A 55514-nucleotide genomic window follows, 5' to 3' on the forward strand; every position below is an offset into this window, starting at 1 on the left:
AGGGCCGGTCTCCCACATGGAGACCGGCCCTCAGCCGTACCTGGTGTCAACCGGCCACCCGGCGGTCAGAACAGCCGCAGCTTGTCGTCCTCGATGCCGCGTAGGGCGTTGTAGTCCAGGATCGTGCAGCCGATGCCGCGGTCGGTGGCGAGGACCTTGGCCTGGGGCTTGATCTCCTGGGCCGCGAAGATGCCCCGGACGGGGGCGAGGTGGGGGTCGCGGTTGAGGAGTTCCAGGTAGCGGGTGAGCTGTTCGACGCCGTCGATCTCGCCACGGCGTTTGATCTCGATGGCCACGGTCTGTCCCTCCGCGTCGCGGCACAGGATGTCGACGGGGCCGATCGCCGTCATGTACTCGCGGCGGATGAGGGTGTAGCCGTCGCCGAGGGTCTCGATGCGGTCGGCCAGCAGCTCCTGGAGGTGCGCCTCCACGCCGTCCTTGATCAGGCCCGGGTCGACGCCCAGCTCGTGCGAGGAGTCGTGCAGGACCTCCTCCATCGTGATGATGAGCTTCTCGCCCGCCTTGTTGATGACGGTCCAGACGCCGTCCTCGTCACCCGATCCCTCTTTGAGGGTGCACGGCGGCGACATCCAGTTGAGGGGCTTGTAGGCCCGGTCGTCCGCGTGGATCGAGACACTGCCGTCCGCCTTGACCAGGATCAGACGGGGAGCGGAGGGAAGGTGGGCGGTGAGCCGGCCGGCATAGTCGACGGAGCACCGGGCGATGACGAGACGCATGGTCGGCAACGCTACTCGACGCGCCGCCCTCCACGCGATTCGCCCGCTCGTCTCCCGCCTCCGACCGGTCTTCGACCGGCCCCGCGACCGGTCCTGAAGAGTCGCCTGCGCACGCCTGTTCAAACCTGGCCGATTGTGTGCCTAAAGGGACCGTCGCATATACGCAATCTCCTGGTGGGGTCACCGCCCGTTGCCTACCGTAGTAAACGGGAGGTCGCGAGTTGTGTACTCAGCGTGTTCGGTATCGCGAACTCCCTTACCTGTCCGCCAACCCCTGTTGTTCGGGGGTGCGAGAGGAGTACCCATGTCGCTCGACGTCTCACCGGCCCTACTCGAACAGGCCGAGCGAGGCGAGGTCGACGAAGCGGATTTCGTCGACTGCGTCCGGACCTCCCTGCCCTACGCGTGGGAGATGATCAGCTCCCTGGTGGCCCAGCTGAAGGTGGACGGCGGAGACTTCGCCGACAACCAGACGCCCCCGCCGGACGAGCAGGCACGCGGTCAGCTGCTGCGTGCGCTCGCGAGTGACGCCATACGCGGCGCCCTGCAGCGGCACTTCGGTGTGCGGCTGGCCTTCCAGAACTGCCACCGTGTGGCGGTGTTCCCGCTGGACGCCTCGGTCGACGAGACGCTGGCCCGCTTCACCTCGGTGCGCAATCAGCTGTTGAACCAGTCCCCGGAACTCCGGGACTGCTGACGCCGTGCTCCGGTACTGCTGACGCAGTGAGCCGCTTGCTTGCCGCTCCACACGCGGGAGGTGCATCAGTCACTGGGGCGGCAAGCTCCCCGCGGCGGTGAGGTCACCGGAGGTGCGGCAGTACCTCGGCACCCAGTCGTCGTACGTTCTCCTCCGTGGCCGCCAGATCCCCCGAGCCCTCCGTCAGCAGGGCGAAACGGGAGATTCCGGTCCGCTCGGAGGTCGCCGCGAGCCGGTCGACGCACAGCCGCGGGGTACCCACCGGGTGGAGTCCGCAGAGCAGTTCGGTGTACGCGAGCGGGTCCCGCATCGAACGGAACCGGCCGTCCACCGTCATATGGGCCTCCAGGCCCTGCTTCAGCCAGCCCGGCATCGCCTTCGTCAGGGTCTCCGCGGCGTCGGTGCGGCTGTCCGCGATCTGGCAGACGCCGGCCGAGACGTGGGCCGCCCCGGCGATCTCGTCGCCCGGCCGGCCGGCCGCCCGCGCGTGCTGCCGCCACAACGCGACCATCTCGGCCTTCTCCTCGTCGCCGACGTGCATCCCGAGGAGCATCGGCAGCCCCTGCTCGGCGGCCAGCCGGATGCTCGCCGCGGAGGTGCAGGCGACCACCACCTCCGGCCCCGGCGCCTCCGTCAGCGCCTCCGACGGGCGCGGTACGACGGGGACCTCACGGAACGAGAAGCGGGGGCCGGAGGCCGACACCGCCGGTTCGCGCAGCCAGCGCATCAGCAGATCGAGTGATTCGGGGAAGCCCTGTTCGTACGCCTCCAGGCCGGAGCCGAAGACCTCCAGATCCACCCAGGGCCCGCCCCGCCCCACGCCGAGCGTGAAGCGGCCGCCGCTCGTCACATGCAGCAGCGCGGCCTGCTCGCCGAGGGCGACCGGGTGGACGGTGGGCAGTACGCTCACCGCCGTACCGACCCTCAGCCGCCGGGTGCGGCCCAGCAGCAAAGCGGCCAGGGTGACCGCCGACGGACACGTGCCGTACGGCACGAAGTGGTGCTCGGCCAGCCAGACCGCGTCCAGACCGGCCTCCTCGGCCACCTCCGCAGTGCGCACCGCCCGGTGCAGGGCTTCCCCCTGACCCTGGCCCGGGAACTGGGCGGCCAGCACAAAACTACCTACGCGCATCGTTTCTTCCTGCTTTCCTGGCTCCGACCCGGAGCTCCCCCACCGGGCATAACCGTCTGACACGTGCCGAGGACACGGCCTGGCGGAGAGATTTGCGGATTGTCTGGAGAATGGGTCGCCCTGGAGGGGGACTTGTGCGGGTTGGTGCCCTACGCGTACCCCCGTGCGCGCGTCGTAGGCTGGACACAGCCCATGCTTCCTGTATAGCCCCGAGAGGTGTCCCGTGTCCCCGCGTCGCAACCGACCCCAGGGCCCGAACGGATCGGCCTCGTCCGGCCGGAGCGCCGAGGACGACCGCGCGGACCGCTACGGCGGCTGGCAGTCCACCGAGAACTGGCAGGGCGAGGAGTGGAGCGTCCGGCACGTGGCAGGCGCCAGCGCGGTCGGCAAGACGTACCGATGCCCGGGCTGCGACCAGGTGATCGCCTCCGGCGTCCCGCACGTGGTGGCCTGGCCGGAGCACTCGGGCGTGGACGAGCGCCGGCACTGGCACAAGGCCTGCTGGAACGCGAAGGACCGCCGCACCACGCGGGTGCAGCGGCCCAGGAACGCGCCGAAGTTCTGAGAGCCGTACGAGCCGTACGGCCTACACGTCCCGCTTCTCCAGCAGCGCGTAGGCACCCGCGAACGCGACGGCCGTCACGCCCAGGATGATCCACAGCGGGTCCCAGCCCGAAGGGCCGGAATCGCTGAGGGAGTTGGAGTAGAAGACGCTCAGCTGGTTCGGGATCGAGTACTCGAACAGGGCGTTGCGCACCTTCTCCAGCGACGACGAGAACATGAACAGCGCGATCACCAGCGGGGCGAGCACCGCGCCGATCATGACGGTGATGGCGCCCGCCGAGTGCCGGATGATCGAACCGATGATCAGCGAGAGCAGTCCGAGCAGCGCGATGTAGAGGCTGACGCCGACGGTTCCCTTCAGCCATTCCCCGCCGGTCGGCGTCCGGGCGACGTCGCTCAGCATCGACACCTGTGTCATGGCCACGAACGCGCTGGCCGCGAGGGTGATCACGAACGCGACCGCGAAGAAGACGATCGCCTTCGCCGCGAGCACGCGCGCGCGGGAGGGGCAGGCGACCATCGTCGTACGGATCATGCCCGTGCCGTACTCCGAGGCGGTCGTCAGCACGCCGAGCGTGATGATGCACATGCTGCCGAGCAGCAGCCCGAAGAAGCCGAGCGAGAGCGCGTTGCTGCCGGACAGGTCGTCGGACGAGGAGGTGGAGTTGCTGACCACGGCGCCGGCAAGGAGGCCGATGCCGATCACAAGGAGAACGAAGACGCCGAGCGTCCAGATCGTCGAACGCACCGACCTGATCTTCGTCCACTCGGAGGTGATCGCGTGCCCGAGGTTGGTGCGCACCACCGGGATCGGCGAGATGTAACCGGGGTACGAACCGCCGGGCGCCGCCTGCCGGTCGGGCGCGGCCGGGGCCGCCTGCGGCAGCGGAGGCTGGTGGGTGCTCATCGGGCGTCCTCGGGCTTGGTCAGGTCGGCGGGGGCAGGAGCGGCGGGGGCGGTGGGCGCGGCGGCGGGGGCCGGCTGGGCCGGTGCGGCTGCCGGAGCGGGCGCGGACGTCGGCTGGGCGTAGGGGTTCGGAGCCGCCTGGGGAGCCCCGTACGGGCCCTGCGGGGCGCCGTATCCGGCTGCGGGCGCGCCGGGCGCGCCGTACGCCCCCGCGAACGGCTGGCCGCCCTGCTGGGGCGGCGGTGGGGCGTACCAGCCCGGCTGGCCCTGCCCGGGCACCGGCATCGGCGGCTGGGCGCCGGGCGGCAGGGGCTGCTGGAGGCCGGCCCTCTGGTCGATGCTGGAGCGGTAGTCGACGGCGCCCTGCGTCATCCGCATGTACGCCTCCTCGAGGGAGGCCTGGTGCGGGGACAGCTCCCACAGCCGTACGTCCGCCTCGTGCGCGAGGTCGCTGATCCGGGGCAGCGGCAGCCCGGTCACTCTGAGCGCCCCGTCCTGCTCCGGCAGGACATGGCCGCCGGCCTCGGTCAGCGCCGAGCTGAGCTTCTCGCGCAGCTGCGGCTCGGTGTCCGGGGTGCGGACCCGCGCGAAGTCTGCGGAGTTGGCCGAAATGAAGTCGGTCACGCTCATGTCGGCGAGCAGCTGGCCCCGCCCGATGACGATGAGATGGTCGGCGGTCAGCGCCATCTCGCTCATCAGATGGGAGGAGACGAAGACCGTCCGGCCCTCGGCGGCCAGGGACTTCATCAGGTTGCGCACCCAGAGGATGCCCTCGGGGTCGAGGCCGTTGACCGGCTCGTCGAAGAGCAGCACCTGAGGGTCGCCGAGGAGCGCCGCGGCGATCCCGAGGCGCTGGCCCATGCCCAGCGAGAAGCCCTTGGAGCGCTTTCCGGCCACGTCCTGGAGGCCCACCACCCCGAGCACCTCGTCGACCCGGCGGGCCGGGATGGCGGACAGCTGGGCCAGCGAGAGCAGGTGGTTGCGGGCTGACCGGCCGCCGTGCACCGCCTTGGCGTCGAGCAGCGCGCCGACCTGGCGGGCGGCGTTCGGGAGCTTGCGGTACGGGAAGCCGCCGATCGTCACCGAACCGGCGGTCGGGTTGTCCAGACCCAGGATCATCCGCATGGTCGTCGACTTGCCCGAGCCGTTCGGCCCGAGGAAGCCGGTGACGGCTCCGGGACGTACCTGGAAGGAAAGGTTGTAAACGGCGGTCTTGTCGCCGTAGCGCTTGGTCAGGCCTACAGCCTCGATCATGCTCTGCACCCATCGAAAGGATCAGGACATGGGGCAGACGCCCCCCGTAAGGGTTAGGAGGATATCGGGGAGCTGACGGTTCCGCCCAAGAGCATGCAAAGACTTCCGGCGACAGGTCCGCTCACTGGGCGTCGCGCCGCTTCAGCAGGACGTACCCGCCGGCCAGTGCGGCGATCACCCACAGCCCCATGATCCCGAGCCCGCCCCAGGGACCGTACGGGACGTCGTCGCCGACCCTCGGGACCACCTGCATGATGTGGCTGCCCGCCTGGTCCGGCAGGAACCGGCCGATCTTCTTGGTCGCGTCCACGTTGCCGAGGATGTTGGAGATCAGGAAGAAGAACGGCATCAGGATGCCCAGCGACAGCATCGGCGAGCGCAGCATCGCGGCCACGCCCATGGAGAACACCGCGATGAGCGTCATGTAGAGCCCGCCGCCGACGACCGCGCGCAGCACCCCGGGGTCACCGAGCCGGGCCCGGTGGGAGCCGAGCATGGCCTGCCCGAGGAAGAAGGCGGCGAAGCTGGTCACCATGCCGACGACCAGTACCAGGCCGGCCGCCACCGCGATCTTGCTGAACAGGAAGGTGGCCCGCTGCGGCACGGCGGCCAGCGAGACCCTGATCATCCCGGTGCTGTACTCGTTGGAGACGACGAGCACCCCGAACACGATCATCGCCAGCTGACCGAGGGTCATCCCGGCGAAGCTGATGTTCGTCGGGTCGAAGGAGAGCCGTTCGCGCGCGGGCATGTTGGAGAACTGGCTGTTCGCCAGCGCCGAGAGCAGCATCCCGAGGGCCACGGTCACCACCACGGCCAGCGACAGCGTCCACACCGTCGAGGCGACGGACCGGATCTTGGTCCACTCGGACCGTACGACCTGCGTGACGACGGCCATGTCATGCCCCCTTGTCCCAGCCGGAGCCCCAGGCCTGTGGCACCGGGGGCGAGTCGGCGTGCGCGTGGTACTCCACGGACTCCGCCGTCAGTTGCATGAACGCCTCCTCCAGCGAGGCCTGCTGGATGCTCAGCTCGTGCAGCACGACCCCGTTCTGCGCGGCCAGCTCCCCGATCGGCTCGGCCTTCCCGCCCTCCACCTCCAGGGCTCCGGTCCCCGTCTCGACGACGGTGATCCCGGCCCCGTGCAGCACGTCGAGCAGCCGCTCGCGCTGCGGGGAGCGGACCCGGACGTACGACCGTGAGTTCGTCCGGATGAAGTCCGCCATCGAGGTGTCGGCGAGCAGCCGCCCCTGCCCGATGACGACCAGGTGGTCGGCGGTCAGTGCCATCTCGCTCATGAGGTGCGAGGAGACGAACACGGTCCGACCTTGGGCGGCCAGCGACTTCATCAGGTTCCGGATCCAGTGGATGCCCTCGGGGTCGAGCCCGTTCACCGGCTCGTCGAACATCAGGATCCGCGGGTCGCCGAGCAGCGCCCCCGCGATCCCGAGCCGCTGCCCCATCCCGAGCGAGAACCCCTTGGCCTTCTTCCGCGCCACCGCCGTCAGCCCGACGGTGTCAAGGACCTCGGCCACCCGTGCCTGCGGGATCCCGTTGCTCTGCGCGAGGCACAGCAGATGGTTGAAGGCACTGCGCCCGCCGTGCACGGCCTTGGCGTCGAGCAGCGCCCCGATGTACGTCAGCGGGTCCTTGAGCTGCTCGTACCGCTTGCCGTCGATCCGCACCCGGCCGACCGTGGGGTGGTCGAGCCCGAGGATCATCCGCATGGTGGTGGACTTCCCGGCACCGTTGGGCCCGAGGAACCCGGTCACGATGCCGGGTCTGACGGTGAACGTGAGGTCGTCGACCGCCGTCTTGTCTCCGTAGCGTTTGGTCAGGCCCGCCAGCTCGATCATGCGGCCACGCTAAGACCGGCTCACGGGGGCTGCCACCTGAGGGCGGCCGGCGCCTCCTACTCTTCCGGCTCCCAGGCCAGCAGCTGGTCGAACAACCGTCGGTCCCCGTCGAGTTTCAGGGAGTCCACCGGGACCCGGTCGTACAGGGCGAGGACCAGCTCGCCGGCCGTGCCCCGGAGGGAGGCGTCGGCCGCGGGCGTCGGGTCCGGGGTCGTGAGCCGTGCGGTCCGTGCGCCGTCGGCGGAGAGGGAGACGCGCCAGGAGCGGCCCTCGGTGGCGTGGTAGTCGACGGTGGCGGGCGGGTGCGGCCAAGGGGACGTGGTCGCGCAGCAGGTGTGCAGGAACTCGTCGACACCGTCGAGTGCCACCTCGTCCGGCAGCGGCTGCGGGGCGCCCGCGGCGAGCTGGGCGTCGTAGGTGTGCAGCGCGATCTCCTGGAGCTGGTGCCGGGCGCCGGCACCGACGGTCTGCGGCGACTGCGACGCAGGCCACCACGTCCAGCAGCCGCGATCCGGGCCGGACTCCCGCAGCGCGTCCAGCAGCTGCCGCGCCGACGCGGTCCACCAGTCCAGCAGGGCCTCGCGCTCCCGAGGCGCCGCCGGGGTGTCCCATGCGGACTTGGCCGGGGGAGCGTCGGCAGGCCCCGCGGCGACGATGACGGCCCACTTGCGACGCCCCTCGCCCAGGTGCCGCACCAGATCGAACAGCGTCCACTCGGGGCAGGTGGGCACCCGCACGTCGAGGCCGGGCGCGGCGGCGACCGCGGCGCCGAAGGCGGCCGACCGTTCGTCTATCAGGCGCAGCAGGTCGGAGAAGTCCAGAGTCGTTTCCACCCCGGATCTCTATCACCCGGCTCCGGTGGCCGGACAGCGATTTTCCCGGCCGACGCGCCGCCGAACCCGACGGTGCACAAGCAACCGCACCCCACCCACCCGCACGACGAAGGCCCGCACCTCCAAAGGGACATGCGGGCCTTCGTTCGTACGACGACGGGAGTCGCCCTGGCGCGGTGAGTTACCGGGACTGCTGAGCCGGGACCCCACGGGAGATCGGCTCGTCCTCCGCCGGGGAGCTGGCGGCGGCCACCGCGGCACCGGTCAGCGTGGCCAGCATCTCGCGGACGTTGGTCAGCTGGGCGTTGATGCTGTCGCGGCGGTTCGTCAGCGCGGCGAGCTCGCGCTCGGATTCCGAACGGATCCGGTCGGCCTTGGCGTTCGCGTCCGCGACGATGTCCTCGGCCTGGCGCTGAGCCGTCTCGACGGTCTGGCGGGCACGGCGCTCGGCGTCGGTGCGCAGCTTCTCGGCCTCCAGGCGCAGCTGCTCCGCGCGGTGCTCGATCTCCGCGAGGCGCTTCTCGGCCTTCTGCTGGCGGGACGCCAGGTCACGCTCGGACTGCTCGCGGCGCTTCGCGAGGTTCGTCTCGAAGTCGGCGGCGGCCTGCGCGGCCTTCGCACGGGTCTCCTCGAAGAGGGCGTCCGCCTCCTCGCGCTTGGACTGCGCGTCCTTCTGGGCCTCGGAGCGCAGCTGCGAGGCGTCGCTCTTGGCCTTCTCGACGATCCGGACGCCCTCGTCCTCGGCCTTGGCCTTGCGCTCCGCAGCGAACGATTCTGCGTCGTTGCGTACCTGCTGGGCCGCCGACTCGGCGAGCTCGCGGTGCTGCTCGGCGGCGCGACGGGCCTCCTCGCGCAGGTCCTTCGCCTCCTCCTCGGCGAGGCGGAGGATCTTCTCGACACGCGCGCCGAGGCCGGCGTACGACGGCTCTGCGTCGGTGACCTGAGCCTGGGCGTTCTGCGTCTCGAGGTGGAGCTCCTCGATGCGCTTTTCCAGAGCGGTGATGCGGGCGAGAGCGCTGTCACGGTCGGAGACGAGCTTGGAGATCCGTTCGTCCACCTGCGCGCGGTCGTACCCACGCCGCACAAGCTCGAAGCCGTAGGGGGAAGTGTCGCTCATGGGTTTCCTGTCGAGTGAGACCGGTGAGGTGATAGGTGGAATCCTAGGGGCCGATGCGGTGTGTCATCGAGCGGATGCGTGTTTGATCTGGAGAATGACACCACTTTTGGGTGGCCGGCTGTGAGATCGCTTGCCAAAGCCTCTGCCAAAGGTTCGCACAAAAGCCCCAGAACACTACAGACCGGACTTTCTTCTCTAGCCTTCTGACGACTTGCCACCCGATCGGGGTGCCCCCACCGTGCTGCCCGCCTTGACGCCGCCGTCCTTGGCGGACGACGGGGTCTCGAAGGATTCCAACGCCTCCAGGACGTCCTGGACACGGGAGATCTCGCCGTTGATGTTCTCCCGCCGGCGCTCCAGGATCTCCAGTTCGCGCTTTCCTTCCTCGACCGTGCGGCGGGCCTCGCGGATCGCCTCGGCCTTGAGCTCCTCGGCCTCCCGGACCAGCGTGGCCTTCTTCTGCTCGGCCTCCTTGAGCAGCCCCTCCGCCTTCTTGACGGCGGCGATGCGGACCTTGCCCGCCTCGGAGTTGGCCTCCGAGACCAGGTCCTTGGCCTTGGCCTGGGCCTTGGCGAGCTGCTCCTCGGCGGCCTTGATGAGCGCGTCGCAGCGGTCGCCGGTGGACCTCATGGTCTCGGCGGCCTCGCGGCGGGCCCGGTCGTGCAGCCCCTCGATCTCGGTGGTGATGCGCTCGCGCAGCTCCTCAGCGCGCTCCCTTATGGCGGTGGCGTCCCGGCGGGCGCCGACGAGCAGCTCGTCCGCGTCCGTACGGGCCTTCTCCACCATCGAGTTGCCCTCGACCGTGGCCTCGGAGACCAGCCGGTCGGCCTCGTTGCGGGCCGCGCCCACCATGGTGTCGGCCTGCGACTCGGCGTCCGCGGTGGTCTTCATCGCCTGCTGCTGTGCCTCGGTGAGCAGCTTGTCGGCCTCCGCGGTCGTCTCGTTGATGAGCGTGTCGACCTGCTCGGCCACGTCCTGGCGCCGCTTGTTGGCGTCCTTGCGGGCCTCGTCGAGGGTGCGGTCGGACTCCTCGCGCGCGGCGTTGACCATGCGCTCGGCCTCCGCCTCCGCGTCGGCCTTGAGCCGAGCGGCGTCGGCGCGGGTCCGGTCGGCGTGCAGCTGGGCGGAGCCGACCGTCTCGGCGGCCTCGGCGCGCAGCCGCTCCGCGTCGCCGGTGGCGTCCGCGATCAGCTTCTCCGCCTTGGCGATGGCGTCGGCGCGGACCCGGTCGGCCTCGGCGATGGTCTCGTTCTGGAGTAGTTCGGCCTCGCTGCGCGCCTCGGTGATGAGGGTGTCGGCCTGGGTCGCCGCGTCCGAACGCATCCGGTTGGCGTCCTCGCGCGCCTCGGCACGCGTGCGCGTGGCGTCCTGGTCGGCCTGGGCGACGGCGTCGGAGACCTCGGTGCGCACCCGCTGGGCATGGGCCGCCGCCTCGGACCGCAGCCGCTCCGACTCGGTCATCGCGTCGGCGACGGTCCGCTCGGCGAGCGCCTTCGCCGCCTCGGACGCCTCGGCCGCCTCGCGCCGGATCCGGGTCGCGTCCTCGCTGGCCCGCTCCCGCTCGGCGTAGGCGTCGGCGCGGACCCGGTCGGACTCCTCCTCGGCCTCCCGCCGGGTACGGTCCGCCACGTGCTCGGCGGCCGAGCGCAGCCCGGTGATCTCCTCCTGCGCCTGCTCGTGCAGCCCGGAGACCGAGTCCCGCACCTGCTGGGCGTGGAGTTCGGCTGCCGACACCATCTCGGTGGCCCGCCGGTCCGCCTCCTCGACCAGCCGTACGGCCTCGGCCTGCGCCTCCTCGACGCGGTTGCGCGCCTGGGCCAGCAGGTCCTCGCTCTGCTCGCGGGCCCGCTCCCGCTCCTGGCCGGCCTCCTCGCGCGCCGAACCGAGGAGTTCCTCGGCCTCCCGGCGGCGGCGGGCGGCCTCCTCCTGGGCGGCGGCCAGCGTCTCGGACGCCTCGGTGGACAGCCGCTCGGCGGCAGCCTGCGCCTCGGCACGCACCCGGTCGGCGGTGTCCTGGGCCTCCTGCTTGAGCCGCTCCGCCTCGGCGGCGGCCTCGGACCGCAGTCGTACGGCGATGTTCTCGCCCTCCGCGCGCGATGCCGACGCGTCGGCGGCGGCCTCGTCGCGCAGCCGCTCGGCCTCGGTCTCGGCCTGCTGCTGGAGCGTACGGATCCGCTCGGCGGCCTCGCCGCGCAGCCGGTCCGTCTCCTCGGCGGCCTCCCGGCGGATCCGGCCGGCCTCCTCGCGCGCCTCGGTCAGCGACTGCTCGGCGTTTGCCAGCCGGTCCTCGGCCTCGGTGTGCAGCCTGGTCAGCTCGTCGGCGGCCTCCGCGCGCCGGGACTCGACGCCCCGCTCGGTCTCCGCACGCAGCTCGGCCGCGGCCCGCTCGGCATCCGCCTTGAGCCCCTCGGACTGCTCCAGGACCTCCTCGCGGTGCCGGTCGGCCTCCTGCCGGGTGCGCTCCAGGGTCTCCTCGGCCTGCCGGCGCAGCGCGGTCGCGCGCTCGATGGCCTCGGTGCGGACCTTCTCGCTGTCCGTGGTGGCCGTCTGCCGCAGTTCGTCGGCGTCGGCCTTGGCCTTGGCGAGCAGTTCCTCGGCGGACCTGGCCGCCTCCTCGATCTGCTGCACGGTCTCGCGCCGGGCCTCGGCGCGGATCGACTCGCCCTCGGCGACCGAGTCGGCGCGCAGCTGCTCGGCCTCGCCGCGCAGCCGGCGGGCCTCCTCCTGCAGCTCGACCGTCTTGGCGCGGTACTCCTTGGTGTCGTCCTTCGCCGTGCCCTTGAGCTGCTCGGCGATGTCGTGCGCCTCGGCGCGCAGCCGGTCCGCCTCGGTCTCCGCCTCGGTGCGGATCCGCTCGGCCTCCTCGGCGGCGGCCTTGGTGGTGTTCTTGGCCTCCTCGGACGCCCTGTTCAGGACGTCCTCGGCGGTCTTGGCGGCCTTCGCCAGCTGGGAGGCGCTCTCCTCGGCGGTGAGACTGCGGGCCTTCTCGGAAGCCTCCGCGGTGATCTTCTCGGCCTCGGCCCTGGCGTCCGCGACGACCTGCTCGGCGCTCGCCTTGGTGGCCTCCGCCTCCTTGGTGGCCTCGCTGACCAGCCGGGCGACCTGCTCCTTGGCCGTCTGGGTGCGCTGCTGGTTGGTGGCCTCGGCGCTGGAGAGGGCCTTCGCCGCGTTGGCCTCGGCCTCGGTGACCAGCTTCTCCGCCTCGGACTGCGCCTTGCGCAGCGCCTCCTCGGCCTCCGCGATGCGCTGCTCGGCGGCCCGGCTCAGCTCGCCCGCCTGCCGACGGGCCGTGTCCGACTCCGTCGCGGTGGAGTTGCGCAGCTGCTCGGCGTGGTCGGTGGCCTCCTGGGCCTGCGTGGAGGCGGCGTTCAGCAGCCGCTCGGCGTCGCGGCGGGCGCGCAGCAGGATCTGCTCGGCCTCCCCGCGGGCCGCCTCGGTGTCGCCGGCCAGCCGCTGCCGGGCCTCGTCGGTCAGCCGCTGGGCCTCGGTACGGGCGGCGGTCATGGCCTGCTCGGCCTCGGCCCGCGACTCGTCGAGCAGCCGCCGGGCCTGCGACTCGCTGCGTGCCCGCAGCTGCTCGGCCCACGACACGTTCTCGTTGACGTGCGACTCGACGGTCTGCCGGCGCTCGGCCAGCTCCTGGTCCAGCTGCTGGCGGCGGGTCACCGCCTCCTGGTGCAGCTCGGCCTGGAGCCGCGAGGCCTGCTCGGCGTGCTCCTGGAGGATCCGCTGGGTCTGCGCCCGGGCCTCCGCGGCCACCCGCTCCGCCTCCTGGCGGATCTGGTCGGCCTGCATCTGGGCGTTACGCAGCAGCTGCTCGGTGTGATACCCGATGTCACCGCCGTCGTACGCGGGCCGGGACATGATGGTGCGGCGCGCCTCGTGCAACTTGGCGCGCAGCACCTCGACCTGGTAGCCGAGGTCCTCGGCATGCTGGATCGCCTTTTCCCGCTCGGTCTTCAGCCGTTTCATCTCGGCTTCGAAACGAGTGAGGTGGTCGACGTCAGCCGCCGGCTCTCGCTCCTGGCTCTCGTAGCCCCGCACTGCGCGGTCCCATCCGTCCCCTGGTCGCAACCTTTTCCGAACGAGCTCCGTTCATCCGCCGAACGGGGCCCCCGGGGAATGGTGTCAGATCAACGGCGGAGCACGGGCTGCTGCCCCGACGCTCGTCCCCCGAAACCCGGACCCCGGCATGCGGCCGCCCCGGCCCTGCGAACCTGCGAAGGGACGACCGCCCCCAACCCTACCGGCCCATATGTACGAGGGTCAGTGCTCAGGTGACTCAACAGCCGCCGAAGTGACCAGTTCTGTCAGTACGCCGTGGCAATCCTTCGGGTGCAGGAAGGTGATCCGCGACCCCATGGAGCCGATCCGTGGCTCCTCGTACAGAACGCGTACGCCCTTGGCGCGGATGTCGGCCGCGTCCCCGTCCACATCCGCCGTACCGAAGGCGATGTGGTGGACGCCCTCGCCGTTCTTCGCCAGCCACTTGCCGACCGCCGAGTCCTCCCGGGTCGGTTCGAGGAGCTGCAGGTAGGAGGCGCCGCCGTCGGACGTCTCGTTGATCTTGAGCATGGCCTCGCGCACGCCCTGTTCCTCGTTGACCTCGGTGTGGAACACCTCGAAGCCGTACGTGGCCCGGTAGAACTCGACGGTCGCGTCGAGGTCGTGGCAGGCGATCCCGATGTGGTCGATTCGCGTCAGCATGGATTCAGTGCAGCGCCACGGCGATGGTTACGCAACGTGCCAGCGATCACACTGACGGCCCGATGACGGCACGGAGTGCCACGCAATACATTCGAAGTAAACCCTCGTTCACTCCTCGGCAGTGCAGCCGGTAAGGGGATTCGCAGCTCATGACCTCTGGAACCTCTGGAACCACCTCGGTGATCGTCGCGGGCGCGCGTACGCCCATGGGACGACTGCTGGGCTCGCTGAAGTCCTTCTCCGGAGCCGACCTCGGCGGCTTCGCGATCAAGGCCGCCCTCGACCGTGCGGGGATCGGGGGCGACCAGGTGCAGTACGTGATCATGGGGCAGGTGCTCCAGGCCGGCGCCGGGCAGATCCCGGCCCGCCAGGCCGCCGTGAAGGCCGGCATCCCGATGAGCGTCCCGGCGCTCACCGTCAACAAGGTGTGCCTCTCCGGCCTCGACGCCATCGCCCTCGCCGACCAGCTGATCCGCGCCGGCGAGTTCGACATCGTGGTCGCGGGCGGCCAGGAGTCCATGACCAACGCCCCGCACCTGCTCCCGAAGTCCCGCGAGGGCTTCAAGTACGGCGCGATCGAGATGCTCGACGCGATGGCGTACGACGGCCTGACCGACGCCTGGGAGAACATCCCGATGGGCGAGTCGACCGAGAAGCACAACACCCGCCTCGGCATCCAGCGCCCCGAGCAGGACGAGATCGCCGCCCTGTCCCACCAGCGGGCCGCGGCCGCGCAGAAGAACGGGATCTTCGAGGCCGAGATCACCCCGGTCGAGATCCCGCAGCGCAAGGGCGAGCCGGTCGTCTTCAGCAAGGACGAGGGCATCCGCGGCGACACCACGGCGGAGTCGCTGGGCAAACTGCGGCCGGCGTTCACCCGCGACGGCACGATCACGGCCGGTACCTCCTCGCAGATCTCGGACGGTGCGGCGGCCGTGGTCGTGATGAGCAAGGCCAAGGCGGAGGAGCTGGGCCTCACGTGGCTCGCCGAGATCGGCGCGCACGGAAACGTGGCCGGCCCGGACAACTCCCTGCAGTCCCAGCCGTCCAACGCCATCCTGCACGCCCTGAAGAAGGACGGCCTGGAGGTCTCCGACCTCGACCTCATCGAGATCAACGAGGCCTTCGCCGCGGTCGCCGTGCAGTCAATGAAGGACCTCGGCGTGTCCACCGAAACGGTGAACGTCAACGGCGGTGCCATCGCCCTGGGCCACCCCATCGGCATGTCCGGCGCCCGGCTCGTCCTGCACCTGGCCCTGGAGCTCAAGCGCCGGGGCGGCGGGGTCGGCGCGGCCGCGCTCTGCGGTGGCGGCGGCCAGGGCGACGCGCTGATCGTGCGGGTGCCGAAGGCCTGAGTAAGTTTCTCTGCGTGAACGGAAGCGAACGGAAGCGAACGGAGCTGTGATGCAGGACGTCTCCTCACTGGTGGCCCAGGCCAGGGAGGGCCGACCGCGTGCGGTGGCCCGCCTGATCTCCCTGGTGGAGGGGGCGTCCCCGCAGCTCAGGGAGGTCATGGCGGTGCTCGCACCGCTGACCGGCAACGCCTACGTGGTGGGCCTGACCGGCTCCCCGGGCGTCGGCAAGTCCACCTCCACCTCCGCGCTCGTGACCGCCTATCGCAAACAGGGCAAACGGGTCGGCGTGCTGGCCGTCGACCCGTCCTCCCCCTTCTCCGGCGGAGCCCTCCTGGGTGACCGCGTCCGGATGTCCGACCACGCCTCCGACCCCGGCGTCTACATCCGCTCGATGGCCACCCGCGGCCACCTCGGCGGCCTCGCCTGGGCCGCCCCCCAGGCCATCCGCGTCCTGGACGCGGCGGGCTGCGACGTGATCCTGGTGGAGACGGTGGGGGTGGGCCAGTCGGAGGTGGAGATCGCCTCCCAGGCGGACACGAGCGTGGTCCTGCTGGCCCCGGGGATGGGTGACGGCATCCAGGCGGCCAAGGCGGGAATCCTGGAGATCGGCGACGTGTACGTCGTCAACAAGGCCGACCGCGACGGGGCGGACGCCACGGCCCGCGAACTCAACCACATGCTGGGCCTCGGCGAGTCCCGGGGCCCGGGCGACTGGCGTCCCCCGATCGTCAAGACGGTCGCCGCGCGCTCGGAGGGCATCGACGAGCTGGTGGAGGCCCTGGAGAAGCACCGCGCCTGGATGGAGGAGCGAGGCGTCCTGACGGAACGCCGCGTGGCCCGCGCCGCCCGCGAGGTCGAGATCATCGCGGTGACGGCCCTGCGCGCACGCATCGGCGACCTCCACGGCGACCGCCACATCGACGCCCTCGCCGACCGCATCGTGGCCGGCGAACTGGACCCGTACCGCGCGGCGGACGAACTGGTGGCGGGCCTGACGGAAGGCTGACGCCGGTCGGGCCGACGTCGCGGGAGCACGCGCTGTCGTCCGGGCGCGGGCCGGTGGGGGGCCGGTCGCGCAGTTTCCCGCGCCCCTTTGGGGCGCGCTGCCCTGCCGTGTCTCATAAGGCCACGGGCAGCCGTGCCACAGACAGCAAACGGCGGCCGAGACCCGAACTCCCGTCCGTGCTGCTAGCTTGAGCGGCATGTTCCTCTCCTTGGCGTAAGAGCGCACCCGGCGCCGCCACCGGCACGTGCACGTCGCGTGCCGGGGCGCACTCAGGTGTCCCCTTCCGCCTCCCGCAGAGGAATTCACGCATGTCCGCGCTGACCTCGTCGCGCCCTTCTCCGGCCCGGCAACCCTCCTACGCCGCCGTCCTGCGTCTCCCGCACGCGCGCCGAACCTTCCTCGCCGCCCTCGCGGCCCGGCTTTCCTACGGCACGGTCTCGCTTGCCGTGCTGCTGTCCGTGACCCGGGCGACCGGCTCCTACGTCGTGACGGGGCTGGTGATGGCTCTGTTCGGCGGCTCGGCGGTCGTGCTGATGCCGGTCCGGGCGACCCTGGTGGACCGTTACGGCCCTCGGCGCGCCCTGCCTCCCATGGCAGCCGCGTACAGCGCCGTGCTCTGCCTGCTGGCGGCCCTGACCTGGCACCCGGGCGCACCGCCGACGGCGCTCGCCCTGGCCGCCGCGCTCTCCGGGTGCGTGGCGCCGCCGCTGGGTCCCACTATGCGGGCGGTGTGGGGCCGACTGGCCGACGACCCGGCACTGCTGCGGCGGGCGTACAGCCTGGACGGGGTCGCCGAGGAACTCCTGTACGTCTCGGGCCCGGCGCTGGTGGGCCTGCTGCTGCGGTTCGGGCCGCCGCCGACGGGGCTGCTGCTGAGCGCGGTGCTGATGTCGGCCGGCACGTGTGCGTTCGTGGTGTCGCCGGCGGTGCGGGAGGTGGCGCCGCCGAAGCGGGAGGCCGGCCGCACACCCGGACGCTTCCCGGCGGCGCCGGTTGTCGCGGCCGTCGGTCTGGGGCTCGCGCTGAGCGCGGTGGACCTGCTGGTGATGGCCTTCGCCGAGCAGCGGTCGTACGGCGCGGAGGCCGTCCCCTGGGTGCTGGGCGCGCTGTCGGCGGGCAGCGCGGTGGGCGGTCTGCTGAACGGGGTGGTGGAGTGGCGCAGGCCTGCGGGGGAGCGGCTGGTGTGGCTGGCGGTGGGGCTGGGGGCGACTCTGGCGGTGGCCGGGCTGGCGTCGGGGATGTGGGTGCTGGCGGGGGCCATGGCGGCCGCGGGGGTGTTTGTGGCGCCCACGCTCACGACGGCGTATCTGCTGGCCGACGAGACGGCGGCGGAGGGGGAGCGGACGCGGGCGGGGGCGTGGGTGAACGCGGCCGTGAACGCGGGAAGCTCGGGAGGTTCTGTCGCGGCAGGGTGGTTGGTCGGGTGGCTGCCGGTGGCGGTCTGCTTTGCGCTGGCGGGAGGTGCCGCGGTGGTGTCCGCCGTAGGCGTGCGGGCTGTCCCCGGGCCGCGGGCCGGTGGGGACCGGTCGCGCCCACGCGGCGGAGCCGCATAGCGAACACAGCCCCGCGCCCCTGACGGGGCACCCTGCAAGCGCCGGTAAGCGTCGGTCCCGCCCGACATGCAGCAAGCGGCGGACGGGACCTGAACCCCCGTCCGCCGCCATCAGGTGCTGCCTGTTGTCACGGGCGCCCGCGCTGCCCCCGCAGGTGTTCCGCGATCGGCTTCAGGCCCTTGTCCAGCTCTATGAGTGTCTCCGGCGACAGCAGGTCGATGAAATGCCGTCGCACGGAGGCGACATGATGTGGCGCCATCTTCTTCATCGTCTCCATGCCGTGCTCGGTGAGGACGGCATACAGTCCGCGGCGGTCGGACTCGCAGTTCTCGCGGCGGACCAGGTTCGCGTTCTCCATACGGGTGATCTGGTGGGACAGCCGGCTCTTGGACTGGAGGGTGGCGGAGGCGAGGTCGCTCATCCGCATCCGGTGGTCCTCCGACTCGGACAGGTTCACCAGGATCTCGTAGTCGTTCATTGTCAGGCCGAACGGTTGCAGATCCTTTTCGAGCTGGTACGTCAACAGCCTGTTGACCTCCAGGTGGGTGCGCCAGGCGCACTGCTCCGCATCGGTCAGCCAGCGCGTGGCCGTCTCGGTCTCCATGAATGAAGTCTACCTAAAATGTTGAAAGGCGAACTAGTGAGGGTGGTGTGACTGTGCGCACGCGTTCGATGTCACACTCCGCAGACTACCGCTCACAGCCCGAAGCGACGCTGGAGGTCCCCCAGCTGTCCGGGAAGGCGCGGTGTGCCCGGTTGCTGTGGATGTCCTGTGGAGGGGGCGCCTCCGCCGGGCACTCCGGGCTCGTGCGGAACCGCTCCCGCGGCCTGCTCGGCCATCAGGGTCTCGGTGGACTGGAGCAGGACCGTGCCGGCCCCTACGAACTCGAACTGATGCTCCTCTCCGGAGGCCCCGCCGAGGCCTGTCAGTGCACGTAGACCGCCCATGACGCCGGTCATGTACCCATGGTCGTAATGGTGGCAGGGGGAGGGGCAGTCGGCCCACCCCACCAGTGCCTGCGGGTCCACCCGGATGGGGGGTTCCATGAACACCACCGGACCGTTAGATGCGGCCACAAACTTTCCGGTTCCGATAAGGGTCAGAAAACCGGGAACGATTGATTGCTTCAGCGCGAGACTTGGCTGAAAAGCGAGCAGGTTGCCGGAGCGAATGGTCAGGTTGCCGTCGTCGAGGTCGTACGAGTTCACATCGAACGCCCGGTCGGCGAGGAGCATCCGGCCCGAGCCCTCCGCCACCACCCAGTCGCTCGCGTGCAGTGGTGAATGGAAGGAAGTGCGGACCAGGCGGTCGAGGCGGCCGTGTCCGATGCCGTTGAAGTCGATCGAGCCGTAGTAGGCGATCATCTTCCCCTTCTGCAGGAACCACTGGCTGCTCTTGAGCTCCACGCAGAAGGTGTACTTGTTCACGTTGTCGTCGACGGGGAGGGTCATGGGGTCGTACGCGACCGGTCCGGCCGCTCCGTATGCGCTCACCGGATACCTCCGAGGATGCCCCGGCCTTCAGGCCAGGGAGGAATCGGACCCCTGCGGAGCAGGGCAGCGAAAGGTGAATCGCCGTCAGGGCGATTCGGCGTCGCCATCCGTCGGGCCGATGGCGGCCTCAAGCAGGTGGAGGATCTCGGAGTTGAGGGACCGCCGATCGGCCCGGGCCCTCTCGACGAGGCGTTCATGCAGGTCGGCGGGCAGGCGGAGAGAGATCCGCTTCTCAGATTCCATGCTCGAATGATGCCATGGCGGCACCAAAGTGGCATGCGAAGGGCGCCGGACATGCCCGGTACACCTACCGGCTGCGTGTGTCGTCGGCCGCCCGCACCGCCGTGCTTGCCGAGTGGGACCGCTGCCGGTGGATCTGGAATTAGTGCGTGGCCAAGTCCCGCGCCGTGCACGTCCACAACAAGGCCAACCCGGATGACAAGCTGGCCTGCGGCCCGGCGCAGCTCGACAAGATGCTGACCGAGGCCCGCGCGAAACTGCCGTGGCTCCGTCAGGGTGCGAGCGTCCCGCAGCAGCAGATCATCCGAGACTTCGCCAAGTCCCGGTCCAAGGCACTGAAGGACACCGAGAGGCGACTGCCGATGCGGCAGCGCGCCGGCATGCCCCGCGTGAAGAAGAAACGGGAAGCGCAGCCGACTCTGAACTACACCACCCGGGGCTTCCGGCTGAAGGACGGCCGTCTGCACCTCGCGGGCGGCATCGTGCTGAGCGTGGTGTGGTCCCGCGAGTTGCCCGCCGCTGCGTCGAGCGTGCGTGTGTACCGCGACGCGGTGGGCCACTGGTACGCGTCGTTCGTCGTCCCGGCCCAGACACAGCCGCTTCCCGCCACCGGTGCCGTCCTCGGCGTGGACTGGGGCGTGAAGGAGACCGCCACGACCACATCCGGCGCCCACGACCTTCCGCACGCCCAGCACGGGAAGAAGGCCAGCGCCAAGCTGGCCCGGTACGACCGGATGGTGGCCCGGCGCAAGCCGAAGAAGGGGCAGGCCACCTCGAAGGGGCACCGCGAGGCGAAGAAGTGGCGGGCGAAGACCTGCGCGAAGGCTGCCCGGCAGCGGCAGGACACTACCCGCAAGTGGGCCAAGCGCGTCGTGCGCGACCACGATGCAGTCGCGGTCGAGGACTTCCGGCCGAAGTTCCTCGCGAAGACCACTATGGCGCGCAAGGCGGCGGACGCCGCGATCGGCGCCACGAAAGCGGCCCTGATCGAGATGGGCCGTAAGCACGGGCGGGACATCCGTCTTGTGCACCCCGCGCACACCACCATGGACTGCGCGTCGTGCGGAGCGAGAACCAAGCACGCACTTCCTCTTTCGGAACGTACCTACACCTGCATCACGTGCGGAGTCGTGTCTCCCCGGGACAAGAACTCCGCCCGCGTGATGCTGGTCCGGGCTGGTCTCAACCCGGCTGGTGTCGAGGGCGTAAGACCTCCGGGAGCGCTGCTCCCGGAGGCAGCCTGAGCCAGGAATCTCCTTCCACCAGGGAGGGGAGGATGTCAAAGCTTCTCCTCCGACGCCTGCACGTACACCGTGCCGTTGCCGCTGAGCTCCAGCTGGAACGCCTCGCCGGAGCCGCGGCCCACCATGTCCCGCCAGCCGAGCGCGGACGACAGTTTGTTGCGCACGTCTCCGTGGTGGGCGACGTAGGCCTGCGGGTCGACATGGACCGGGCGCTGTGGAGTGACCGGGATCTCGAAGACCCCGCCGTGGGCCATCACGGCGACCGCGCCGTGGCCCTTGAGGGTGGTGGTGAACAGGCCCTGGCCGGTGACCTGGCCGCGCACCATGCCCATCACACCGCCCTGGGAGCCCATGAACATGGTGCCCTGCTGCAGCGCCCCCTCGAAGGCGAGCAGCCGGTCCGCCTCGACGCAGAGGGTGTCGCCGGTGAGGGTGATGACCTGGACGTGGTGGCCGCCGTGCCCGAAGAAGACCGTGCCGCTGCCCTCGACGGTCATGAGGGGGGTCGCCTCCCCGGCGACCCGGCGGCCGAGCATCGACATCAGCCCGCCCTGGCCGCCCTGGATGTTGGGCGTGAAGGACACCTCGCCCTTGTAGGCGAGCATCGCCCCGCGCTGACTGTAGAGCCGCTGCCCGGGGACGACGGTCGCCTCGACCATCTTCGAGTTCACCTCGCGCAGGGCCATGTCAGAGGTCCCCCGCGATCGTGTTCCGCTCGCTCGGCTGCACGTACACCAGGCCGTCCCCCTCGAACCGGATCTGGAAGGCCTCCCCGCCGCCCTCCCCGAACAGCGTGCGGAAGGTCACCCCCGACTGGAAGGACTGGCGGAGGTTGCCCTGGTGGGCGATGTAGGCGCCCGGGTCGACGGTCAGCGGGTACTGCGGGCTGACTCTCAGCACCACCGCGGGGCCGTCCGACGTGATCGCCGCCTGGCCGTGGCCCTCGACCGTGGTGGTGAACAGGCCGTTGCCCTGGGAGGCGCCGCGCAGGCCCGTGAACGTCGTGCCGGTGCGCAGGCCGGCGTCGGTCGCGAGCAGGTTGCTCGACTCGACGTACAGCTTGTCGCCCTGGAGGCCGACCAGGTTGATCTCGGACGCCCGGTCCGCGAACCAGCACGTCCCGTGCCCCTTCACCTCCATCACCGTCATCTGCTCGCCGGTGAGCCGCCGGGTCACCATCCCGCGCAGCCCCTCGCCGCCGCCGCTCAGCTTCTTGAACGCCATCTGCCCGTCGTACGCGACCATCGAGCCGTTCTTCGCCTTCACGGCGTCCCCGGTCATCTCGACGGCGAGCACCTTGCTGCCCTGGAGTCGGAACATCGCCACGCTGCGAAGGTAGCCGCAGGCAGACGGTGGCGACAGGTCCCGTGGGTGGACATCACCCCGGATCGGTCCCCTAGGGGCGGGGCCGCCGCTCACCGGGGAGGCGTATCTCGGCCGTTCCCGCCGCCAGGTCGACCGTGGACCCCGGCGGCGCGCCGTCCTCCTCGTCGGCCGGCCCGGCCTCCCACCCCCGCGCGGGGGCCGGGAGGCTCCTTTGCCACAATGGCTGAACGTTTGTGCTCGCGTTCACAAAGAGTGGACGTCTCTCCCACCGAAGGTGACTCGTGGACATCAAGACCGCCACCGCCATCCGACGCCTCCGCCTGGTCTCCGCCCCGGAGGCCGTCTCCTTCCTGATCCTCCTCCTCTGCTCGGTGCTGAAGCGGACCACGGACTTCAACGCGGTGCCCGTGATGGGCGCGATCCACGGTGTCCTGTTCATCCTGTACGTGATCTTCTGGGCCGACGCCTGGAACCGCGCCAAGTGGCCCCTGGGGACGGCCGCCCTCTACTTCGTCCTCTCCGTCCTGCCGACCGGCGGCTTCTTCGCCGAGCGCAAGCTGCGCCGGGCGTCCGAGGACGCGGTCATCGCGGCCCGTGCCCGCCAGGAAGGGGTGGTGAAGGCATGATCGTCGCTTTCTCCGTCACGCCGCTCGGCGTCGGCGACGAGGTGGGCGAGTACGTCGCCGACGCGGTCCGGGTGGTCCGCGAGTCGGGGCTGCCCAACCGCACCGACGCCATGTTCACCTCGATCGAGGGCGAGTGGGACGAGGTCATGGACGTCGTCAGGCGTGCCGTCGCCGCCGTCGAGGAGCGTGCCCCGCGCGTCTCCCTGGTCCTCAAGGCGGACATCCGGCCCGGCGTCAGCGACGGGCTCACCAGCAAGGTGGCGACGGTCGAGCGGTACCTCGCCGAATAGCCGGCAGCCGGCGGCGGGCAATCGGCAGCCGGCAATCGGCAGCCGGCTGTCGGCGGAACCCCGGTCCTCCAGGACCGGGGTTTTCTTCTGCCCTGCGATTGAGCGATCGCTCAAAAATTGGTAACTTCGTCTCGGAGTACTTGAGCGATCGCTCAAAATGAGCTCAAAAGACCAGGTGACGGGGGTACGACACCAATGGGGCTCTACATAGAGGCGCACATCCGCGCCGACCTCGACGAACTGTGGGCACACACCCAGGACCCCGGGCAGCACCAGCGCTGGGACCTGAGGTTCACCGAGATCACCTACCTCCCGAGCACGGAGGGCGAGCCGCGGCGCTTCCGTTACGCCACGCGCGTGCTGCCGTTCCTGACGATCGCCGGCACCGGTGTCTCCGCGGGGGAGAAGGAGCGCCCCGACGGCACCCGCACCTCCGCCCTGCGCTTCGCCTCCCCGGACCCGCTCTCACTGCTCGCCGAGGGCAGTGGCTACTGGCGGTACGTCCCGGCCCCCGAGGGCATCCGCTTCCTCACCGGCTACGACTACCGGCCCCGGTGGGGCGCCGTCGGCGCGCTCGCCGACCGCCTGGTCCTGCGCCCGTTGATGGGCTGGGCGACCGCCTGGTCCTTCGACCGGCTGCGCCTGTGGCTGGAGCGCGGGATCACCCCGGAACGGGCACGGTGGAACTGGCTGGCCGAGATGGCGGTCCGAGCGCTGACGATCGCCGGCTGCGGCACCGGCCTGACCCGGGGCCCGGTCCTCGGCGCCCTGGCGCCCACCGTCGCCTTCCTGGTCCCGCTCCTGCTCGTCGTCGCCCTCTTCCTGGCCCTCGTCAAGTCGCCCCTCGCCACCACCCCGGCCGCCCGCCGCTGCCTGCGTACCCCGCCCGCCCGAGTGACCGCCCCGCGCATCCTGCGCACCCTGGAGAAGCAGCCATGACCTCGATGTTCCGCACCGTCCTCGGCCCCGACTTCGACCGGCTGCACCCGCAGCTGCAGCGTCGCTTCTCGGTCGGCCTGGCGAGCGGCGAGGCCTGCACCGGCCACGGCGTGATGGACCGGATCTGGCACGGCGGGGCCTTCGTGAAGCCGTTCCTGGCGCTGGGCACCACCCGCAACATCCTGGTCCCGAAGGCCGCCAGGAACGTCCCCTTCAAGATCGAGAATGTGCCCTACGCGGACAGCTACGGCCGTGAGACGGTGACCTTCGTGCGCACCTTCGACCTGCCCGGCCGCCCCCGCCGCTTCGACGCCCAGATGGTGCTCAGCCCCAAGGGCGATCGCATCCTCGACTACCTCGGCACCCACCAGCACCTCGCCAGCGAACTGCACTTCCGCGCCGAGTCCGACGGCTCCCTGCTGATCCGCTCCGGCGAACACCGCTTCAGGGAGGGCCCGGTGGACGTCCGCGTCCCCGAACTCGTCGGCGCCACCGCCGAGGTGCGCGAGTCCTACGACGACCGGGCCGGCCGCTTCCGCATCCAGGTCCGGGTCGTGAACCGGTACTTCGGGCCGCTCTTCGGCTACCAGGGCTCCTTCGAGGCGTCGTACACCGGCATCCGCGGCCGCGGGGTGCGGCCCGGGCTGCGGCCGGTGCGTGAGGAGTCGCGCGCGTGAGCCCGGAGACCGCCAAGTCCCTGGAGACGAAGAACAAGCTGCTGGAGGGCGCGCTGCGGACGCTCACCGAGCAGGGGATCGCCAAGACCTCGGCCCGCACGGTGGCGGCGGCCGCCGGGGTCAACCAGGCACTGGTCTTCTACCACTTCGGATCCGTGGACGAACTCCTCGCCGCGGCCTGCCGGTACGGCGCCGAGCAGGCCGTCGCCCGTTTCCGTCCCCGGCTCGCCGCCGTCGGTTCGTTCGCCGAACTGCTCACCGTGGGGCGGCAGATCCACGAGGAGGCGCGCGCGGGCGGCCATGTCGCCCTGCTCGGGCAGCTGCTGGCCGGCGCCCAGACCCACGAGGCGCTCAGGCCCGCCACGGCGGCCGGGCTCGACCTGTGGATCGCCGAAATAGAGGAGGTGCTCGTCCGGGTCCTCGCGGCCACGCCCTTCGGGGAGTTCACCGACGCGGCCGGGCTCGCCCGCACGGTCGCCGCGTCCTTCGTCGGCATCGAGCTGTACGAGGGCGTCGACGCGACCGGCGCCCACGCGGCCCTGGACGCCCTGGAGCAACTCGGCGCGCTGGTGGCCGCGTTGGAGGAACTCGGCCCGGTGGCCCAGCGCGCGGTCCGGCACCGGCTGCGCCGCGTCGGCCGCGGTTAGCGCTGCCGAGCTCAGGGCTGCCGCGGCTCGGGCGGCAGGTGCGCGACCAGTAGCGCGACGGCCTCCTCGGCCGTCGCGACCTCGCCCAGTTCGGTGAGGTCGGACGAGTAGACCGTGTACGGCGGCGGGCCGTAGAGGACGTGCGGAAGGCGCTCGCCGGGACGTACCTCACCGGGCAGACCGCGCAGGAAGTGCAGGCCGCCGTGGCTCGGGAAGGGGTACAGGGCGCGCAGCCGTGGTTCGGCGTGGGCCGCGTGCGCGATCTCCACCAGTTCGTCGGTCGGACAGCCACGGGTGTCCGGGCGTCGTTCGAGCGGTCACCGCCGGGCGGTGGCCGCGTCGGGTGCTTCGGGTATGGGCCTCATCGTGGCACGGGTCAGCCGCCCGACGTCCCGGACGCCAGCGTGATGCCCAGCGGGGTCCGCTCGTACAGCATCTGGTGGCCGTAGCGGTGGGAGGTGAGCAGTCCCGCGTCGCGCAGGACCGTCAGGTGCGCGGAGACCGAGGAGGGCGCGAGGCGCAGCCGGTGGGCGAGGGCGGTGGTGGTGGCCGGTTCGGTCAGGGCGGCCAGGACGGCGGCGCGGCCGCGGCCCAGCAGCCGTACCAGGGTGTCGGGCGTGGTGTCGGCAGGGTCGGTCCACAGGCCGCCGATGCCCCGGGCCGGGTAGACCAGCGTGGGCCGGGCCGGCGGGTCGAAGGTGCTGATCACGTCCGGCCAGGTGAACACGCTCGGCATCAGCACCAGGCCCTGCCCGCCGAGGTGCCGCTCGTAGGCTCCGGGCGACTCCACGGTCAGCGTCCCGGACCGCCAGCCGCAGCGACGGTGGATCTCCGGCAGCAGCCCGCCCAGGCCGACCTCCGCGAGCCGCCGGGAGTGGAAGGCGATGTCCGCCTCCAGCAGGGCCCGCAGCCGGGGCCAGTCCGGGGCCACCAGGATCCGCCAGGCCGCCTCCAGCGCGTCCGTCAGCTCCCGGACCATGCGTGGCGGATCGGCCAGCCAGGCCCGGGCCGTCGCCGACTCCGACGCGCCCGGCGTGTCCGCGAGCGACCGCGCGGTGTCCGCCCGGGCCGTCTCCGGGTCCACCGCCCGCAGGGCCGCCAGCTCCTCCTCGACGGAGGCCGCCGGACCGGTCGGCGGCGCCACCAGCCAGTCGGGGGAGTGACCGCGCCGGGGCATCAGCAGCCACAGCGGGGTCAGGTCGAGACCGGCCGCCACCGCCCTGATCCGCCGCAGCCAGGGCGCGTGATAGCCGTGCCGGTCCGGCCGCCGCAGCGTGCGCACCGCCTCCTGTGTCTCCCACAGCGGCGACACGGCGAACCGGCACCGGAGGAAGTCGTCCTCGTCGAAGTGGAGGTGAGAGGGCATGGCGGGGTCCCGTACGTAGCGGCGGAGGGCGGCGGAGCGGAAGATTCGGCTGGTGCCGAAACTCTAAGCCGGCGGCCGCGGCGAGGGCACGCTGCCGTCCATGTCCGCGCCTGCCCTGGAGCGACCCGCCGGCTACGGCCGGGTCCTCGCCGTACCCGAGTTCCGTGCCGTCTTCGCCGCCCATGTCCTGTCCATGCTCGGCGTGATCGTCAGCGAGATCGCGCTGTCCGTGCTGGTGTACGACCTCACGGGATCGCCGCTGCTCAGCGCCCTGACCTTCGCGCTGGGTTTTCTGCCCTACCTGGTCGGCGGCACACTGCTGGCCCCGGTCGCCGACCGGTTCCCGGCCCGCCGGGTGCTGGTGGTGTGCGACCTGGTGTGCGCGGGGTGCGTCGCCGTGATGGCGGTCCCGGGAACCGGCATCGGGGTGCTGCTCGGGCTGCGCTGCGCGCTCGCCGTGGTCTCGCCGGTGTTCGCCGGCACCCGGATGGCGACCCTCTCCGACGTCCTCGGCGGCGGCGAGCTGTTCGTGCTCGGCCGTTCCCTGCTGCGGATCGTCGCGCAGAGCGCGCTGCTGGCCGGCTACGGCCTGGGCGGACTGCTCCTCGCCGTGCTCGCCCCGCGGCACGCCCTGCTGATCACCGTCGGCACCTTCCTCGCCTCGGCCGCGCTGCTGCGCCTCGGCACCCGGCACCGCCCCGCCCGCGTCCGGACCCGGGAGCACGGCGGCACCCGGCAGCTGCTCGCCGACCGCCGCGTCCGCCGCCTGCTCCTCCTCTTCTGGATCCCGGCGATGTTCGCCGTCGTCCCCGAGGCGCTCGCCGCCCCCTACGCCGACGCGCTCGGCACCGGATCCCCGGGGCTCGGCCTGCTGATGTGCGCGCTGCCCATCGGCACGGTCGCCGGGGAGCTGTACGCCGGCGCCCGGCTCGGCCCGGCCGCCCGGGAGCGGATCGCCCTCCCGCTGGTCTGCCTCGCCCTGCTGCCCTACCTGGGCTACGCCCTGCACCCGTCCCTCGCCGTCTCGCTGCTGCTCCTGGTGACGGCGGGGGCGGGGTCGGCGTACACGCTGGGCCTGGACCAGTGGTTCGTGCGGGCCGTGCCCGAGGAGCTGCGCGGCCGGGCCATGACCGTGCTCAGTGCCGGGCTGATGACCGTCCAGGGTGTCGGAATGACGCTGGCGGGGGTGGCCGCGGAGGCGGTGGGGGTGCGGGCCACGGTGGCGGGGGCCGGGGCGGTGGGGGCGGTGTGCTGCTGCGGCCTCGCGGCGGCGGCCCGCCGGACACCACGGCCGGTGCCGTGACGGCTGCCCTGGAAGGCCTGCCTTCGGTGTTCGTGATGGCTGCCCCGGTAGGCCTGCCTTCGGTGTTCGTGGCGGCTGCCCCGGCGGGCCCGCCGGCGGTGCCGTGGTGGCTGTCCTGGCAGGCGTGCGGCGGTGCCCGTCGCAAAGGTGACCGAAAGCCGAGACACGGCTGACCGCTATATGACCGGCCGGTAGGGTCGGTGACGTGCCCAAGCCTCTCAGTCTTCCCTTCGACCCCATCGCCCGAGCCGACGATCTCTGGAAGCGGCGCTGGGGAAGCGTCCCGTCGATGGCCGCGATCACCTCGATCATGCGGGCCCAGCAGATCCTGCTGGCCGAGGTCGACGCGGTGGTCAAGCCGTACGGACTGACGTTCGCGCGCTACGAGGCGCTGGTGCTGCTCACCTTCTCCAAGGCCGGCGAGCTGCCGATGTCGAAGATCGGCGAGCGGCTGATGGTGCACCCGACCTCGGTGACGAACACCGTCGACCGGTTGGTGAAGTCCGGTCTGGTCGACAAGCGGCCCAACCCCAACGACGGGCGCGGCACGCTCGCCACGATCACCGAGAAGGGCCGCGAGGTCGTCGAGGCGGCCACCCGCGACCTGATGGCGATGGACTTCGGGCTCGGGGTGTACGACGCCGAGGAGTGCGGGGAGATCTTCGCGATGCTGCGCCCGCTGCGGGTCGCCGCGAACGACTTCGACGAGGAGTGAACCCGCCGTCCGTCGAGCGGTGACCCGGGACAAGATCTCCCGGAACGGGTGGTTACGCTCGTCCCCATGAAAAAGAGCGTGCTGACCCGCTACCGCGTCCTGGCCTATGTCACCGGTGTGCTGCTGGTGCTGCTGTGCCTGAGCATGATCGCCAAGTACGGGCTGGACATCGACGGTGCGGCCGATGTCACGCGCGTCGTCGCCATCGCGCACGGCTGGCTCTACGTCGTCTACCTGGTCTTCGCCTTCGACCTGGGCTCCAAGGCGAAGTGGCCGGTCGGCAAGCAGCTGTGGGTGCTGCTGGCGGGGACCATCCCGACCGCCGCCTTCTTCGTGGAGCGCAAGGTCACCCGCGAGCTCGACGCCAAGGTCACCGAGGGCGCTCCGGTGGCCGCGAAGGTCCAGGCCTAAGCCGCAGGCCCCCGGGCCGTACCGCCGTACGGACACCCGTGCGGCGGTTCTCCATCGACATTTACTTGGACGTCCTAGTAAATTCGAGGGTATGGACGCTGACGCCATCGAGGAGGGCCGCCGACGCTGGCAGGCCCGTTACGACACGGCCCGCAAGCGGGACGCGGACTTCACCACGCTCTCCGGTGACCCCGTGGAGCCGGTTTACGGGCCCCGACCGGGGGACACGTACGAGGGATTCGAGCGGATCGGCTGGCCGGGGGAGTACCCCTTCACCCGCGGGCTGTACCCGACCGGCTACCGCGGGCGGACCTGGACCATCCGCCAGTTCGCCGGGTTCGGCAACGCCGAGCAGACCAACGAGCGCTACAAGATGATCCTCGCCAACGGCGGCGGCGGTCTCTCCGTGGCCTTCGACATGCCGACCCTCATGGGGCGGGACTCGGACGACGCGCGGTCGCTGGGCGAGGTCGGGCACTGCGGGGTCGCCATCGACTCCGCCGCCGACATGGAGGTCCTGTTCAAGGACATCCCGCTGGGCGACGTCACGACGTCCATGACGATCAGCGGGCCCGCCGTGCCCGTCTTCTGCATGTACCTCGTCGCCGCCGAACGGCAGGGCGTGGATCCGGGGGTGCTGAACGGCACGCTGCAGACCGACATCTTCAAGGAGTACATCGCCCAGAAGGAGTGGCTGTTCCAGCCCGAACCCCATCTGCGGCTGATCGGCGACCTGATGGAGTACTGCGCGGCCGGCATCCCCGCGTACAAGCCGCTGTCCGTGTCCGGCTACCACATCCGCGAGGCGGGTGCCACGGCCGCGCAGGAGCTGGCCTACACGCTCGCGGACGGCTTCGGGTATGTGGAGCTGGGGCTCAGCCGCGGCCTGGACGTGGACGTCTTCGCGCCCGGTCTCTCCTTCTTCTTCGACGCGCACGTCGACTTCTTCGAGGAGATCGCCAAGTTCCGCGCCGCGCGCCGGATCTGGGCGCGGTGGATGCGGGACGTGTACGGGTCCCGGTCGGACAAGTCGCAGTGGCTGCGCTTCCACACGCAGACCGCCGGTGTCTCGCTGACCGCCCAGCAGCCGTACAACAACGTGGTGCGGACGGCCGTGGAGGCGCTGGCGGCCGTGCTCGGCGGGACCAACTCGCTGCACACCAACGCCCTCGACGAGACCCTCGCCCTGCCGAGCGAGCAGGCCGCCGAGATCGCGCTGCGCACCCAGCAGGTGCTCATGGAGGAGACCGGGGTCGCCAACGTGGCGGACCCGCTGGGCGGTTCCTGGTACGTCGAGCAGCTCACCGACCGGATCGAGGCCGACGCCGAGAAGATCTTCGACCAGATCAAGGAGCGGGGGCTGCGGGCCCGTCCGGACGGGCGGCACCCGATCGGGCCGGTCACGTCCGGGATCCTGCGGGGCATCGAGGACGGCTGGTTCACCGGCGAGATCGCCGAGTCCGCCTTCCAGTACCAGCGGTCGCTGGAGAAGGGCGACAAACGGGTCGTGGGCGTGAACGTCCACACCGGGTCCGTCACCGGGGACCTGGAGATCCTGCGGGTCTCGCACGAGGTCGAGCGGGAACAGGTACGGATGCTGGGCGCCCGGCGGGCCGCACGGGACGAGGGCGCGGTGCGCACCGCCCTGGACGCGATGCTCGGCGCCGCCCGGTCCGGCGCCAACATGATCGAGCCCATGCTCGACGCCGTACGGGCCGAGGCGACCCTGGGCGAGATCTGCGGGGTGCTGCGGGACGAGTGGGGGGTGTACACGGAACCGGCGGGGTTCTGACGGACGGGCGTCGCTCTGTGACGTCCGCCTCATGGTGACGTTCTGTGCGTGCGGCGGGGAGACGGTGAACGCGGCACCGCACAGGGCGTACACAGGATGTGTCCTCGATCTCCCCTGCCGGGCCTGCGCCGCCGCGGTGACCGTCGGTGAGTGTTCAAGGCAAAGGGCGCTTGATCTCCGGGTCAAGCCCATGTCTATGGTGATCCCGGCGTCCGGCCGGATCTGACCAGTCCGCATGGTCGTGACGCCCTCATCTCGGCGCGCCTGGGGGAGTGCCACGCATCCGTGACACCGGCTGTGGCCGGGACGTGCCCTGCTTCCCCCCGACGTGCCGTCGGCATTCGCCACTTCCGAGGGGGAAGCAGTGCACACATCAGCGCGGTCGAAAACAGCACCGCGTCACAGACGTCGGCTTCGGCAACGGCTCACCGCGGCCACCGTCCTCACCGTCTCGACCTCCGTGGTCGCCGGCCTGATAGCCGTCGCTCCCGCGTCCGGCGCGCCACGCGCCGCCGACGAGCAGGACACCGGCTTCTACCGCAACAGCATCGGCGAACAGGCCCGACTCGACCGCTGCACCGCCGGGTTCGCCCTGCATGCCGGCGGTCCGACGATGAAGGCCAAGGCGATCGAGGGCCTGACGGGCACCGACGGCCAACTCCACGCGGTCATCGGCACTCCGGCCGACAACTACGCCCAGATGGGCGCCGCGATGGTCACCGACCGGGATTCCGTCTCCACCTATCTGGAGCGTTCCCGCAAGCGCAAGTCGGATCTCGAAGCCGCCAACAAGGTCTATGCCCAGACCTCCGACAGCGACCAGATCACGCTGGACGCACCGGAGTTCGACAAGGCCGTCACCGACTTCACGGTCGGCGCCGGCCTGGACCTGCTGAACGGCTTCGGGCAGGACGGCCACGCCGTGCCCAGCAAGGCGGTCATCGACCAGGCCACCGCGGTCTACAACGCGAACAAGGGCAAGGACACCTGGAACGACCAGGCGGCCGCCGACACGCTCAAGGGCGCCGACCGGTCCACGTACCGCAACACGACGGCCTCCGACCTCGCCTACTACCTGCGGCACGGCGGCTATCCCGACCAGGCGCCCGCGGCGGACACCGCCGAGTTCCGGGTGGAGGCCGAGGCACTCAAGGGCGCGTTCGGGGCCTGCGACAGCCTCAACCCGGTCGACGCGCGCCGGGTCATGAACCAGGTCATGCTCACCGCCGGCGCCGAGTGGGAGCAGGAGTACGCCGCCCAGGCCGCGCAGCGGGCCACGATCATCACGGCGGAGTCGGACTCCTCGAAGGCCGTGCGCGACGCCACCGACGCGATGATCGACTCCGTCGGACAGGCCTGGCTCGCCGAGCAGATCCTGCTGTGGCAGAAGTACTGGGCCGCCCGGCCGGCCGACGACATCCTGCGCCCCGCCAAGACCGTCTTCGACAAAGCCGGCAAGGACCTCACGAAGGCCCGTACCAACGCCGCCGCGGCCGCCGACAAGGCCGTCAAGCCGGCTGCCACGGCGAAGGCCGCAGCCGGGCGTGCCGACACCGCGCAGGGCGACGCCTACAAGATCGCCGACTCCCGGCAGGAGCCGCGCGGGCGCGGTCTGGTGTACGCGCAGCAGTCCGTGCAGGTGGCCAAGGCGTCGTCCGCCGCGGCCGAGGCGGCCTCGCAGGCGGCCCAGGCGGCTTCCGACGCGGCCAAGGCCACGGCCAAGGACACGGCCACCCTGCTCAAACTCGCGCAGACCAAGGCGCACGCGGTGAACACGGAGTTCCGCCGGGTGGCCGCCGAGGAGGCCGCGCGCCAGGCCAAGAGCGCCGCGGACTCCGCGGAGGCCTACGCGACCAGGGCCGCCCAGAACGCGACGACGGCCAAGAACGCGCAGAAGACCGCCGCCGAGCAGAAGGAGATCGCCCGTCAGCAGGCCGAGAACGCCGCGGCCAAGGCGACCACCGCAGAACTGGAGCGGGCCAACGCCGCCGCCTACCGTGCCACCGCCGCCTCGGAGCGCGGCAGGGCCGAGTCCGCGGAGCGGCGGGCCGAGGGGCTGAAGACCTCGGCGACCGGCGCCCGAGGTGATGCCGACAGCGCGGCGGGCACCGCCTCCGCGAAGCGGATCGCCGCCGAACAGGCCGAGTCGGACGCCGAGTTCGCCCGGGACAAGGCGTACCAGGCCGAACAGGCGCAGAAGGCGTACGAGGCCCGTGCCGCCGCCCTGGAGTCGGCCGCCGCGGCTGCCGTGGGCACCGATGCCGCGGCCGACGCCAAGAAGGCCGCCACCGAGGCTCGTTCCGCCGCCGACCAGGCCGCCGCCGACGCCGCCGGTGCCCGCAGCGCCGCCGCCGACGCCACGACGGCGGCGGTCAACGCCCGTGCCGCCGCCACCAGGGCCAAGGCCAGCGCGACGAAGTCCCGGAAGGCAGCGGACGAGGCCTGGGACTCCTACTGGGGCGCGTTCAGCGCCGCCCAGACCGCGCACGCCGCGGCGGCCGACGCGATCGAGGCCGCCAGGGAGGCCGCGGACAACGCGCGCAAGGCCGGCGAGGAGGCCGCGAAGGCCAAGGAGCAGGCGAAGACCGCGCATGACAACGCGGTCGCCGCGCACGACGAGGCCCTCAAGACGGCGAGGTCCGCGGCGGAGACCGTCGGCGAGGCGTACGCGACCACGCAGGCCGCGCTCGCCGCCCGCGACTCGGCCGACAAGGCACGGGCGCCGGCGACGACCGCGATCTCCATGGGGACGGCGTACCAGGAGACCGACTCCGCCGCCGCGTTCGCGGTCCTGACGGGGCAGCAGGCCCTGTCCCTCGCCGAGCAGCAGGCCACGGCGGCCGAGGCCAAGTCCGCCGAGGCACAGCGCATGGCCAAGGAGGCGCAGGCCCTCGCGGACAAGGCGGGCAAGGACGACAAGGCCGCGGCCACCGCGTCGGCGCAGGCGGCGAAGGACGCCTCGCGTGCCGCGACCGCCTACAAGAACGCGCAGGCCTCGGCCAAGGAGGCGCGGACGGCGGCCGACGCGGCGACGAAGCTCGCGGACGACGCCGACGGTTACGCGGTCGCGGCCGGCGGCAGCGCGGTGAACGCCACCCTGTCGGCGAACAGCGCCCAGGCGGAGGCCGCGGCCGCCGACAACGAGGCCACGCAGGCGGAGAAGAGCGCCGCAGGGGCCCGGCAGGCCGCCAGGGACGCGACGGACCAGGCGGACGCGGCGGACTTCTCGGCGCGCAGCGCGGCGAGTGACGCGGCCGGTGCGCAGGACGCCGCCGACAACGCCGGCCAGGCGGCCGGCGACGCCCAGAAGGCGGCGGCCCGCGCGGAGGAGGCGGAGCGCCAGAGGCTGGCGGAGGAGCGCCGCAAGGCCATGGCGAGCGGCGACACGGGTGTCTCCGGCGCCGACGCCCGGCTGACCGCCGACGACCGAGCTCTGCTGCTCAAGACCTGCGGTCAGGCATGCGTGGACGACTGGGACGCGGCCAGTGCCGCGGTCGCCGCGTCCGTCGTCGACTGGATCAGGAAGAACGGCGCCGACGTCCTCCTGGAGGTCATCGGTGTCAACGACGCCAAGCGCTGCTTCGGCCAGGGTGACGTCGAGAGCTGCCTGTGGACCCTGGTCAACGCGGCGAGCCTGGTCGCGCTGGTCGGCAAGCTTCCGGCGGTGACGAAGGCGATCGCGCTCGTCGGCTCGAAGATCGGCAAGTTCTTCGAGGAGGCGGAGTGGGGCAAGCGCACGCTGGACCAGCTCCGCAAGGCCATCGAGGCGGCGAAGAAGGAGCCCGACAAGGGCTCGATCGGCAAGTCCAGCACGCCGTGCAGCCATCCCGGCGCCGAGAACTGCAAGAACATCACGTTCCCGGACAAGAACCGCCCGAAGCTCGGTTCCGACGGCAAGTACCACATGAAGGAGGGGGACACCGAGGTACAGATCGACAACCCGACCGACCTGAGTGACACCATCGGCGACATCGACCTGGTCAAGGACGGTGTGCTGTGGGAGAACAAGTCGGTCACGACCGTCAGGCTCACCCAGGAGCAGATGGAGAAGTGGGTGAACAAGCACGTCGGCAAGAAGATCGCCTCCTACCGGCGGGCCCGCCCCTTCCTGCGGGGTTACGAAGGCGCCCCCATCGGCATCCGCTTCGAGGACCCCGCGATCAACACGATCAACCCCGGTCTGAAGCCCCTGGTGGAGCAGCGCATCGCGGAACTCCGCCGGGCCAACCCCGACCTCGACATCCGATTCTGGTGGCCGAATTGAGTTACATCTTCACCGTGAGCGACACCGACGAGGACGTCTGGGAACCGGCCCTGGCGGTCGGCCAGCTCTTCATGGGCGGTGTCAACGCGCTGGGCTCCCTGGTCCTGAAGGTGCCGACCGGACTCGACGACATCACCGGTGACTGGGTGAAGGTGGACACGGCCCGGTACGCCGTGTTCGTCGGGGCCGCGCTGAGGAGGCGCGGCTCCACCGGTCACCGCGAGTTCATGTCCCTGCTCGACGGACTGCTGCCAGTGATGATCATGCTGGCCGACCGGAGCGGCATCGAGATCACCGGAGCCAGTCCGGCCGAACGCGCCTACCTGGAGTGGGCGCGCGACAGGGACCGCGTGCTGCGCGGGCACATCGTGGAACAGCAGGACGGCGGGGTCCATTTCTGGGGCGACGAGGCATGAGGACGACCACGAGGATCACGGCCGTGCTCGTCGGAGCCGTCCTCGTCACCACCGCCGCCTGTGGTGCGGACTCGGACCGGGACAGGACGCGGACGCGGCCGGCGACCGGGCCGGCAGGCACCGTGCCCGGCAGGGCGGCCCTCGGCAAGTCCGCCCTCGACGAGGCCGCCCTGGCGGGCACTGTCGCCGGATACAAGGTGACCAGGACGGCCGCGCGGGACGTCCCGCCCGAGGGCGGGTATGCCGTGAACCGCAAGGAGTGTGCGCCGATCGGCGCGCTGATCGGTGGTCACCTCCCGGAGAAGCCGGCCGCCGAGGTGTTCCGCACGGTCAAGCCGGTCGACCCGAAGAACGCGACCGTCGGGAACGTCTGGCTGTCCTCGTACGGCGACGGCCGTGCCGCCCGGGTGCTGGACGCCGTCGACACCGCCGTGGACACGTGCGGGGGCTCCTTCACGACCGCTGGGCTCACCTACCACTCGGTCGAGCGCGTCAGGTCGTCCGGATCCGGGGAGGCCGCCTTCCGGGTGACCGCCGACGTGGGCAGGCAGCGGCTCACGATGAACTACCGGGTGGTCCGGTCGGGAGACGTCGTCGCGGGGTTCTACGGGGTGAACATGCTGCACCCCGAGGACGGGGCGATCCCCGATGCCGTGGTGGACGCCCAGGTGGGACGCCTCGGAGGCTGACCCCTGAAGGACCGGTGGGAGGGACGCGGGACGCCTACGGGGTGTTCTGGGTCCCTCCCGCCAGGCCCAGCAGGAGGATCCTCGTCAGGCCGCGCGCCCATTCCTCGTCCGCCGGTTTGCCGCTCACCAGGGCGCGATGCACCACCGAGCCGGCCACCACGTCGAAGATGAGGTCCGCCGTGCGGTCCGCCTCGCACGGGTCGCTCTGCTCGGGGAGTTCGCCGCGCTGCTGGGCGCGTTCCCGGCCCGCCACCACCAGCCGCTTCTGGCGGTCCACGATGGAAGAGCGGATACGTTCCCGCAGCGCGTCGTCCCGGGTCGACTCGGCGACCGCCGCCATCAGGCCGCTCCGGGCCTCCGGGCGGTCCAGGATCGCCGCGAACTGCAGCACCACGCCCTCGATGTCGTTCGCCAGGCTGCCGCGGTCGGGGAGTTCGAGTTCGTCGAACAGTTCCGCCACGGCGTCGACGACGAGCTCGTTCTTGCCCGCCCAGCGGCGGTAGAGGGTCGTCTTCGCAACCCCGGCCCGCGTGGCCACGTCTCCAAGGGTGAGCTTGGACCAGCCCAGTTCGACCAGCGCCTGCCGCGTGGCCTCCAGGATCGCCGCGTCCGCGGCGGCGCTGCGCGGGCGGCCGGTACGGCCTGCGGGGGTGCGGCTCTGCATCCCACGACCATAACCGGCGGTTCATGTGATGCCGTGAGGGAGATCACCGGAATGTGGTGTCGCGCGGACCTCCCATGGCATTACGCTACGGGTCGTAGCGAAAGCTCGTGAGTGACCGCACGGGCGACGACCACGGCGTGGGGTGGGGACCCGGCGCCAGATGAAGAGCTCGATGCAGGGAACGGCCGGGGTCCGGGGGTTGTCTCCGGACCGTGGGACACACACGCGCGGGAACGGGGGAGGATAGACGCATGCAGCCACGGAACATGTCCATGAGCGGCGTCGTCGACCTCGCCGCGGTCAAGGCGGCCCAGGAGGCCAAGACCAAGGCCGAGCAGACGCGCGCCGAAGCGGCCCGGCAGGGTGGGGCCGGTGCCGTCTCCCCGTCCGACCTGGTCATCGACGTCGACGAAGCCGGCTTCGAGCGCGATGTCCTGCAGCGGTCCGCCGAAGTCCCTGTCGTCATCGACTTCTGGGCCGAGTGGTGTCAGCCCTGCAAGCAGCTGAGCCCGGTCCTGGAGCGCCTCGCCGTCGAGTACGACGGCCGCTTCCTGCTGGCGAAGATCGACGTCGACGCCAACCAGATGCTGATGCAGCAGTTCGGGATCCAGGGGATCCCGGCGGTGTTCGCCGTCGTCGCCGGGCAGGCACTGCCGCTCTTCCAGGGCGCGGCCCCCGAGGAGCAGATCCGCGAGACGCTGGACCAGCTGGTGCAGGTCGCCGAGCAGCGGTTCGGGCTGACCGGGCTCGTCGTCGACCCCGACGCGGAGCCGGGCGCCCAGCCGGAGCCCGCGATGCCGGCGGGGCCGTACGACGCGCTCCTCGAAGCCGCCGTCCAGGCGCTGGACGCGGGTGACTTCGGCGGTGCGGTCCAGGCGTACAAGAACGTGCTGACCGACGATCCCGCCAACAGCGAGGCCAAGCTGGGGCTCGCGCAGGCCGAGTTGCTCCAGCGGGTCCAGGGGATGGACCCGCAGGCGGTGCGCAAGGACGCGGCCGAGAAGCCGGCCGACGCCCAGGCGCAGATCGCGGCCGCCGACCTGGATCTGGTGGGCGGGCATGTCGAGGACGCCTTCGGGCGGCTGATCGAGACCGTGCAGCGGACGGCCGGGGACGACCGGGATGCCGTACGGCGGCGGCTTCTTGAGCTCTTCGAGGTCGTGGGCACCGACGACCCCCGGGTCGTGGGGGCGCGCCGGGCGCTGGCGCGGGCGCTGTTCTGAATCACAGTCTGAACACGGTTCTGACCAGTCGCTAAACGTCACGTCCTGTGATGCCCGAGTGAAAGATTTGCCGACACGGGGCCACAGCGGCCGCTCTTTACCAAATCTTGGTAATCGCGGCCGCTGTTACTCGGAGTAAATCAGGGCTGTTGGTCTGTCTGGTTCTGTCCACTGATCAACTGCTTTGCTCTGCCCCCGGATGCCACCCAGAGTTGCTCTCCGAGACCGGTGGGTCGTCCTTCGGTTATCCGGCCGTTACTACCCAGTAACGAAGCCCCTTGTGCGGGCGGCGAGAATGCACCACGATCGGCGACGCTCGGTCCATTCCCGTACCCCGACAGCCGGTCGGGCCAAGGGTTCATGTGGGTCCCCACCGAGCAGAGTCGGCGGCAGTGACGCCGGCTCTTGGGCAGGGGGGTCTTCGCTCTACGGCGAAGCCTGTCCAGCAAGGTTGTGCGTGATGCGTGTCAGGCGCGACCAGTGGTTGTCGCTCGGGGGTGATCGCCGGTGATCGAGGTGCGGTTCGTGCCTCCGAGTGCGGGCGCTCCCCTTCCGAGGACGTAGCACTTCTCCCATCCCTGCCCGGCCGAGCCGCCGTTGGGGGCGAATACCGGGCCAGGAGATGTACGTCCGAGAAGGAGGAAATATGGAGTCCCAGGTGCGTGGCGGGACCAGATGGAAGCGCTTCGCTGTGGTCATGGTGCCCAGCGTTGCCGCCACGGCGTGTATAGGTGTCGCCCTCGCGCAGGGTGCTCTCGCCGCGTCGTTCAGCGTGTCGGGCCAGCAGTTCAAGGTCACGGCCGACCAGCTCGAAGGCGACGGCTTCGTTCAGTACGGTGCCGTCGACTCGGGTTACACCCTCGCGGGTAAGAGCACCATCCACCCGGTGGCGGTCTCGGCGTTCAACACCGCGACCATCACCAACCTGTGCCAGTCCGTGGTCACGCCGAACGTCCCGATCTTCGGGAACGTCAGCCTGATCCTGCACGCGGGCACCAGTGCCAGCAAGCCGGTCGAGGCCAGCAAGCTGTACATCGACCTTGACGACCTCAGCGCCGACGCGACGTTCACCAACATCAACATTGGTGTCGCGGCCGGTAGCTCGACCAAGGGTCCCGGCGTCAAGTCGGACGAGGTCAACAAGCAGCAGACGAACCCGTACGGGTTCGCGCAGGAGGCGGACCACGCCTCGCTGTCCGGCGTGAAGCAGACGGCGTGGGCCACCACCGCCGGAACCTTCAAGCTCAGCGGTCTGCACATGTCGATCTCGACGTCGGGAGCGGAGTGCTACTAAGCACTCTGTGACGGGCGGGGGAGCCGACGGCACCCCCGCCCTCCACCTTCTCCCCACGATCTTCACACGCGGTACAAGGAACCACCACCGCACCACACACACCATCACCACCACAGCAACGCCGCACCAGGGAGCTGTTTTCCATGAGCGCCGAGACTCCTGCCGCACCCGGCCAGTTCACCCGCCGGAGGCTGCAGTTCCGCTCCTGGCGGGGCACACGGCCGTTCTGGGCCGGTCTGTACATCCTGCTCGCCGGTTTCCCGATCATGTACTTCCCGTACGCGCACCTCCAGATCGGCAACCTCACGGTGGCGATGGCGACCACCGCGGGTGCCGGATCCCTGATCATCGGCGTGCTGCTCGTCGTCCTGGGCATCAGCCTCTGGTACCAGAAGCACATCCGCACGTTCGCGGGTATCGCCGCGATCCTGCTGGCGCTGGTGTCCCTCCCCGTGTCCAACTTCGGTGGCTTCGTCATGGGCTTCCTGCTCGCCCTCGTCGGCGGTGCGATGGCCGTGGCCTGGTCCCCGGGTGCGCCCCCGAAGCCGCAGCCGGAGGGCGAGATCCCGCCGGCCGGGGACGACGCCCCGGAGGAGGCCGCCTACTACACGGGTCCGGACGGCGTGGACGCTGGGGGCACCTCCCAGGCCCTCGATGCACTGGGGGAGAACGACCTGTCAGGAACGAGCCCGGTGAACGGGGCGAACGGGAGGCACAGTGCCGGCTGACGAGGTGACCCACGGGACTGATGTGGACGAGTCCCGTGTGAGAACCGGGCCGCGCCATGCGGCACCCAAGAAGCCGCTGTTCACCAGGTTCCACATGCCCGCGGGCAAGGCGATAGCGTCCGTGGCGATGCCGACGGCCGTGCTCATGGGCTTCGGGTTCACGTCGACGCTCGCGATCGCCGACAGCAACAGCACGTCGTCGGCGTCCTCGAAGAGCCTCGCCGAGGACTACAAGGACTGCGTCGCGGCCCTGGACTCCGCCTCGCCCTCCGCCTCGGCGAGCGCGAGCGACGGCGCCACGGACTCGGCCACGCCGTCCGCCACGGCCTCGTCCGACGCGCAGGACTCGACGTCGTCCGGCAAGTCCTCCTCGTCGGATTCAGGTTCCGGCGATGCGGCCACGCCGACGCCGTCCGCCTCCAAGTCGTCCTCGTCCTCGGGCGACTCGGGTTCCTCCGGTTCGTCGGACTCGGGCAGCACGGCCACCCCGTCGCCGTCCGCCTCCGCGAGCAGCAGCAGTGGCGGTCTGCTGGACTCGATCGGGGACGCGATCGGCAGCATCCTCAGCGGCGGCAGCACGACGAGCTCGTCCTCGTCGGACTCCACCGCGACCCCGTCGCCGTCGGCCTCCGCCTCGGCGGACTCGTCGTCCTCGTCGGACACGTCGTCGAGCAGCGACAGCGGCAGCAGCGACTCCGGCTCGGCCTCGGACACCGTCTCCAAGACCGTCAAGGCGGTCACGGACACCGTGAAGGACACCACCGACACGGCGACCAAGGCGGCGGACGACGCCACCAAGGCGGCCGCGGACGCCACCTCCAGCGCCTCGCCGAGCGCCTCCGCGAGCTCCACCACGTCGGCTGCCGACTGCGAGGCCGCCACCGACGACGTGAGCGGTGTCGACAACAAGGTGCCGGTGGCGGACGACCCCTGGTACCTGAGCGCCAGCTCGCTGACGCTGAAGAGCGCCGACTACCAGGGCATCGTCACGGTGAAGACGGCCAGCGGCAAGACGAAGAAGGTGCTGAAGTACGTCATCTCGGGCGGCACCGACATCGGTGACCTGCACCAGACGGTCAAGGACAAGACCATCGGCAAGACGTACCACGTGCAGGGCGCCTCCGGTTCCACGTCCACGATCCGCGACGGCTCCACGACGATGTACACGGAGTCCATCTCGGGCAACCTCTTCGGCCTGATCCCGATCACGTTCGACGTGGACAACCCGCCGCCGCTGAACATCCCGCTGATCTACTTCACCAACGTCAAGGTCACGCAGGCCGCCCAGTTCGGCGGCACCCTGCACATCCCCGGGATGCACGTCTACACGACCGACGGAACCGGCTGACCGCCGCCACAGACCCGTTCGGGAGCCGCGCAAAGAGCTGTGGCCCGGTCGTCCGCCTCGCGCGGGACCGGGCCACAGTGCTGTCCGAGCCCTTCGGAAAGGGCGCCCCCTGTCGCAGGAGGCGCCCTCGGCGTCGTACCAGGCCCCTTACGGGAGCGTCACTTGTTGATGCCGCCGATGTGGTGGACGCGGAGCATGTTGGTGGTGCCGGAGACACCGGGGGGCGAACCGGCCGTGATGATGACGGTGTCGCCCGGGTTGAAGCGGTTGATCTTGGCGAGCTCCTGGTCGACCATGTCGACCATCTCGTCCGTGGTGTTCACGAACGGCACCACGTGCGACTCCACGCCCCAGCTGAGGGTGAGCTGGTTGCGGGTGTTCTCGTCGGTGGTGAAGGCGATGATCGGCTGCTGGGCGCGGTAGCGCGACAGCCGGCGGGCGGTGTCGCCGGACTGGGTGAAGGCCACCAGGCCGCGGCCGCCGAGGAAGTCGGCGATCTCGCAGGCGGCACGGGCGACCGAACCGCCCTGGGTGCGCGGCTTCTTGCCCGGGACGAGCGGCTGCAGGCCCTTGCTCAGGAGCTCCTGCTCGGCCGCCTGCACGATCTTCGACATCGTCTTGACGGTCTCGACCGGGTAGGCACCCACGCTGGACTCGGCGGACAGCATGACCGCGTCGGCGCCGTCCAGGATCGCGTTGGCCACGTCGGAGGCCTCGGCGCGGGTCGGACGGGAGTTGGTGATCATCGACTCCATCATCTGGGTCGCCACGATCACCGGCTTGGCGTTGCGCCGGCACAGCTCGATCAGACGCTTCTGCACCATGGGGACCCGCTCCAGCGGGTACTCGACGGCGAGGTCGCCACGCGCGACCATCACACCGTCGAACGCCATCACGACGTCCTCCATGTTCTCCACCGCCTGCGGCTTCTCCACCTTGGCGATGACGGGGACCCGGCGGCCCTCCTCGTCCATGACCCGGTGGACGTCGTTGACGTCCTTGGCGTCCCGGACGAAGGACAGCGCGACCAGGTCGCAGCCCATGCGCAGCGCGAACCGCAGGTCCTCGATGTCCTTCTCGCTCAGCGCGGGCACGTTGACGGCCGTGCCGGGCAGGTTGATGCCCTTGTGGTCGGAGACGACACCGCCCTCGATGACGATCGTCTTCACCCGCGCGCCCTCGACGTCCAGGACCTTCAGTTCGACGTTGCCGTCGTTGATGAGGATCTGGTCGCCGCGCGAGACGTCGCCCGGCAGGCCCTTGTAGGTCGTACCGCAGATGGTCTTGTCGCCCGGGACGTCCTCGGTCGTGATGACGAACTCGTCACCGCGCTCCAGCTCCACCGGTCCCTCGGCGAAGGTCTCCAGACGGATCTTCGGGCCCTGCAGGTCGGCGAGGACCCCGATGGCCCGGCCGGTCTCCTTGGCGGCGGCCCGGACGCGGTCGTACCGCCCCTGGTGCTCGGCGTGCGAGCCGTGGCTGAAGTTGAACCGGGCCACGTTCATGCCGGCCTCGATCATGGCGACGAGCATCTCGTGGGTGTCGACCGCAGGGCCGAGAGTACAGACGATTTTCGAACGGCGCATGGGGCGATCCTATCGGTTTGTTTCGCTACGGAATATTCCGTCTGGTGGAAGATACAAATGGGCGCTAATGTGCTCAGCTGTTATTTCCGACCGGTGCCGATCCGGTGCCGACGAGCGCGTACGTCTGGGTCGCGATCTCCAGTTCCTCGTCCGTCGGCACCACCGCGACGGCGACGCGCGCACCGGCCGGCGATATCAGCCGCGGCTCGTCCCCTCGGGCGCCGTTCAGCTCCGGGTCGACCGCGAGCCCCAGACCCTCCAGGCCCGCCATGGCGGCCTCCCGCACCGGGGCCGCGTTCTCGCCGACGCCCGCGGTGAAGGCCACCGCGTCGACCCGGCCGAGGACGGCGCAGTACGCGCCGACGTACTTCTTCAGGCGGTGAACGTAGATGTCGAAGGCGAGCCGTGCCTCTTCGTCGCCCTCGTCGATCCGGCGCCGGATCTCCCGCATGTCGTTGTCACCGCACAGACCGAACAAACCACTCCTCTTGTTGAGAAGAGTGTCGATCTCGTCCATGGACATTCCGCCAACTCGTGCCAAATGGAAAATGACGGCCGGGTCCAGATCGCCGGAACGGGTTCCCATCACCAGTCCCTCCAAAGGCGTCAGGCCCATGGAGGTGTCCACGCACCGCCCGCCCTGGACGGCCGCCGCGGACGCCCCGTTGCCGAGGTGCAGCACGATGACGTTCACCTCTTCCGGTGTCTTTCCCAGCAGCCTCGCGGTCGCCCGGGACACGTACGCGTGCGAGGTGCCGTGGAAGCCGTAGCGGCGGATCCGGTACCGGTCGGCGATCCTCGGGTCGATCGCGTACCGCGCCGCGGACTCCGGCATGGTCGTGTGGAACGCCGTGTCGAAGACGGCGACCTGCGGCAGGTCCGGGCGCAGCGCCTGCGCGGTGCGGATCCCGGTCAGGTTGGCCGGGTTGTGCAGCGGGGCGACCGGGATCAGCCGTTCGATCTCGTCGAGCACCGCGTCGTCGATCACCGTCGGCTCGGTGAAGAACATCCCGCCGTGCACCACCCGGTGCCCGATCGCGGCCAGCTCCGGCGAGTCAAGGCCGAGGCCGTCCTTGGCCAGTTCATCCGCGACGGCCTTCAGGGCGGCCTCGTGGTCGCCGATCGGCCCGAGGGCCTCGCGGGTGTCACCGGTGCCGAAGCAGGTGTGCTTCAGCCGCGAGGTCTGCTCGCCGATCCGCTCGACCAGCCCCACCGCGAGACGGCTGCTGTCCCGCATGTCCAGCAGCTGGTACTTCACCGACGAGGAGCCGGAGTTGAGGACGAGGACACGGGTCGGACGGTGGCTCACTGGGCGGTTGCCTTCTCGCTCGGGGACGCAGCCGGGGACCCGGCCGGGGACTCGGCCGGGTGCTGGGCCTGGATCGCCGTGATGGCGACGGTGTTGACGATGTCCTGGACGAGGGCGCCCCGGGACAGGTCGTTGACGGGCTTGCGCAGCCCCTGGAGCACCGGCCCGACCGCGATCGCGCCGGCCGACCGCTGCACGGCCTTGTAGGTGTTGTTGCCGGTGTTGAGGTCCGGGAAGATCAGCACGCTGGCCTGCCCGGCGACCTCGGAACCCGGCAGCTTGGTGGCGGCCACCGACGGCTCCACCGCCGCGTCGTACTGGATCGGCCCCTCGATCTTCAGATCCGGCCGCCGGGAGCGCGCCAGCTCGGTCGCCTCCCGCACCTTGTCCACGTCCGCCCCCGAACCCGACGTACCCGTGGAGTACGACAGCATCGCGATCCGCGGCTCCACGCCGAACTGAGCGGCCGTACCCGCCGCCTGGACGGCGATGTCGGCGAGCTGCTCGGCGTTCGGGTCCGGGTTCACCGCGCAGTCGCCGTAGACCAGCACCTTGTCGGCGAGGCACATGAAGAAGACGGACGAGACGATCGACGACCCCGGCTTGGTCTTGATGATCTCGAAGGCCGGCCGGATGGTCGCCGCCGTCGAGTGCACCGACCCGGAGACCATGCCGTCCGCGAAGCCCTCCTGCACCATCAGGGTGCCGAAGTAGTTGACGTCGGCGACCACGTCGTACGCCAGCTCCACCGTCACGCCCTTGTGGGCGCGCAGCAGGGCGTACTGCTCGGCGAAGCCGTCCCGGAGTTCCGAGGTGGCCGGGTCGATCAGCTGGGCTTCGCCCAGGTCGATGCCGAGGTCGGCGGCCTTCTTGCGGATCTGGTCGACGGGCCCGAGCAGTGATATGTCACATACCCCACGGCGCAGCAGCACCTCCGCCGCATGCAGCACCCGAGCCTCGGTGCCCTCCGGCAGCACGACCCGGCGCCTGTCGGAACGCGCCTGCTCCAGGAGCTTGTGCTCGAACATCATCGGGGTGAGCCGGCCGGTGCTCGGCGCCGAGACCCGCTTGTTGAGGCCGGCGGTGTCGACATACCGCTCGAACAGGCCGAGCGCGGTCTCCGCCTTGCGCGGGGTGGCCGCGTTCAGCTTCCCCTCCAGGGAGAACAGCTGGGCGGCGGTGGGGAAGCTGTTGCCGGGCACGGATATCACCGGGGTGCCGGGGGCCAGCCGGGCGGCGAGGGTGAGGACCGCGTCGGTGGGCCGCTCGTTCAGGGTGAGCAGCACGCCGGCTATCGGCGGGGTGCCGGCGCTGTGCGCGGCCAGCGAGCCGACGACCAGGTCGGCGCGGTCCCCGGGCGTCACCACCAGACAGCCCGGGGTCAGGGCGGGCAGGAAGTTCGGCAGCATCGCGCCGCCGAACACGAAGTCCAGGGTGTCCCGGGCCAGCCCCGAGTCGTCGCCCAGCAGCACCTTCGCATCGAGCGCGTGCGCGATCTGGGCGACCGTCGGAGCGGACAGCGCGGGCTCGTCGGGCAGCACGTAGACCGGCACCGGCAGCCGCCCGTCGATCCGCTCGGCTATCTCGTCGCGGTCCTCGCGGGCGACCCGGTTGGCGACCATCGCCAGCACGTCACAGCCGAGACCGTCGTACGCCCGGAACGCGTTCCGGGTCTCCGCCAGCACCGACTCCGCGTTCTGGTCGCGGCCGCCGACCACCGGGATCACCGAGGCGCCGAACTCGTTGGCGAGCCGGGCGTTCAGGGACAGCTCGTCCGGGAACTGGGTGTCGGCGAAGTCGGTGCCGAGGACGAGGACGACGTCGTAGTCGCGGGCGACCAGGTGGAAGCGGTCGACGAGGGTGGAGACCAGTTCGTCGGCGCCGCGCTCGGCCTGGAGGGCGGAGGCCTCGTGGTAGTCCATGCCGTAGACGGTCGCCGGGTCCTGGGAGAGGCGGTACCGGGCACGCAGCAGCTCGAACAGGCGGTCGGGACCGTCATGGAGGAGCGGGCGGAAGACCCCGACCCGGTCGACCTGCCGGGTCAGCAGTTCCATCACGCCCAGCTCGACCACCTGGCGGCCGTCGCCGCGGTCGATCCCGGTCACGTACACGCTGCGCGTCACGTGTGCACTCCGTCTCTGTAGCCGCACAAAAATCGCCCACCGGGGTGAGCGGAACCCTCTTGACAATACCCCTGGACATAGATAAGGCGCCCGCCAGTCCCGGTCCCCGTACGGTCCCTGCCAGGGGCGGGAGAGCGAAGTCCCGGAATCGGCGATGCCCAGTACGGCATGAAACAATCGGATCGGCTCACCGGCAACGACAGCGAGCAGGAGACACACCACCATGCGCATCGGAGTTCTCACCGCAGGCGGCGACTGCCCCGGCCTGAACGCCGTCATCCGATCGGTGGTACATCGGGCTGTCGCACAGTACGACGACGAGGTCATCGGTTTCGAGGACGGCTTCCGGGGTCTGCTCGACAGCCACTACCGCACCCTCGACCTGGACGCCGTCAGCGGCATCCTGGCCCTCGGCGGCACGATCCTGGGCTCGTCGCGACTGGAGCGGGACCGGCTGCGCGAGGCGTGCGACCGGGCCACCGACATGGTCGAGGAGTTCGGCATCGACGCGCTGATCCCGATCGGCGGCGAGGGCACGCTGACCGCGGCGCGCATGCTGTCCGACGCGGGCCTGCCGGTCGTCGGCGTCCCGAAGACCATCGACAACGACATCTCGTCCACCGACCGCACCTTCGGTTTCGACACGGCGGTGGGTGTCGCCACGGAGGCGATGGACCGCCTGAAGACCACCGCCGAGTCCCACCAGCGGGTGATGGTCGTCGAGGTGATGGGCAGGCACGCCGGCTGGATCGCCCTGGAGTCCGGGATGGCCGCCGGCGCCCACGGCATCTGCCTCCCCGAGCGGCCCTTCGACCCCGCCGACCTGGTCAAGATGGTCGAGGAGCGGTTCGCCCGCGGCAAGAAGTTCGCCGTGGTCTGCGTGGCGGAGGGCGCGCACCCCGCCGAGGGCACGATGGACTACGGCAAGGGCGCGATCGACCAGTACGGCCACGAGCGCTTCCAGGGCATCGGCACGGCCCTGGCGTACGAGCTGGAGCGGCGGCTCGGCAAGGAGGCCAAGCCGGTCATCCTCGGGCACGTCCAGCGCGGCGGCACGCCGACGGCCTACGACCGCGTCCTCGCGACGCGGTTCGGGTGGCATGCGGTGGAGGCGGCGCACCGGGGCGACTTCGGGAGGATGACCGCGCTGCGAGGCACCGACATCCAGATGGTGCCGCTCGCGGAGGCGGTGACCGAGTTGAAGAGGGTGCCGAAGGATCGGATGGACGAGGCGGAGTCGGTGTTCTAGGGCTGGGGTTTCGCTGCCGGCTGCGGGTGCGTGGGGGCTGGTCGCGCCCACGCGGCGGAGCCGCATATCGAACACAGCCCCGCGCCCCTTCAGGGGCGCCTGTCCTCCGCTCTGTTCCAGAAGTGGGCGACGATCTCCGCCAGGAAATCCTTCCCCCTGTCCTCTGCTGAATCCGCTGTCGGGATATTGCCCCAGGCCAGGGTCGCCGTCATCTGGCCCTGGTAGCTCTCGTGCAGCTCGCGCAGCGTGTCCTCGATCAGGCGTTTGTCCAGTGGGACGACCTTGCCCACCTGCCGGACGTAGGCCTGCCAGCGGGTGGTGACCGCGCCCTGCAGCAGTTCCGCCAGTTTCTCCTCCTTGCCGGTGACGGTGATGAAGTCGGGCAGGGAGAGCCGGAGGACCTCGGCCAGGGCGGTGGACTGCCGTTCCGTGCCCTGCCACTCCTCGTCCTCCTCCATCGCGAGATAACCGAGAAGGTCGAGGCCGACCGTCAGCGCCACGTCCTCCGGAGCCAGCCCGCGCGCGATCCGGTGGTCGCGCAGAGTCCGCGGCCGGCCGATCAGTTCGCCCGGGGTGCACCACAACACGCCTGCCAGCGCGGTGAGTTCGGGACTGCTGGGGATCACCGCGCCGCGCTCCCAGGCGAGGACCAGATCGGGTGTGGCGTACGGCAGCCCGTACGAGGCCCGCAGATCGTGGGCCACATGTTCGGGTCCCATGCCGAGAGCGGCACGGAGTCTGCGGGCGGCGGGGGCGTTGAAGGGGGGACCTGGCTGGTTCGGCAGAGCTGGGGGTCGGCGCACAGCCGACAAGGTAGGGGCGGTCAGGGGTGCTGACTACGGTCCGTTCGGCCAGGAACACGGATTGTACGAACGTACGGTTTCCCTCGTACGTGTGACCTGTTCAACCCTTGACTGCGCCGCCCAGCGCGAATCCGCCTCCCAACCGCCGCGCGACCAGGACGTACAGCAGGATCACCGGAGTCGAGTAGATGACGGAGAAGGCGGCGAGCTGGCCGTAGGCGACGGTGCCGCGGTTGCCGAAGAAGTCGTTGATGCTGACCGAGGCGGGCATCTGGTCCGGCGAGAGCAGCAGCATGAACGGGACGAAGAAGTTGCCCCACATCATCACGAAGGCGAAGACGGTGACGACGGCGAGACCAGGTCCCATGAGCGGAAGCACGATCCGCACCAGCGACTGGGCGGAGTTGGCGCCGTCCGTCCACGCGGCCTCCTCCAGCTCCTTCGGCACGCCGTCCATGAAGTTCTTCATCAGCCAGATGGCGAACGGGAGTTGGGAGGCGGCGAAGAACAGGATCGTGCCCTGCATGGTGTCGATGAGGTTGATCCGCACGAACAGCGCGTACACCGGCACCATGATCGCGGTGATGGGCAGGCTGGTCGCGAAGAGGATGGAGAGCAGGAACGGCCGGTTGAGCCGGGAGCGGTAGCGGGAGAGCGGGTACGCGGCGAGGGCGGCGCACACCACGGTGAGCGCGGTGGCGCCCCCGCACAGGATCAGGCTGTTGAGCAGCGGGGTGTAGGTGATGTCGGGGGTGAGGATCGCGTCGAAGTTCCCGAAGGTGAACCCGTCCGGGATCCGCACCCGGAGATCGGCGTGCGGGTCGACGGCGGAGAGCACCACCCAGGCGAGCGGCAGCACGAAGGCGGCGGCCACGACGAGGAGCCCGAGGTCCGCGGCGAGCCGCCGGGAGCGGTGTCTGTTGCGGGGCATCGGTTTCTCTCACACCTCCGTACGCAGCAGCCGCATGTAGACGACGGAGAAGAGCGAGCCGACGAGGAGCAGCAGCAGGGCGACGGCGGTGCCGTACCCGATCATGCTGTTCTGGAAGGCCTGTTCGTACATGAAGAGGGGCAGGGTCTGGCTCCTGTCCCCCGGGCCACCCCTGGTCATCACCCAGATCAGCCCGAAGACGGAGAGCGTCTGGAGGGTGTTGAGCATCAGGTTCGTCCCGATGGACCGCCGGATCATCGGCAGCGTGATGTGCCACATCCGCCGCCAGCCGCCGGCGCCGTCGACCTCCGCCGACTCCTCGATCTCGTTCGGTATCTCGTCGAGGGCGGCGGAGTAGACGAGCATCGAGAAGGCGGTGCCCCGCCACACGTTGGCGAACGACACGGCCAGGATGGGCAGCGTGAACAGCCAGTTCTGGGACGGGAGATGGAGGAGGTCGAGGATGGCGTTGAGTGTTCCCTCCCGCCGGAAGAAGGCGTACAGCAGAAACCCGGCGACGACCTCCGGCAGCACCCACGCCGTGATCACGATCCCGCCGGTCAGCGTCCGTACCGGCTTCGACGCCCGCCGCATCAGCGCGGCGAGCGCCAGCCCCAGCGTGTTCTGCCCGACGAGCGCGGACAGCACGGTGAAGACGAGGGTCAGCCAGACGGCGTTCAGGAAGGCGTCGTCGTGGAACGCCCTGCGGAAGTTGGCGAAACCGACGAAGGAGGAGTGCGCCTGGCCGGTGAGCTGGAGGTCGGTGAAGGCGATCCAGGCGCAGTAGACGATGGGCCCGCCGAGGAAGAGGAGGAGCAGGACCAGGGCGGGGGTGAGGGGGAGGGCGCGAGCGAGGCGACGGGTGATCGCGGGGTGACTGGCTGACTGACTCACTGGGTGACCACTTGGTTGTCGGTGACGTCCTTGAGCGTCGAGTCGTAGGTACTCGCCGCCTTGTCGACCGACGCGTCACCGGTCGTCACGCTCTCCATGGCCTCCTGGATGGCGGTGGAGACCTTCGGGTAGGCCGGGTAGGCGGGTCGGTAGTGCGTACTGGCGACCAGATCGGTGAAGAACTTGATGCCCGGCTGAGCGGATGTGTACGACGGATCGCTCGCGACGTCCTTCCGCACCGCGATCCCGGAGTTGGCGATGTACCACTTCTGGGCGTTCGCCTTGGTCTGCATGGTCTTGACGAAGTCGAAGGCGAGGTCGGGGTTGGACGCCTTGCTGGGGATGGACCAGGTCCAGCCACCGGACATGCTGACCTTGCCGGGGGCCTGGCCGTGCTGGGTGGGCATGTAGGCGAGACCGAGGTCCTTGGACCAGTCCGGCCACTCGTGCCCGCTGCCCGTCAGCCAGTCCTGCGGCAGCCAGGACCCGTCGAGGTCGATGCCGAGCTTGCCCTGGGGAAGGAGCTCGCCGCGGACGGCGGTGCCGAAGTTGGGGTCGAGGGCGTCGGACACGTCCGGCCCCAGCTTGTCCTTGTACACGGTTTCGACGAAGGACAGCGCGTCCTTGAACCCCTGGCTCCCGGCGATCCACTTCTTGCTCGTCCTGTCGTACAGCGGGTCGCTGGTCCCGTCGTTCGTCCCGTACAGGAGCATCTCGAAGCCCTGCATGGTGGCGCCCTCGCCGACGGGCTTGCCCGTGTAGACGTTCAGCGGCGTGACGCCGGGTACCTTCTCCTTGATGGTCCGGGCGGCGGCGAGCACGTCGTCCCAGGTCTTCGGCTGCCAGTCGGTGGGCAGCCCGGCCTTCTTGAACACCCGCTTGTCGAACCAGAGCCCACGGGTGTCGGTCCCGTCCGGGACGCCGTACGTCTTCCCGTCCTCCCCCTGGGCGGCCGCCTTGGCGGTGTCGACGAACTGCCCCCAGTCCTGCCACTTGGCGAGGTACGAGTCGAGGGGCTTGAGATACCCGCTGGTGATGTCGGAGTTGATGAGGAAGGTGTCCTCGTAGACCAGGTCGGGCGCGGTCCGGGGCGACCGGAGCATCTGCTGCAGCTTCGTGTAGTACTCGGAGTCCGGGGCCTTGATGGGAACGAGCTCGACCTTCTTCCCCGGGTACTCCTTCTCGAACTGCTTCTTGATGTCCGCGAGATACGTGTCCATCACCTTGACGGAGTTGTCCGTGGACTGCTTGAAAGAGATCTTCACGGTGTCGGGACTGCTCCCGGATCCGCTGCCGCACGCGGTGAGGGAAGCGGCGGCGGTGACGAGGGAGAGGGCAAGGATGCTGACGGCGGTGGGGCGCACGGGCACGACCTCCTCGGCGGCCACTGCGCTGTGGCCTGGGGGTTCGTCTCTCTTGCGCTGTGAAGGTAAGTGGAGTGGTCTAGTCAGGTCAATGCGTCTGCGGGGGTTTGCTGGTTTGCTGGGGCAGGGAGAGGGTGAGGATCCCCCCATGTATTCCGTGGACCGTACAGGCGGGTTGGACGAGTACGTTCGTGAGCGGCTGCTGGCGCCGAACTTCTGGCATCTCGCGACCGTCGGGCCGGACGGTGCGCCGCAGGTGTCGCCCATGTGGGTGGACCTCGAAGGCGACCACGTCATGGTCAACACGGCGATCGGCCGCGTGAAGGAGGAGAACCTGCGGCGCAACCCCGCCGTCTCGCTCTCGCACCACGATCCGGAGAACCCCTACGACCGGGTGGAGATCCGGGGCCGGGTGGTGCGGTTCGTGGAGGGGGAGGAGGCGGAGCGGTCCATGGACCGGCTGACCCGGAAGTACATCGGGGAGGACCGGTACCCGTGGCTGTTGCCGGGGGAGCGGCGGGTGATGCTGCTCATCGCGCCGGTGAAGGTACGGCGGGTGGTCGGGGTGGAGCCGTTCCGGCGAGGCGTACTGGAGCCCTAGAGGAGGTGGTCGGCTCTGCCGGCCTTGATGTCCCGGATGAGCGTGCGGAGGGCTTCGCGGGTGTCGGTGAGGTAGGTGTCCTCCTGGCCGGCGACGGCTATGTAGGCGTTGCCTTGGGGGTCGGTGCCCAGGCGGAAGCAGTTGGCGCCCTCGCCGCAGAAGGGTTCATCCCAGGTGATGTCCGGCACGGGGTGCTCCTAGAGGTCGTCGGCGAGGATGCGGATGAAGTCGCGTGAGGCCTCGGCGCCGAGAGCCACGGCTGTGGCCGCGTCGAGTTGGGCCCGGTACTTGCCGAGCTGTGCCTCCGTGTCGATGAACTCGGGACCGTGGGTGCTGTCCAGCTCGACGGTGTCGAGGCGGGGTACGGCGGCCTCGGCGTAGACGACGGACTGCCCGGCGCCGGGGAAGCCGCCCGCCTTGAACGGGATCACCCGGACGGTGACGCTGTCGCGCTCGGACATGCGCCGCAGGTGGTCGAGCTGTCGCCTCGCCACCTTTGGCCCGCCGAACTCCATACGCAGGGCCGCCTCGTGGAGGATCACGTCGAGGGCGGGGGGCTCGGCGCGGTCGAGAACCTGCTGACGGTCCATGCGGTGGGCGGTGCGCAGGTCGATGTCGGCCGGGGCGAGGGGCGGGAAGACGGCACCGAAGACCGCACGTGCGTGCTCCTCGGTCTGGAGGAGCCCGGGCATGTGCACGGTGACCGCGATGCGCAGCCGCGTGGCGTGCCACTCCAGTTCGGCGATGTCCATGAAGCCGTCACGGAGCTGCCCCCGGTACGACTCCCACCAGCCCTTCTCGCGGCTGCCCGCCATGGCTGAGAGCGCCCTGACGAGGGCCTGGTCCGTGCAGCCGTAGTTGTCAGCGAGGGCGCGGACACGTTCGGGGCTGATGCCGGAGCGGCCGGACTCCATGTTGGGCACGTTGGTGCGTGGGACGCCCAGCAGGCCGGCGGCGTACTCCGTGGTCATCCCGGCCGCGATCCGCATCCTGCGCAACTCCTCGCCGAGGCGGCGCTGGCGTTCCGTCGGCGTGCTTCTCGGCGGCATGTGGTCCCTCGCGGCTGGCTGTTGACGGGGTCAGTCTGCCTTGAGACGGGGGGTTGGTCCACCGGTTGGTTCCGCGGAGAGTAGTACACGTACTCCTGTAATGCTCTACAGTCGGTGACGGGTCGCTTACGGATCGACGTCGCCGGAAGTGCATCGCGCGAGCCTGCCCGGGTTCGTGCGACAGGCCACCGGTGGGGTCGCGCGAGTGCCTCAAATCCCGTCTGCTGAAGAGGAGTTACTCATGGCTACGTCCTGTCCCATCGTCACGGACGACGTCTCGGAGATGGCGGCGCCCGCTCCGGACTCGCTCGCCTACAGCTTCACGTTGCCCGCGGGGGCGGCCAGTTGCCGGGTTGCGCGGGCGGCCACGCGGGTCGTGCTGAAAGTGCACGGGCTGGAGGGGCTGACCGACGCGGCCGTACAGGTGGTGAGTGAACTGGCCGCGTGCGCGTGTCGGTTCACGCCGGGGGAGGACGTGTACGTGTCGCTGCGGTACCGGGAGGACGCGCTGCGGGTGATCCTCTACGACGGGCATCCTCGGCATCGTCACCCACGGGTGGCGGAGGCCTGCGAGGTGCGGAGGCGGGCCGCGCTGCGGGTGCTGGGGTGCGTGGTGCGGGCGTGCGAGGGGGAGTGGGGGTTCGGGGAGGGGCGGGAGCCTGGGGGCGGGACGCGGATGTGGGCGGTGTTGCCGGGGTGGGGGGTTCGGGGGTGGTGAGGCGGAGCTAGTCGAGTTCGGCGGCGTAGGCGCGGGCTTGGGTGGCTTTGGCGGGGGCGTTGGCGCGGGTGTAGGCGTCGGCGGCTTGGAGCCAGCAGGAGCGGGCGTCGGCTGGGCGCTGGGCGGTCTCGTGGGTGACGGCCATGTTCTGGAGGGCCTGGCCAACCCCGAACCAGTCCTCGAACTCCTCATGGATGCTCAACGCCTCGGCATACGCCTCGACGGACTCCGCCATCCTGTCGGCATCCCCCAGGGCGATGCCGAGGCCATTCCACGCGATGGCCTCGCTGTGGCGGTCGTCGGTGGCCCGGTACAGGTCGCGGGCGCGGATGAGCGCCTCGATCGCCTCTTCCACCCGGCCCGCTTCCTCCAGGGCGTTGCCGAGATTGTTCCACGCGATGGCCTCGCGGTTGCGGTCGCCGGTGGCCCGGTGCAGGTCGCGGGCGTGGGTATGGACTTTGATTGCCTCCTCCACCTGGCCTGCCTCCCGTAGGGCGATGCCGAGGCCGTTCGATGCGATGGCCTCGCGGTGGCTGTCGCCAGCAGCCCGGAAAAGGTTGCAGGCGTGGGTGTGGGCCTCGATTGCCTCTTCCGTCCGGCCCGCTTCCCCCAGCGCGTTGCCGAGGTGGTCCGACATATCGGCTTCGCGGAGGCGGTCCCCGGCACGGCATGAGGCCTCTCGCGCCGCCCCGGCCACGGTGATCCAGTCGTCGAAGTACCGCCGCCAGCCGAGATACTCCGACAGACACACGGCCAGCCACACCGCCGTGTCCGCGAACCGCTCCTCCCGCGCCCAACCCACCGCCGCCACCAGCCCCGCCCGCTCGCCGTCAAAGCAGGCCAGCGCCGCAGCCCGGTCCCCGAACAGCTCCGGCTCCACCATCCCCGGCAGCCACCGCAGTCGGTCATCCGCCGCATCCGCCCACCGGTAGTAGAACCCCAGCACCCGCTCCCGCGCCGCTTCCCCCTCCTCCCGTAGCCCCACATCCCCCGCCACCACACCCACCCCATACGCCCGCACCAGGTCGTGCAACCGCCACCGCACCCCCGAAGCTGCCCCCTCGCCTTCCCGGACCGGCGCGACGAGATGTGTTGCGGCCAAGTCCTCCAGCAAGGACAGTGTGGTTCCCTCGTCGAGGTCGGCCAACGCGGCTACCGCCGCTGTGCCGGTCTCCGCACTCGGTGCCAGGGCCAGCAGCCGCAACAACCGAGCCTGATCAGGGGGCAGCCGGTGATATGACGTCTCCAGCACGGGCCGGAGGACAAGCGAACGGCCGTATTGGTCTGTACCCCGACTGCCGTTGTCGAGGGCGCTGGTCGGGTCCCCGGTCTTCCTGATCTCGGCGACCAGCGAGGCGATGCTTCGCGGCTGGCGTCGGCGCAGCATCGCCGCGGCGATCTGGAGAGCCAATGGCAAATGGCCGCAGAGGTCGGTCAACTCGCGTAGCGCGTTCGGTTCACGAGCGGGACGGTC

At 70.5% G+C, this 55514-nt stretch carries 52 protein-coding genes and 1 pseudogene (1 of these 53 running past the window's edge); 25 read left to right on the plus strand and 28 right to left on the minus strand.

All coding sequences use genetic code 11. From position 1 onward, the window contains the following. Positions 1 to 65 precede the first annotated feature (65 nt). Positions 66 to 737 (minus strand): endonuclease NucS, encoded by a 672-nt coding sequence (nucS, locus tag ACFWPS_RS36585; protein WP_383713423.1) that lies wholly within the window; start codon positions 735 to 737, stop codon positions 66 to 68. Positions 738 to 1041: 304 nt separating this feature from the next. On the opposite strand from nucS, the gene ACFWPS_RS36590 reads away from it, so the two are divergent. Next, positions 1042 to 1434: an SCO5389 family protein gene (locus ACFWPS_RS36590; RefSeq protein ID WP_089098747.1), complete on the plus strand. Its 393-nt coding sequence runs from the start codon at positions 1042 to 1044 to the stop codon at positions 1432 to 1434. A gap of 103 nt (positions 1435 to 1537) precedes the next feature. On the opposite strand, the gene ACFWPS_RS36595 is transcribed toward ACFWPS_RS36590, so the two are convergent. After that, positions 1538 to 2566, minus strand: coding sequence for an LLM class flavin-dependent oxidoreductase (locus tag ACFWPS_RS36595; protein ID WP_383713425.1), 1029 nt, complete (start codon positions 2564 to 2566; stop codon positions 1538 to 1540). Between the two features lie 223 nt (positions 2567 to 2789). Between ACFWPS_RS36595 and ACFWPS_RS36600 the strand changes: the two genes are divergently transcribed. Continuing rightward, entirely contained in the window at positions 2790 to 3131 is a 342-nt protein-coding gene (locus tag ACFWPS_RS36600; RefSeq protein WP_383713428.1) for an ATP/GTP-binding protein, read from the plus strand. A gap of 21 nt (positions 3132 to 3152) precedes the next feature. Here the strand turns inward: ACFWPS_RS36600 and ACFWPS_RS36605 are convergent, their stop codons facing one another. The 8 genes from ACFWPS_RS36605 to mce all read right to left on the minus strand — a co-directional run bounded on the left by ACFWPS_RS36605 (position 3153) and on the right by mce (position 13803). Then, complete coding sequence (locus ACFWPS_RS36605) at positions 3153 to 4037, minus strand: ABC transporter permease subunit (RefSeq protein ID WP_383713431.1); 885 nt, start codon at positions 4035 to 4037, stop codon at positions 3153 to 3155. Beyond that, on the minus strand, positions 4034 to 5290 hold the full coding sequence (locus ACFWPS_RS36610; RefSeq protein ID WP_383713434.1) for an ABC transporter ATP-binding protein: 1257 nt from the start codon (positions 5288 to 5290) through the stop codon (positions 4034 to 4036). Before ACFWPS_RS36610 ends, ACFWPS_RS36605 begins: the two co-directional genes overlap by 4 nt. A gap of 121 nt (positions 5291 to 5411) precedes the next feature. Next, on the minus strand, positions 5412 to 6188 hold the full coding sequence (locus tag ACFWPS_RS36615; RefSeq protein WP_383713436.1) for an ABC transporter permease: 777 nt from the start codon (positions 6186 to 6188) through the stop codon (positions 5412 to 5414). 1 nt (position 6189) lies between these two features. Beyond that, positions 6190 to 7146 carry an ABC transporter ATP-binding protein gene (locus ACFWPS_RS36620; protein ID WP_383713439.1) on the minus strand — a complete coding sequence of 319 codons (957 nt, stop codon included), beginning with the start codon at positions 7144 to 7146 and terminating at the stop codon, positions 6190 to 6192. 56 nt (positions 7147 to 7202) lie between these two features. Further along, positions 7203 to 7979, minus strand: coding sequence for a maleylpyruvate isomerase family mycothiol-dependent enzyme (locus tag ACFWPS_RS36625; RefSeq protein WP_383713442.1), 777 nt, complete (start codon positions 7977 to 7979; stop codon positions 7203 to 7205). 181 nt (positions 7980 to 8160) lie between these two features. Then, entirely contained in the window at positions 8161 to 9096 is a 936-nt protein-coding gene (locus ACFWPS_RS36630; protein WP_089098739.1) for a cellulose-binding protein, read from the minus strand. A gap of 195 nt (positions 9097 to 9291) precedes the next feature. Then, complete coding sequence (scy, locus tag ACFWPS_RS36635; protein WP_383713444.1) at positions 9292 to 13140, minus strand: polarized growth protein Scy; 3849 nt, start codon at positions 13138 to 13140, stop codon at positions 9292 to 9294. A gap of 222 nt (positions 13141 to 13362) precedes the next feature. Next, a complete protein-coding gene (mce, locus tag ACFWPS_RS36640; protein WP_089098737.1) occupies positions 13363 to 13803 on the minus strand; it encodes a methylmalonyl-CoA epimerase in 441 nt (146 codons plus the stop codon). 149 nt (positions 13804 to 13952) lie between these two features. Here mce and ACFWPS_RS36645 point away from each other — a divergent pair, with 149 nt between their 5' ends. The 3 genes from ACFWPS_RS36645 to ACFWPS_RS36655 all read left to right on the plus strand — a co-directional run bounded on the left by ACFWPS_RS36645 (position 13953) and on the right by ACFWPS_RS36655 (position 17717). Beyond that, positions 13953 to 15158 (plus strand): acetyl-CoA C-acetyltransferase, encoded by a 1206-nt coding sequence (locus tag ACFWPS_RS36645; RefSeq protein WP_383713447.1) that lies wholly within the window; start codon positions 13953 to 13955, stop codon positions 15156 to 15158. Between the two features lie 49 nt (positions 15159 to 15207). Continuing rightward, the gene (meaB, locus tag ACFWPS_RS36650) at positions 15208 to 16164 is read left to right on the plus strand and encodes a methylmalonyl Co-A mutase-associated GTPase MeaB (RefSeq protein WP_383713449.1); all 957 of its coding nucleotides are present in this window, start codon (positions 15208 to 15210) and stop codon (positions 16162 to 16164) included. 308 nt (positions 16165 to 16472) lie between these two features. After that, a complete protein-coding gene (locus tag ACFWPS_RS36655; protein WP_383713452.1) occupies positions 16473 to 17717 on the plus strand; it encodes an MFS transporter in 1245 nt (414 codons plus the stop codon). 127 nt (positions 17718 to 17844) lie between these two features. On the opposite strand, the gene ACFWPS_RS36660 is transcribed toward ACFWPS_RS36655, so the two are convergent. From ACFWPS_RS36660 to ACFWPS_RS36670, 3 genes are all read right to left on the minus strand, one after another. After that, positions 17845 to 18321: a MarR family winged helix-turn-helix transcriptional regulator gene (locus ACFWPS_RS36660; protein ID WP_383713454.1), complete on the minus strand. Its 477-nt coding sequence runs from the start codon at positions 18319 to 18321 to the stop codon at positions 17845 to 17847. A 92-nt stretch (positions 18322 to 18413) separates the two neighbouring features. Further along, positions 18414 to 19211 (minus strand): AIM24 family protein, encoded by a 798-nt coding sequence (locus ACFWPS_RS36665; protein WP_383713456.1) that lies wholly within the window; start codon positions 19209 to 19211, stop codon positions 18414 to 18416. A gap of 84 nt (positions 19212 to 19295) precedes the next feature. Next, positions 19296 to 19454 (minus strand): Arc family DNA-binding protein, encoded by a 159-nt coding sequence (locus ACFWPS_RS36670; protein WP_383713459.1) that lies wholly within the window; start codon positions 19452 to 19454, stop codon positions 19296 to 19298. A gap of 14 nt (positions 19455 to 19468) precedes the next feature. On the opposite strand from ACFWPS_RS36670, the pseudogene ACFWPS_RS36675 reads away from it, so the two are divergent. Continuing rightward, positions 19469 to 20695: pseudogene (locus ACFWPS_RS36675) on the plus strand (RNA-guided endonuclease InsQ/TnpB family protein). Positions 20696 to 20730: 35 nt separating this feature from the next. On the opposite strand, the gene ACFWPS_RS36680 reads toward ACFWPS_RS36675, so the two are convergent. Together ACFWPS_RS36680 and ACFWPS_RS36685 are read right to left on the minus strand one after the other, a co-directional pair. Beyond that, a complete protein-coding gene (locus ACFWPS_RS36680; protein ID WP_383713461.1) occupies positions 20731 to 21381 on the minus strand; it encodes an AIM24 family protein in 651 nt (216 codons plus the stop codon). Between the two features lies 1 nt (position 21382). Continuing rightward, the gene (locus tag ACFWPS_RS36685; RefSeq protein ID WP_383713580.1) at positions 21383 to 22015 is read right to left on the minus strand and encodes an AIM24 family protein; all 633 of its coding nucleotides are present in this window, start codon (positions 22013 to 22015) and stop codon (positions 21383 to 21385) included. A 287-nt stretch (positions 22016 to 22302) separates the two neighbouring features. Between ACFWPS_RS36685 and ACFWPS_RS36690 the strand changes: the two genes are divergently transcribed. From ACFWPS_RS36690 to ACFWPS_RS36710, 5 genes are all read left to right on the plus strand, one after another. Continuing rightward, entirely contained in the window at positions 22303 to 22647 is a 345-nt protein-coding gene (locus ACFWPS_RS36690) for a DUF3817 domain-containing protein (RefSeq protein WP_383713464.1), read from the plus strand. Continuing rightward, positions 22644 to 22937: an MTH1187 family thiamine-binding protein gene (locus ACFWPS_RS36695; protein ID WP_383713468.1), complete on the plus strand. Its 294-nt coding sequence runs from the start codon at positions 22644 to 22646 to the stop codon at positions 22935 to 22937. The genes ACFWPS_RS36690 and ACFWPS_RS36695 overlap by 4 nt, the downstream gene beginning before the upstream one ends. A gap of 195 nt (positions 22938 to 23132) precedes the next feature. Continuing rightward, a complete protein-coding gene (locus ACFWPS_RS36700) occupies positions 23133 to 23876 on the plus strand; it encodes a hypothetical protein (RefSeq protein ID WP_383713471.1) in 744 nt (247 codons plus the stop codon). Next, the gene (locus tag ACFWPS_RS36705; protein WP_383713474.1) at positions 23873 to 24553 is read left to right on the plus strand and encodes a DUF4166 domain-containing protein; all 681 of its coding nucleotides are present in this window, start codon (positions 23873 to 23875) and stop codon (positions 24551 to 24553) included. Before ACFWPS_RS36700 ends, ACFWPS_RS36705 begins: the two co-directional genes overlap by 4 nt. Further along, entirely contained in the window at positions 24550 to 25200 is a 651-nt protein-coding gene (locus tag ACFWPS_RS36710) for a TetR/AcrR family transcriptional regulator (protein ID WP_383713477.1), read from the plus strand. The genes ACFWPS_RS36705 and ACFWPS_RS36710 overlap by 4 nt, the downstream gene beginning before the upstream one ends. An 11-nt stretch (positions 25201 to 25211) precedes the next feature. On the opposite strand, the gene ACFWPS_RS36715 is transcribed toward ACFWPS_RS36710, so the two are convergent. Together ACFWPS_RS36715 and ACFWPS_RS36720 are read right to left on the minus strand one after the other, a co-directional pair. After that, entirely contained in the window at positions 25212 to 25469 is a 258-nt protein-coding gene (locus tag ACFWPS_RS36715; RefSeq protein ID WP_383713480.1) for a DUF6193 family natural product biosynthesis protein, read from the minus strand. 107 nt (positions 25470 to 25576) lie between these two features. Then, on the minus strand, positions 25577 to 26566 hold the full coding sequence (locus tag ACFWPS_RS36720; RefSeq protein ID WP_383713482.1) for a DUF5937 family protein: 990 nt from the start codon (positions 26564 to 26566) through the stop codon (positions 25577 to 25579). Between the two features lie 100 nt (positions 26567 to 26666). On the opposite strand from ACFWPS_RS36720, the gene ACFWPS_RS36725 reads away from it, so the two are divergent. The 7 genes from ACFWPS_RS36725 (at position 26667) to ACFWPS_RS36755 (ending at position 36156) form a co-directional block, all read left to right on the plus strand. Then, positions 26667 to 27869 carry an MFS transporter gene (locus ACFWPS_RS36725; protein WP_383713485.1) on the plus strand — a complete coding sequence of 401 codons (1203 nt, stop codon included), beginning with the start codon at positions 26667 to 26669 and terminating at the stop codon, positions 27867 to 27869. Between the two features lie 205 nt (positions 27870 to 28074). Further along, positions 28075 to 28584, plus strand: a complete 510-nt coding sequence (locus ACFWPS_RS36730) for a MarR family winged helix-turn-helix transcriptional regulator (RefSeq protein WP_383713487.1) — start codon at positions 28075 to 28077, stop codon at positions 28582 to 28584. Positions 28585 to 28650: 66 nt separating this feature from the next. Further along, complete coding sequence (locus ACFWPS_RS36735) at positions 28651 to 28995, plus strand: DUF3817 domain-containing protein (RefSeq protein ID WP_383713490.1); 345 nt, start codon at positions 28651 to 28653, stop codon at positions 28993 to 28995. Between the two features lie 91 nt (positions 28996 to 29086). Then, on the plus strand, positions 29087 to 30787 hold the full coding sequence (locus ACFWPS_RS36740; RefSeq protein ID WP_383713493.1) for a methylmalonyl-CoA mutase: 1701 nt from the start codon (positions 29087 to 29089) through the stop codon (positions 30785 to 30787). Between the two features lie 460 nt (positions 30788 to 31247). Continuing rightward, positions 31248 to 35051, plus strand: coding sequence for a hypothetical protein (locus ACFWPS_RS36745; protein ID WP_383713495.1), 3804 nt, complete (start codon positions 31248 to 31250; stop codon positions 35049 to 35051). Further along, complete coding sequence (locus ACFWPS_RS36750) at positions 35039 to 35467, plus strand: DUF6086 family protein (RefSeq protein ID WP_383713497.1); 429 nt, start codon at positions 35039 to 35041, stop codon at positions 35465 to 35467. Before ACFWPS_RS36745 ends, ACFWPS_RS36750 begins: the two co-directional genes overlap by 13 nt. Further along, a complete protein-coding gene (locus ACFWPS_RS36755) occupies positions 35464 to 36156 on the plus strand; it encodes a hypothetical protein (protein WP_383713500.1) in 693 nt (230 codons plus the stop codon). Before ACFWPS_RS36750 ends, ACFWPS_RS36755 begins: the two co-directional genes overlap by 4 nt. A 34-nt stretch (positions 36157 to 36190) precedes the next feature. Here the strand turns inward: ACFWPS_RS36755 and ACFWPS_RS36760 are convergent, their stop codons facing one another. Next, on the minus strand, positions 36191 to 36820 hold the full coding sequence (locus ACFWPS_RS36760) for a TetR/AcrR family transcriptional regulator (protein WP_383713502.1): 630 nt from the start codon (positions 36818 to 36820) through the stop codon (positions 36191 to 36193). A 251-nt stretch (positions 36821 to 37071) separates the two neighbouring features. Between ACFWPS_RS36760 and ACFWPS_RS36765 the strand changes: the two genes are divergently transcribed. From ACFWPS_RS36765 to ACFWPS_RS36780, 4 genes are all read left to right on the plus strand, one after another. Next, a complete protein-coding gene (locus tag ACFWPS_RS36765) occupies positions 37072 to 38043 on the plus strand; it encodes a tetratricopeptide repeat protein (RefSeq protein ID WP_383713505.1) in 972 nt (323 codons plus the stop codon). Between the two features lie 646 nt (positions 38044 to 38689). After that, positions 38690 to 39337, plus strand: coding sequence for a DUF6230 family protein (locus tag ACFWPS_RS36770; RefSeq protein WP_383713508.1), 648 nt, complete (start codon positions 38690 to 38692; stop codon positions 39335 to 39337). 143 nt (positions 39338 to 39480) lie between these two features. Beyond that, on the plus strand, positions 39481 to 40065 hold the full coding sequence (locus ACFWPS_RS36775) for a DUF6114 domain-containing protein (RefSeq protein ID WP_383713510.1): 585 nt from the start codon (positions 39481 to 39483) through the stop codon (positions 40063 to 40065). Next, on the plus strand, positions 40055 to 41413 hold the full coding sequence (locus ACFWPS_RS36780) for a hypothetical protein (protein ID WP_383713513.1): 1359 nt from the start codon (positions 40055 to 40057) through the stop codon (positions 41411 to 41413). Before ACFWPS_RS36775 ends, ACFWPS_RS36780 begins: the two co-directional genes overlap by 11 nt. A gap of 158 nt (positions 41414 to 41571) precedes the next feature. Here ACFWPS_RS36780 and pyk read toward each other — a convergent pair whose 3' ends face one another. From pyk to pta, 3 genes are all read right to left on the minus strand, one after another. Beyond that, positions 41572 to 42999 (minus strand): pyruvate kinase, encoded by a 1428-nt coding sequence (gene pyk / locus ACFWPS_RS36785; RefSeq protein ID WP_383713516.1) that lies wholly within the window; start codon positions 42997 to 42999, stop codon positions 41572 to 41574. 73 nt (positions 43000 to 43072) lie between these two features. Continuing rightward, positions 43073 to 44308, minus strand: a complete 1236-nt coding sequence (locus tag ACFWPS_RS36790; RefSeq protein WP_383713518.1) for an acetate kinase — start codon at positions 44306 to 44308, stop codon at positions 43073 to 43075. After that, complete coding sequence (pta, locus tag ACFWPS_RS36795; protein WP_383713521.1) at positions 44305 to 46431, minus strand: phosphate acetyltransferase; 2127 nt, start codon at positions 46429 to 46431, stop codon at positions 44305 to 44307. The genes ACFWPS_RS36790 and pta overlap by 4 nt, the downstream gene beginning before the upstream one ends. Positions 46432 to 46654: 223 nt before the next feature. Here pta and ACFWPS_RS36800 point away from each other — a divergent pair, with 223 nt between their 5' ends. Next, on the plus strand, positions 46655 to 47680 hold the full coding sequence (locus tag ACFWPS_RS36800) for an ATP-dependent 6-phosphofructokinase (protein WP_383713524.1): 1026 nt from the start codon (positions 46655 to 46657) through the stop codon (positions 47678 to 47680). An 89-nt stretch (positions 47681 to 47769) separates the two neighbouring features. On the opposite strand, the gene ACFWPS_RS36805 is transcribed toward ACFWPS_RS36800, so the two are convergent. The 4 genes from ACFWPS_RS36805 to ACFWPS_RS36820 form a co-directional block, all read right to left on the minus strand. After that, the gene (locus ACFWPS_RS36805) at positions 47770 to 48483 is read right to left on the minus strand and encodes an XRE family transcriptional regulator (RefSeq protein WP_383713527.1); all 714 of its coding nucleotides are present in this window, start codon (positions 48481 to 48483) and stop codon (positions 47770 to 47772) included. 100 nt (positions 48484 to 48583) lie between these two features. Continuing rightward, on the minus strand, positions 48584 to 49414 hold the full coding sequence (locus ACFWPS_RS36810) for a carbohydrate ABC transporter permease (RefSeq protein ID WP_383713529.1): 831 nt from the start codon (positions 49412 to 49414) through the stop codon (positions 48584 to 48586). Positions 49415 to 49423: 9 nt separating this feature from the next. Beyond that, entirely contained in the window at positions 49424 to 50308 is an 885-nt protein-coding gene (locus ACFWPS_RS36815) for a carbohydrate ABC transporter permease (RefSeq protein ID WP_383713532.1), read from the minus strand. Further along, positions 50305 to 51678 (minus strand): extracellular solute-binding protein, encoded by a 1374-nt coding sequence (locus ACFWPS_RS36820; RefSeq protein ID WP_383713535.1) that lies wholly within the window; start codon positions 51676 to 51678, stop codon positions 50305 to 50307. Before ACFWPS_RS36820 ends, ACFWPS_RS36815 begins: the two co-directional genes overlap by 4 nt. Before the next feature lie 142 nt (positions 51679 to 51820). Here ACFWPS_RS36820 and ACFWPS_RS36825 point away from each other — a divergent pair, with 142 nt between their 5' ends. Further along, positions 51821 to 52273 (plus strand): PPOX class F420-dependent oxidoreductase, encoded by a 453-nt coding sequence (locus tag ACFWPS_RS36825; RefSeq protein WP_383713538.1) that lies wholly within the window; start codon positions 51821 to 51823, stop codon positions 52271 to 52273. Here ACFWPS_RS36825 and ACFWPS_RS36830 read toward each other — a convergent pair. Both ACFWPS_RS36830 and ACFWPS_RS36835 read right to left on the minus strand, forming a co-directional pair. After that, positions 52270 to 52461, minus strand: a complete 192-nt coding sequence (locus tag ACFWPS_RS36830) for a hypothetical protein (RefSeq protein WP_383713541.1) — start codon at positions 52459 to 52461, stop codon at positions 52270 to 52272. The genes ACFWPS_RS36825 and ACFWPS_RS36830 overlap by 4 nt on opposite strands. Before the next feature lie 9 nt (positions 52462 to 52470). Then, complete coding sequence (locus tag ACFWPS_RS36835) at positions 52471 to 53322, minus strand: helix-turn-helix domain-containing protein (RefSeq protein ID WP_383713543.1); 852 nt, start codon at positions 53320 to 53322, stop codon at positions 52471 to 52473. A 241-nt stretch (positions 53323 to 53563) separates the two neighbouring features. Between ACFWPS_RS36835 and ACFWPS_RS36840 the strand changes: the two genes are divergently transcribed. Next, on the plus strand, positions 53564 to 54040 hold the full coding sequence (locus tag ACFWPS_RS36840; protein ID WP_383713545.1) for an ATP-binding protein: 477 nt from the start codon (positions 53564 to 53566) through the stop codon (positions 54038 to 54040). Positions 54041 to 54047: 7 nt separating this feature from the next. Here the strand turns inward: ACFWPS_RS36840 and ACFWPS_RS36845 are convergent, their stop codons facing one another. Further along, on the minus strand, positions 54048 to 55514 hold the 3' portion of the coding sequence (locus ACFWPS_RS36845) for a tetratricopeptide repeat protein (RefSeq protein ID WP_383713583.1). Its footprint extends 444 nt past the window's final position; only the last 1467 of its 1911 coding nucleotides appear in the window; the start codon falls outside the window, past its right edge; its stop codon occupies positions 54048 to 54050.

The organism is Streptomyces sp. NPDC058457, from assembly GCF_042720695.1.
GTDB lineage: Bacteria > Actinomycetota > Actinomycetes > Streptomycetales > Streptomycetaceae > Streptomyces.

What these genes read in the sequence shown, in the direction of transcription:
- ACFWPS_RS36595 (WP_383713425.1), bottom strand. Translation starts at nt 2,566, where the DNA reads ATGCGCGTAGGTAGTTTTGTGCTGGCCGCCCAGTTCCCGGGCCAGGGT.
- ACFWPS_RS36660 (WP_383713454.1), bottom strand. Translation starts at nt 18,321, where the DNA reads ATGGAGACCGAGACGGCCACGCGCTGGCTGACCGATGCGGAGCAGTGC.
- nucS (WP_383713423.1), bottom strand. Translation starts at nt 737, where the DNA reads ATGCGTCTCGTCATCGCCCGGTGCTCCGTCGACTATGCCGGCCGGCTC.
- ACFWPS_RS36755 (WP_383713500.1), top strand. Translation starts at nt 35,464, where the DNA reads ATGAGGACGACCACGAGGATCACGGCCGTGCTCGTCGGAGCCGTCCTC.
- ACFWPS_RS36590 (WP_089098747.1), top strand. Translation starts at nt 1,042, where the DNA reads ATGTCGCTCGACGTCTCACCGGCCCTACTCGAACAGGCCGAGCGAGGC.
- ACFWPS_RS36775 (WP_383713510.1), top strand. Translation starts at nt 39,481, where the DNA reads ATGAGCGCCGAGACTCCTGCCGCACCCGGCCAGTTCACCCGCCGGAGG.
- ACFWPS_RS36720 (WP_383713482.1), bottom strand. Translation starts at nt 26,566, where the DNA reads ATGCCCTCTCACCTCCACTTCGACGAGGACGACTTCCTCCGGTGCCGG.
- ACFWPS_RS36670 (WP_383713459.1), bottom strand. Translation starts at nt 19,454, where the DNA reads ATGGAATCTGAGAAGCGGATCTCTCTCCGCCTGCCCGCCGACCTGCAT.
- ACFWPS_RS36645 (WP_383713447.1), top strand. Translation starts at nt 13,953, where the DNA reads ATGACCTCTGGAACCTCTGGAACCACCTCGGTGATCGTCGCGGGCGCG.
- ACFWPS_RS36605 (WP_383713431.1), bottom strand. Translation starts at nt 4,037, where the DNA reads ATGAGCACCCACCAGCCTCCGCTGCCGCAGGCGGCCCCGGCCGCGCCC.
- ACFWPS_RS36705 (WP_383713474.1), top strand. Translation starts at nt 23,873, where the DNA reads ATGACCTCGATGTTCCGCACCGTCCTCGGCCCCGACTTCGACCGGCTG.
- mce (WP_089098737.1), bottom strand. Translation starts at nt 13,803, where the DNA reads ATGCTGACGCGAATCGACCACATCGGGATCGCCTGCCACGACCTCGAC.
- ACFWPS_RS36800 (WP_383713524.1), top strand. Translation starts at nt 46,655, where the DNA reads ATGCGCATCGGAGTTCTCACCGCAGGCGGCGACTGCCCCGGCCTGAAC.
- pyk (WP_383713516.1), bottom strand. Translation starts at nt 42,999, where the DNA reads ATGCGCCGTTCGAAAATCGTCTGTACTCTCGGCCCTGCGGTCGACACC.
- ACFWPS_RS36765 (WP_383713505.1), top strand. Translation starts at nt 37,072, where the DNA reads ATGCAGCCACGGAACATGTCCATGAGCGGCGTCGTCGACCTCGCCGCG.
- ACFWPS_RS36840 (WP_383713545.1), top strand. Translation starts at nt 53,564, where the DNA reads ATGGCTACGTCCTGTCCCATCGTCACGGACGACGTCTCGGAGATGGCG.
- meaB (WP_383713449.1), top strand. Translation starts at nt 15,208, where the DNA reads ATGCAGGACGTCTCCTCACTGGTGGCCCAGGCCAGGGAGGGCCGACCG.
- ACFWPS_RS36810 (WP_383713529.1), bottom strand. Translation starts at nt 49,414, where the DNA reads ATGCCCCGCAACAGACACCGCTCCCGGCGGCTCGCCGCGGACCTCGGG.
- ACFWPS_RS36610 (WP_383713434.1), bottom strand. Translation starts at nt 5,290, where the DNA reads ATGATCGAGGCTGTAGGCCTGACCAAGCGCTACGGCGACAAGACCGCC.
- ACFWPS_RS36620 (WP_383713439.1), bottom strand. Translation starts at nt 7,146, where the DNA reads ATGATCGAGCTGGCGGGCCTGACCAAACGCTACGGAGACAAGACGGCG.
- ACFWPS_RS36740 (WP_383713493.1), top strand. Translation starts at nt 29,087, where the DNA reads ATGGACGCTGACGCCATCGAGGAGGGCCGCCGACGCTGGCAGGCCCGT.
- ACFWPS_RS36825 (WP_383713538.1), top strand. Translation starts at nt 51,821, where the DNA reads ATGTATTCCGTGGACCGTACAGGCGGGTTGGACGAGTACGTTCGTGAG.
- ACFWPS_RS36770 (WP_383713508.1), top strand. Translation starts at nt 38,690, where the DNA reads ATGGAGTCCCAGGTGCGTGGCGGGACCAGATGGAAGCGCTTCGCTGTG.
- ACFWPS_RS36835 (WP_383713543.1), bottom strand. Translation starts at nt 53,322, where the DNA reads ATGCCGCCGAGAAGCACGCCGACGGAACGCCAGCGCCGCCTCGGCGAG.
- ACFWPS_RS36735 (WP_383713490.1), top strand. Translation starts at nt 28,651, where the DNA reads ATGAAAAAGAGCGTGCTGACCCGCTACCGCGTCCTGGCCTATGTCACC.
- ACFWPS_RS36615 (WP_383713436.1), bottom strand. Translation starts at nt 6,188, where the DNA reads ATGGCCGTCGTCACGCAGGTCGTACGGTCCGAGTGGACCAAGATCCGG.
- ACFWPS_RS36700 (WP_383713471.1), top strand. Translation starts at nt 23,133, where the DNA reads ATGGGGCTCTACATAGAGGCGCACATCCGCGCCGACCTCGACGAACTG.
- ACFWPS_RS36680 (WP_383713461.1), bottom strand. Translation starts at nt 21,381, where the DNA reads ATGGCCCTGCGCGAGGTGAACTCGAAGATGGTCGAGGCGACCGTCGTC.
- ACFWPS_RS36760 (WP_383713502.1), bottom strand. Translation starts at nt 36,820, where the DNA reads ATGCAGAGCCGCACCCCCGCAGGCCGTACCGGCCGCCCGCGCAGCGCC.
- ACFWPS_RS36725 (WP_383713485.1), top strand. Translation starts at nt 26,667, where the DNA reads ATGTCCGCGCCTGCCCTGGAGCGACCCGCCGGCTACGGCCGGGTCCTC.
- ACFWPS_RS36630 (WP_089098739.1), bottom strand. Translation starts at nt 9,096, where the DNA reads ATGAGCGACACTTCCCCCTACGGCTTCGAGCTTGTGCGGCGTGGGTAC.
- ACFWPS_RS36655 (WP_383713452.1), top strand. Translation starts at nt 16,473, where the DNA reads ATGTCCGCGCTGACCTCGTCGCGCCCTTCTCCGGCCCGGCAACCCTCC.
- ACFWPS_RS36685 (WP_383713580.1), bottom strand. Translation starts at nt 22,015, where the DNA reads ATGTTCCGACTCCAGGGCAGCAAGGTGCTCGCCGTCGAGATGACCGGG.
- ACFWPS_RS36695 (WP_383713468.1), top strand. Translation starts at nt 22,644, where the DNA reads ATGATCGTCGCTTTCTCCGTCACGCCGCTCGGCGTCGGCGACGAGGTG.